This window comes from Nocardia sp. GP40 (assembly GCF_050434125.1).
Lineage (GTDB): Bacteria > Actinomycetota > Actinomycetes > Mycobacteriales > Mycobacteriaceae > Nocardia > Nocardia albiluteola.
On the sequence record NZ_JBNPVW010000009.1, the window covers coordinates 285,547 to 343,217 of the forward strand.

The window sequence follows — 57,671 nt, forward strand, 5'->3', positions numbered from 1 at the left end:
CGGTCTCGGTCCCGAGCGACCGATCGCTGCATATTCGGTATCCCTTCGTCGAACTGGCGTGCCCGACTGAGGGGACGACGCGCCCAGCGGCGCGTGGGTGGGGGAGCGGCATCGTTGCAGCGGGGCGCGACCAGGACGCCCGGGAATTCAGCCGGTGCACTACGGTATCGGCGGTCAGAAGGCGGCAATGCCGAGCCCGCGTGTGAATTATGCTACACGTCAACGTGTTTGGTATGCATGTCGGCGACCACGCCGACCAGGTCGGCCGATTGCCGCCAATACGCCAGGCACGCCGCGGAGCTGTCGTCGGCGGCCAGGAACACGATGCTGCGGGCCGTGTCGAGCCGGCCGGCGGCCGATGCGCCGAGGTAGGCGTGGATCGGTGCGGCGGTGTGGGGATCCCCGGCGGCCGGATCGATCCCGGACACCGCGGTTGCGGGCAGGCCGAGCCGCCGCGCCAGCTGTTCGGGGAAACCGGGCAGCGGTGCGGGCGCGAGCAGCAGGGCCCGTCCGGTGCTGAAATCGCCGGGGCTCAGGCCCTCCTCGGCGAGACAGGCCCGTACGACGCGTACCGCGGAGGCTAGCGGATCGCCGTGGCCGGTGCGCACCGTCAGCGCCGAGCGGCCCGCCGCACCCGCCGCGTCCAGGTCGGCCCAGGCGGTCGGCTGCACCGGTCCGAGCTCCTCGGTGGTGTGCAGGCGGCCGAATCCGCCCGCGTCGGAGGAATACCGCACCAGCAGCGCGGCCCCGCCGGTGCTGTAGGGGAAGCCCGCGACGGCCCGCTCGGTGGAGGGGTGGGTATCGCCCGCGACGACCAGTGCGTACTCGAATTCGCCGGGGCCCAGGAAGGTCTGCGCGACCATGAGCGCGTGCACGCATCCGGTGGCACCGTTCATGAGGTCGAAGGAGAACGCGGGAATCCGCCCGGTGCTGTACTCCAGCCCGATCCCGAGCCGCTTCTGAATCAGCGCGGCGACAGCCGGTTCGGAGATGTTGCTGTCCCGGAAGACCCCGGCGTTGATCACCAGCCCGACCTGGTCCGGCGACACCCCGGCGCGCTCCAGGCAGGCGCTGCCCGCGCGCGCGGCCAGCTCGAAGTAGCTGCCCGTGTCGGCGTCGGTGCAGGCCGCCGCGGAAACGATGGCCGTTTGTCCGGCAGTGCTCACCTCAGGCCTCCAGACGGGAGATGGTGGCGGCGAGATGCCCGGACACGATTCCGGAGGCCTCCGGAATGAGCAGCACCTTCGATCCGCGCGGAATCCGTTGCTGGGCAAGGTGTTCGTGCAGCACGAGAAAGTGCGAGGTGGAGGCGGTATTGCCGAATTCGTGCATGACGTTGAGCGCCTGCGGCATCGGGGTACCGAAGTGCTGTTCGGACAGGCGGCTGATGTGCTCGATGGCCGGGCCGCTGAACTGGTGGTGGACCCAGTAGTCGTATTTCTCGCTCTCCCAGGTGCGTCCGGTCTCGGCGAAGAAGTCCGACATCCGCGTCAGGCCCTGGGAGTAGCGCTTCTCGCTGGCCAGTTCGCGGTTGTCGGTGTACATCGCGATGCCCTTGGACTTGTCGCTGGGCATGCCGAGGCAGAATTCGGCGCCGTAGGCGGTCGTGGTCAGCTCGATGTAGTGGATCTCGTCGTTGTCGTCGCCGCGATCGTCGACCACCACCGCGACGGCCGCGTCGCCCACGGTCAGGGCGGCGAACTGTGGATCGTAGGGCTGGCTGATCTCGCGCATCGCGGTGTCGGAGATGGGGGTGATCTGCTCGCCGCTGACCACCAGGCCGTTGCGCACCACCCCCGCCTTGATCATGCGGTCCAGCACCAGCACTCCGGTCATCATGCCGGCGCAGGCGTTGGACAGGTCGAAGGCCAGGGCCCGGGTGGCGCCGATCGCGTTGCGCAGCATGAGGGCGAATGCCGGTGCGTAACAGAACAGATCGGGTCCGCGGAAGCGGGTGATGGATACCGAGATCACCACGTCGATGTCGTCCGCGGAGTAGTCGGAATGCTCCAGGCAGTCCTGCATCGCCCGCACCGCCAGCTCGAACGACGATTCGTAATCGTCGGGGTCGGAATTGTGCACGCGCCGGTTCTTGATTCCGGTGATTCGCTCCAGATCCAGGGATCTGGGCACCGCCAGACCGGCGATCAATTCGTCGGTGGAGCGGACGGTGCTGGGTGTGTACGCACCGAGTGATTCGAAACGTGTACGCATGGCCCCCTACTCTCTGGATCGTTTTCGGAGTGTGGTCGAATTCTGGTGCGGCGAGTAAATTCGGCAGAAAGATATATTCGATGCCGGCGCCGTCGTTATCCAGTAGCCCCAGTGCCGACTCGGACAATACCAGGCGCCCGGCGGTTGCGCGTCGTTACGGACGGCGCTCCGCGGCCGGTCAATCGTCCTCGAGACGGCCGGATTTCGCGGCCGCAGGGCCTTGATCAGCTGGGACTACCCCCTTTCGGGTATCGCTCGAACAAATGAATAGGGGGGTGGATAGGGGGTGATCGCCGACATTGTTTGGTACCGCTCGACACGCATATATTTCTGCCGAATGGAGGCGTTTCGCGCTATCGGTGGCGGAGGCTTCCGGCGGGTGGTACCGTCGCCTTCAACCGATTCTCATGTATTCGCACCCATCCGCAGGGGGAAGCGTGTGCAGTATTTCGTCTCGATCTCTCTCATGTTCATGAAATCCACTTCCCGGGCTGGGGTGAAAAAGGCCGGAGGGGCATTATGACCGCCACCGTTTACTGGCGAGCGCTCGATCGGTTTCGCGGAATTGTTGCCGAATATCCCGATCGGGAGGCGGTGATCTTTCCCGCCGGCGGCGGGACCGGGCCCGTGCCGGAGTACGACCAGCTCACCTACGCCGAACTCGACGACTGGTCCGATGCCATCGCCGAAAGACTCACCGCCGCAGGGGTTGCGCGCGGGACGCGGACCATCGTGCTGGTGACCCCGGGGCCCGAGCTGTACGCCGTGCTGTACGGATTGTTCAAAATCGGGGCGGTACCGGTCCTGATCGATCCGGGCATGGGATTGCGGAAGATGTTGCGCTGCCTGGCCGCCGCCGATGCGGAGGCGTTCATCGGAGTGCCCGAGGCGCAGGCGGTGCGGATCATATTCGCCCCCTACTTCCGTCGCGTCCGTCTGTCCGTGACGGTCGGCAGCCGCTGGTTCTGGCGGGGGCCTACGCTCGCGAGCTGGGGCCGCAAACCCGTTGCCGCGGTGCCGGTTCGCGATCCCGCGCCCGACGCGGACCCGCTGCTCATCGCCTACACCACCGGCAGTACCGGCCCGGCCAAGGCCGTGGTGCTCACCCACGGCAACATCAGCGCGATGATCGACCAGGTGGATGCGGCGCGCGAGCGCATCGCGCCGGGTACCTCGCTGATCACCGCGCCCGTCGCGGGAATCCTGGAGCTGCTGCTCGGATCCCGGTGCGTGCTGCCGCCGCTGATTCCCTCGCGGGTCGGCGCCACCGATCCGGCGCATGTGGTGGACGCGGTCGATCGATTCGAGGTCCGCACTCTGTTCGCCTCACCCGCGGTACTGATACCGCTGCTCGAGCATCTGCGCGAGCGCGGCACATCGCTGCCGACCCTGCGGAGCATCTATTCCGGCGGTGCGCCCGTACCGGATTGGTGCATCGTGGGCCTGCGGCAGGTGCTGCGCGAGGATGTGCGCGTGTATGCCGGATACGGTGCGACGGAGGCGTTGCCGATGTCGACAATCGAATCGCGCGAACTGCTCGGCGGACTGGTCGAGCGCGCGCAGGGCGGTGCGGGGGTCTGCGTGGGGCGTCCGGCGCAGGACGTCCGGGCGCGCATCGTCCCGATCACCGACGGTCCGCTGCCCACCTGGGCCGATGTGCAAGCGCACGAGGATGTTACGGCCGCGGCGGATCCCGTCGGCGATCCCGGCATCGGGGAGTTGGTCGTCGCGGGGCCGAACGTCAGCGTGCGGTACTTCTGGCCGGAATCGGCCAATGCGGTGGGCAAGATCGTCGACGGCGATACGGTCTGGCATCGCACCGGCGACCTGGCGTGGATCGACGAGCAGGACCGGATCTGGTTCTGCGGCCGCAAGAGCCAGCGCGTGATCACCGGTGACGGAACGATCTTCACGGTCCGGGTCGAGCAGGTGTTCAACGTCGTGCCCGGGGTGAAGCGCACCGCGCTGGTCGGTGTCGGCCCGCGCGGCCGGCAGCGGCCGGTGCTGTGCGTGGAACTCGCCCCGGACGCCGACCGGGCGGCGGTAAACACCGCCCTATGCCTGCGCAGGGCCGAATTCGCGGTCGCCGCACCGGTTTCGGAGTTCCTCTACCACCCCGGCTTCCCGGTCGACATCCGGCACAACGCCAAGATCGGCCGCGAGAAGCTGGCGGTCTGGGCCGAAAGGCGGACACGGTGAAAACCACGGCGCTGCGGGCAGTTCCGATCCTGGGCTGGCTCTACCTGCTGGCCGGACTCGTCGCCGCGCTGCTGGGCCGGGCCCCGGCCAGCCGGGCGCTGCGCGCGGTCTGGTGGGCCGACGCCCTGCTCAGCACCGTCGGACACGCCGCCCAGATACCCATCGCGCTGGCCGCGGACGAACTTGCCAGCCGCTCAACACCTCCTCGCTGGCGCTCGTCGGCGTTGCGCGGGCGCGCTGTGCCGATGGTTCGCTCGCAAGCTCGCTCGCGCGTCCGTACCGCGGTCATGACCCAGATCTTCGGATTGACCTGGTGGCGAACGGGTTCCGGTAGGGCTGCGGCCGAGTACGGGAACGGCGCGCACCCGGACGGGGCGCCGTGATGCGGGCACTGGTCACGGGAGCCTCGGGCTTTCTGGGCGGCGCGCTGGTTCGCCGGTTGGTGCGCGAGCGGCGCGGTGAGGTTGCGATCCTGGTGCGGCGCAACAGCAATCTCGCCGATCTGCGCGAAGTGATCGACGGCGTGCGGGTGGTCACCGGGGACCTCGCCGACGCGGCATCGCTGGAACGGGCCGCGGCGGGCGCGGAGGTCGTATTCCACAGTGCCGCACGGGTCGACGAGCGCGGGAACCGGAATCGGTTCTGGGCCGAGAACGTCGCGGCCACCGAACGGCTGCTGAGCGCGGCCCGGCGCGGTGGGGCGTCGCGGTTCGTGTTCATCTCGAGCCCCAGCGCGCTGATGGACCGTGACGGCGGCGATCAGGTCGACATCGACGAGTCGACGCCCTTCCCGCGGCACTACCTCAACCACTACTGCGAGACCAAGGCCGCCGCCGAGCGCCTCGTGCTGGCGGCGAATGCGCCCGGATTCACCACCTGTGCGTTGCGGCCACGGGCGATCTGGGGTGTGGGGGATCGGTCCGGGCCCATCGTGCGGCTGCTGGGCCGGGCGGCCGCGGGATCGCTCCCGGACCTGTCGCTCGGCCGCGACGTGTACGCCTCGCTGTGCCACGTCGAGAACATCGTGCAGGCCTGCATCCTGGCCGCCGACTCGCCGAACGTGGGCGGGCGGCCGTATTTCATCGCCGACGCAGAGCGGACGAGCGTCTGGGAATTCCTCGGGCAGGTCATCGCCGAGCTGGGCTACGCGCCGCCGGGCCCCGCCCTCGATCGGCGGCTGGTGGAGGCGCTCATCGCCGTCATCGAAACCCTCCGGCGCATACCGTATCTCGCCGAACACTGGTCGCCCCCGCTGTCGCGCTACACCGTCGCGGTGATGACCCGCACCGGGACCTACGACACGGGGGCGGCCACAAGAGATTTCGGCTACGCACCGATCGTGGACCGCCAAACCGGAATGACTGCGCTGCTCGACTGGATGCGTGCCCGCAGCGCGCGTCCGGAGACGCGGCACTGAGCTCTGGGAACCATTCGCCGAGCCTCCGCGGGATGAGTGTCGGGTGCGCGCTGCGCGCCGGACGGCGTTCCGAGGCCGGACAGGGGGCACCCGGCGGTGGGAACCGCTCGCTGAGGTCTCCGGAAACGGCGCACCGACCGGCGTAAAGGCGACGATACCGCGACTTGTGTTACGCGGAGTACCGGTTACCATGGACGGCAACCCCTCCCGAAGAGGGCAGCTGAATTCGCGCTGCCCTCCTCCGGGACGGCGATGCAGCCGCAATGGCATGCAGAACGCACTCAACGAGGAGAGCGCCCGATGCCGGTATTCGATTTCCATGGTGTGCCTGTCGCATACGACCAGGCCGGGTCGGGCGACCCGATTCTGTTCCTGCACAACATCGGCGGAGATCGAACCATCTGGTCGGCACAGTTCCGGGCGCTGCGGTCCACCCACAGCGTCTACGCGATGGATCTGTTCGGCTTCGGGGAGTCCGGCATCCCGGATTCGGGGTACACCGTCGCCAACTATCTGCGGCTGGTCTCCGAATTCGTCGCCGATCGCGGGCTGCGCGATATCACCCTGGTAGGACACTGTTTCGGCAGCGCGCTGTCGCTGCTGTACGCGCGGGAGAATCCGCAGCGGGTCCGTTCGCTGGTGCTGAGCAGCCCGCTGACCGCGGCGACCCTGCGCCCGACCTCGACCGGCTGGGCCGCCCGCGCGGCGCGCCGGCTGCCGATGGACGCCCTGGCCGGCGCCGTCCGGTTGCCCGGTGTGGCCGCCGGGCTGGTGGTGCGCCAGCAGCTCGGCCCGCGCGGTCGCGAGATGGGGGCCGAGCCGTTCGCCGGGCTCGCGCGCCGGTGGTCGGATCGGCGCCGGCTGCTTCCGGCCGCGGCCCTGGCCCGTGACCTGCCACGCCTGGCCGAGCTGGACGACTTCCGTCCCGGGCCCGCATTCCCGCCGATCGTGACCATCTGGGGCGCGGACAACCGGATCCTGTCCCCGCGGGCCGGCGCTCGCCTCAACGCCACCCTCGCGCCCGTACGAGCCATCACCCTGCCCGGCTGCGGGCATCTGGTGATGCTGGAGGCTCCCGAAACCGTCACCGCGGCAATATCTTCTGCTACCAGTTCCGCGTTGGCGGGTTGAGTCGGCCCGCTCCGTCCGGCCGCTTCGAAATCGTCGACATCACCTCCGGATGGCGACGCCCTGTGTCACAGTATGGATTCGATCGATTGTCAAGATCAACATCCGGCACTACCGTGGCTAACGTCTAGCATTCGCCCCGGTAGGCTGATCGAGGAGGCGGAGATGCGCGCTCGCGCGGCGGTGGCAGGATTGTTCGCGGTGGGCGTATGCCTCCTGGCGACGCCCGCGTGGGCGGATCCGGTGCCGAACGCGGCGCCCATCGGCAACGTGCTTCCCGGTGTTCCGGACCGGACGTCGATCTCCTTCCGGGTGGACGCGCTCGGCCTGGAGTGGGGCACACCGAACGAGAACGAATCGCGCACCGGCCTGTCGATGGTGAAGCTGTACATCGTCGACTACGCGCTGCGGCACGGCGACGGCTCCGGCCAGGACCGGCAGCTGGCCGAGCGGATGATCCGGTACTCGGACGACTCCGCGGCGAGCGCCCTGGCGGCCAGGTATCCCAACGCGATCGACGCCGCCGCCGGCGAATACGGCCTGCCCGCAACCCATTCCGGCGAGTCCTGGGGTAGCTCCTACACCAGTGTCGCGGACATCACCAAGTTCCTCGACACGAAGGTCAGGACCGATCCGAACTCGCCCATCCTGGCCTGGATGCGCGAGGCCGCTCCGGTCGCCGCGGACGGCACCCAGCAGAACTGGGGCACCTCGCGCCTGCCCGGGGTGAACGGAAATAAATGGGGCTGGTCGGATTACGGCCCGCAGGACGTCGCCTCGGCCTCCATCGGCCCCGGCTTCACGGTCGCGGCCCACACCCACGGCAGCCCGGACGACCAGACCGCCGACGTGCTCGGCGCGCTGACCGGAACGATCCTCGGTGTGCACCCGCCGTTCCCGGTGCCCTCGACGGGATCCGCCCGCCGCTGAACGCCTTTCGGCCCAACGGCCGTCTTGCGGAAACCCTTCTCGAACATAGGTTCTCGCATCGACGCAGCCGCCCCGCGAGATCAGATGCGCGCACCTTTGGCCCGGTTGCAGGACCGGCACAGCACCTGGAGGTTTCCCGGGCTCGTTGCCCCGCCGCGGCTGAGCGGGATGATGTGATCGAATTCCAGGTAGTGGGTGGCGCCGCATTCGATGCAGGCGCCGCCGTCCCGCCGCCACACCTGCGCCTTGATCTCCGGCGGAATCGCGCGGCTGTCGCGGCGGCCCGGGGCCAGGGTGAGCCGCTTCGCCACGCGCAGCGCGCCTTCCAGCGCGGCCGCCGCCAGATCCGGATCGTCGACCTCGAATTCGGCGCCGCCGCGCGCCGAGGTGGCCGCGATCGCGACCGAGTGGTCCGTCGCGGACACCGAAACGATGCGCGACCAAGGCATTTCCACACCGGCCTCGGGACCTACAAAGCGCAGCTTCTTGTTCGAGCAGATCAGCCGCCCGTCGGTGCGTCGCTCGCCACGTGCCAGGACTCGGATGCGGGTCGCGGCGATGTCGAGGTGCACCCGCTCCTCGGGATCCAGATGGAGTCCCTCGATGCGGACGGTGGGTAGCTCGCCCGCACGTAGCCGGGACAGGACGCGGCCGCGTTGCATGCGCCGTCGCAGCTCCTCCACCAGGGGACCGGACAGCGCCAGCGCCGCGACCCCCGCCTCGAAGTCCGCGACATCGTCGCCGGTGATCTCGCCATCGGCGAAGGCCGCGAGCCGTTCGATGTACGCCAGCCCCGGCCCGCGCAGGGCCGCTCGACCATCCTCGGCCCGAATGTGCCGGTGGCGCAGCGTGGTCCACAGCTCGTCCCAGTCCGCGCCGCGCGGCCCGGTGCCGGTCAGCACGCGCCACGCTCGGGCGCGCCAATCGCTCAGGTACTCCTGGATCTCGGCCGCGCAGGCCCGGCACGGCGCGGGTGCGCCCAGCACCCGCCATCCGCGCCTGCGCCCGCATCGGGGGCACACGCGCGGATCCTGTGGCGGCAGCGGTGCGGTTTGGGCGGTCCACTGTGTTCCGTCCCACCAGCGCAGCGCCTTACCGTCGCTGTGCCAGTCGGCCGCGTCGGGATTCTGCGGTGGGGGAGTGGGGCTTTCGATCATCCGATCGCCGAATCCGTTTCGGCGCAGTGAAAGCCGGTGACCGGCTTCGTCGTTTGCCGCAACGCCGAAATCTGCCAACATGTCGGCCAATTCGGCCCAGGCTCCGTCGCATGGCCGGAACCACCATCGGCCCTCGCTCCGGAAGAATTCCGCTACTGCCGTCGCCCGCATCGTCCGGGCGCTGGCACCCTCTGTCCTCTGTGACTGGACCGGCGATGGCCGGTGACCCGAGCCGGGCGCCGGATCCCCACCGGCGCTTGCCACCTCGGTCGTGTGCACCTCGGCCCGCCGGGGGGTGTCGTGCCCGAGCCGAGCAATAGCGCGCGGGGGCGCGGCATCACACCGCGCGACGAGACCTTCCGCGTCGAGCACCTCGACCGTCAGGGCCGAGATCTCGGCGATGCCGACCTCCGGCGCCGAGACGCCCAGGACGATGCGCGCCACCTCGGTTTCGGTGCGCGGCAGGGAAACCGAGAGCCTGGCGGTGCGTGGCTGCGGTTCCTGGTCCAGCGTGACCGCCTGGGACGGATGGCGGGGTGCGTTGAAATACACCGCATCGCGCGGGGTGCGTAGCACGCCCTGCTCGGAGAGCAGCAGCGCGTGCGCGTCGAGTGCGTGCGCCGACCGCCACGACAGCGATACGGTCAGCAGCGAGGTCGGAACCGGCGTCGCGGCGTCGTCGGGGGATGTCATCGTGAGCGAACTATGCCAGGCGGCACCGACACGGACCGGCGTGGACGATGAGCGCGCGGCCGGTGCGGCACGATGGAACCATGACCGATCCGAAGCGCAAGCCCGCCACGCCCCGCGTGCCCGGTGCCGGCGACCTGATCGCCGCGGCCCAGACCGCCGCCGAGGCGGCGCAGCGGGCCGCCGGGCAGGCCCTGGACGCCGCCCAGGCGACCGCCGGGCAGGCCTTCGATACCGCGATCCGGCTGCCGCCCGCCTCGGTGCAACTGGCCGCGCAACTGCCGGATCTGATCGCGAATCTGTCGACGGCCATCGATCGCCTCAACCGCACCATCGATCGCCTCGACCGCACCCTGGCCCTGACCGACCCGGCCTTCGCCGCCTACGACCGCCTGCTGCCCCGCCTCGAGGCGATGATCTCGATGGGTGAGGACCTCTTCGGCCGCCTCGGCCGCCTGCCGGGCGTCTCCATGCTGGGTCGCCTCACCGGCGGGCGCGAGGCCCCCGCGGAACCCGACCCACCGAAGCGCGGGCGCGGAAAGTAGTCCATTCGCCGGGCACGCGCGACCGCGAGGTGGACTGTTCGTCGGGGGTGCGTCGCGACCGCGTGGTGATCTGTTCGTCGGGGTGCGTCGCGACCGCGTGGTGATCTGTTCGTCGGGGTGCGTCATGGCCGCGCGGTCGTCTGCTCGCCCGGGCGCGTCACGGCCGTCCGGCGAGGGCCCGCCTTCGCGCGACCAGCGTGACGGCGCGCAGGGCCGCGGCCGCCTTCAGCACCATCTCGTGGAACTCCTGCTCGGGGTCGGAGTCCAGGACTATCGCGCCGCCCGCCCCGATCCGCCAACGGCCGTCGTGCCGGACCGCCGTGCGGATGACGATATTGAGGTCGGCCGCGCCGCCCAGGGCCAGGAATCCGATAGTGCCGGAATAGATTCCGCGCGCCTCGGTCTCGAGGCGGTCGATTATCTCCATGGTGCGCAGCTTCGGGGCGCCCGTCATCGACCCGCCCGGGAAGCAGGCCCGCAGGCACGCCACCGCGTCCACGTCGGGGCGCAGGCGACCGCGGATCGTGGTCACCAGCTGGTGCATCGTGGTGTAGGTCTCCGCGCGCATGAGCGCGGGCACCCGCACCGTGCCCAATTCGCAGACCCGGCCCAGATCGTTGCGCAGCAGGTCCACGATCATGAGATTCTCCGCGCGCGTCTTGGGATCCGATTCCAGTGTGCGGCGCAGGATTTCGTCCAGCTCCGGAGTGGCGCCGCGGGGCGCGGTCCCTTTGATCGGCCTGGACTCGACCGTCCGGTCGCGATCCACCTTCAGGAAGCGCTCGGGGGAGGAGCAGGCGATCTCGGTCTCGCCCAGGCGCAGGAACGCGGCATACGGGGCGGGATTGGAGCGGCGCAGCACGCGGTAGACGTCGAGGCCGTCGCAATCCTGCTCGACGTGGACGTTGTCGGTGAGGTTGACCTCGTACGTCTCGCCTGCCCGCAGCTGGGCCAGGATGTCCTCGATATCGGCCAGATAGCGCTCGCGGCCGCGAACGAGCCCCGCGTGCACCTCCCGTTCGTCGGTGGGCAGCTCGAGTCGGGGGAGCGTGGATCGCTCGGGAAGGCCGGCCAGGACCGCGCGGGTGGCGGCGAGCCAATCCCGGCCTCCCGCAACATCGTCCGGCGTCGCGAGCGCGATCAGGTGGGTGCGCTCGGCGACGTGGTCGACGACGATCAGGCGGTCCGCGAAGATCCACTGCGCATCCGGAGCGGGCGCGCGGTGGTGTGCGGCGCCGCCGCAGTCCGCCTTCATCTCGTAGCCGAGATAGCCGACGTAACCGCCCGCGAAATCGAAAGGCACATCCGGGAATTCGATCTTCCGATCACGCAGTCGTGTTGCCAGGTAGTCGAATACGGTGCCCGGAACAATGTGACGGCCGTCGTGCCGGTCGACCTCGACCCTTCCCGAACCGATGCGGTACCGCACCACCTCGGCCAGCGGCCCGCGAGCGTCCCCCAGATAGGAGAAGCGATCCAGCCCCGGCTCGGCGTGCGTGCTGTCCAGCCAGAACGCGTGCTCGGCGTTGCGATACAACGCCAGGAAGATTGCCTCGGTGTCGATCGCGCGCCCGATCGTCTCGTGCAGCACGCTCAGCGCGATCGTCTCGTCCGCGGCACGCGGCGGCGCCACGGGTGATCCGCCCGGCCGGGTCCGTGCGGTGCGGGGAGCAACGGGCGTGGTCGTATCGCCGGGCCCGGAGGCGCGGACCATGGGGGCGCCGGGCGTGCGGTGCGGGACGGCGTACGCCGGGCGTGCATGTCCGGCGGCCTCGTGGCCGTCCGGCCCCGTATGTCCCCCGGGGAGGGGTGTGCTCATGGGGTTCACCGTAGTCGGCGACCCAGTCGTCGCACGCATCGGATATTGAGGGCACATGCCCGCAGTTTCTCGCGGCGCGTGGGGCACAATGTGGGACATGTCTGTGGTGCAACCGGCCGAAGTGGATCGCGACGTCGTGGATTTCGCGGTCATCGGGAAATGGATGGACGAGCAGGGGCTGCCCGGCGGGTCGTTCGAGGGGGTGATCCCGCTCGGGGGCGGCACACAGAACATCATGCTGCGCTTCGCCCGCGGCGGGCGGGAGTACGTGCTGCGGCGCGGGCCCCGGCATCTGCGCGCCAAGAGCAACGAGGTGATCCGCCGCGAGGCGCGGCTGCTCGGCGCCCTCGCCGGGACCGGGGTCCGCGCGCCCGAGGTGATCGCGGCCTGCCCCGACGAGTCGGTGCTAGGCGCGGTGTTCTACCTGATGGAGCCGATCACGGGGTTCAATCCGCAGAACGAACTGCCCGAGCTGCACGCCGGCGATCCGGAGATCCGCCGCCAGATGGGTCTGTCCGCGGTGGAGGCCATCGCGCGACTGGGCGCGGTCGACTACGAGGCCATCGGGCTGGCCGATTACGGCAAGCCCGACGGCTTCCTGGAGCGGCAGGTGCCGCGCTGGCTCGGTGAGCTCGAGTCCTATTCCGCGAACGACGGCTACCCGGGCCCGCAGCTGCCGGGCCTGGATCACATCGGTGACTGGCTCGAACGCCATCGTCCCGCGGCGTGGACGCCGGGAATTCTGCACGGCGACTGCCATCTGGCGAACATGATGTTCCGGTTCGACGGCCCGCAGGTGGCCGCGATCGTCGACTGGGAGATGTCGACGATCGGCGATCCGCTGCTGGACCTGGGCTGGCAGATCGCGACCCGCCCGGAACCCGGCACCACCGGCGCGGCCCTGGTCGGCAAGCTCGGCGAGGCGGGCGGGCTGCCCACGCCGGAGGAGATGATCGCCCACTACGGCCGGTTCTCCGACCGGGATCTCGGCCACGTCACCTGGTACACCGTGCTGGCCTGCTTCAAGCTGGGGATCGTGCTGGAGGGTACGTACGCGCGCGCATTCGCGGGGAAGGCGCCCAAGCAGGTCGGCGACTTCCTGCACGCCATCACCGTGGAGCTGTTCGAGAAGGCCGGGCGGCTGGCCGAGTAGCGGCCGAGGCGTCTGGATCTCGGCGGTTGATGGCAGTATATCTATGGTGCATAACTTGCTGCCAATTTAGAGTGCTGGCATGCCGATCGTTCCCGAAGACAAAGACTGGACCTGGGTGCTCGACAAGGCCTGCCCGGATTGTGGATTCGACGGCCCGGGCACCGATTACGACTCGGTGCCCGGGCTGACCCGCGAGGCGGCGGTGCGGTTCGCCGCGGTCCTCGAGCGCCCCGGCGTGGCCGTGCGCCCCGACGATTCCACCTGGGCGCCAGTGGAATACGTCGCCCACGTCCGCGACGTCTGCCGAATCTTCGCGCACCGCGTCGGCGTCGCCCTGCACGGCAGTGCCGAACCGCCCGCCATCGCCGCCTTCGCGGCGAAGGTCGGATTCGCCGACGGCCTGCCGGTCTTCGAGAACTGGGATCAGGACCGCACCGCCGAGGCGGACAACTACCTCGCGCAGCCGCCCGCGACGGTCGCCGCCCAGCTCACCGAGGCCGCCGAAACCGTTTCCCGCGCCTTCGAATCCGTCCCCGCGGCCGACCGCACCCGCGCCGCCCGCCGCAGCAACGGCTCACTGTTCACCGTGGACGAGATGGCCACCTACTTCGTCCACGATCTGATCCACCACCTCCACGACGTCCGCGCCTGAGGGGGTCGTAGGCTCGTCGCCGTGCGAGCATTGGAGCAGATTCGGGATTGGCCGGTGGAGCATGCCGCTGCGGGGGTGGTGACCGCAACCGGTGACAGGGCGATCGAGGGGGATGTCGACCGCGAATTCGCGTTGGCCTCGGTGACCAAACCGCTTGTGGCGTATGCGGTTCTGGTCGCTGTGGAGGAGGGGGCGATCGAGCTGGACCAGCCCGCGGGACCGCCCGGCTCGACCGTGCGGCACCTGCTGGCGCACACCTCCGGACTGGCCTTCGACACCACCGTGATCATGGCCGAGCCCGGCACGCGCCGCATCTATTCCAGCGCCGGATTCGAGGTGCTGGCGCGGTTCGTGGCCGATCAGACCGGGATCGAGTTCGAGAATTATCTGCACGAGGCGGTATTCGAGCCACTCGGAATGAAATCCTCGGCGCTGCACGGTTCCGCGGGGCACGCGGCGTCGTCCACGGTCGCCGACCTCATGCTTTTTGCGGGTGAGTTGCTGGAACCGGCATTGGTTACTCCGCAAACCCTGGCCGATGCCACCGCCGTGCAATTCCCGGGTACCAACGGTGTGCTGCCCGGATATGGTTCCCAGCGGCCGAACGACTGGGGGCTGGGATTCGAGATCCGCGACACCAAGACGCCGCATTGGACCGGGGCGGCGAACTCGCCGCGAACCTACGGGCACTTCGGTCAGTCGGGCACGTTCCTGTGGGTGGATCCCGTGCTGGGGGCGGCGTGCGTGGCGCTGAGCGACGAGAATTTCGGTGATTGGGCGCGCGCGGCATGGCCACCGCTCAGCGACGCGGTGATCGGGGAAATCGCAGCACATCGCGACGCGACCGAAAAGTAACACCCGTAACACCGGGCACTCCAGTAAACTCGGGCAACGCCGGCTCGACCGATCGTCGGGGAAGACGTTCCAGGTCGAGGTCGGAGGTGTGCTGGTGCGCGGATCCATGCAATTCGCGGACGCGACGTCGGGGGTGGTGTACATCCACGCGTCGCCGGCCGCGCTGTGCCCGCACATCGAATGGACCCTCTCCTCGACGCTGAAAGCACCGGCACAATTGCGTTGGACCGCCCAGCCCGCCGCCTCGGGACAGCTGCGCGCGATCACCGATTGGGCCGGCCCGGTGGGCACCGGATCGAAGTTAGCCAACGCGTTGCGGTCCTGGCAGGTATTGCGCTTCGAGATCACCGAGGATCCCAGCGAGGGCGTCGACGGTGAACGATATTGTTTCGTCCCCGGGCTGGGTCTGTGGTGCGGTGCGATGAGTGCGAACGGCGATGTGATGGTCGGCGAGATGCGGCTGCGGGAAATCGTGCGCTCCGCGCGCGAGCGCGGCCGCCATACATCCACCGAGATCGCCGCCGAGATCGATCGCGTTCTCGGTACCGCCTGGGACGACGACCTCGAGCCCTTCCGCACCGGCGGCGAGGGTGCGGAGGTGACCTGGCTGCGCCGCGACGTCGGCTGAGCTGGTTCAGCCCTCCGGCGGTGCGTCCCATCCGCGCAGCAGCCGCAGCTCCTCCTCCTGGGCCGCGAGCCGGACCGTCACCGCGTGTTCGACCTCGATGAGGTCGTGGCGCATCTCGATCTGCTCGTACTGCATTCGGATGTAGTCGTTCTGGATCCGGACGTAGTCCTCGCGCAGCAGCATCATATCGGTGTACGCGGTATCGAGTTCGGTTCTCGTGGAATGCAATTCGGCGGCCAGGGCGCTGCGCTGGGCGTCCGCGGCGGCCAAGTCGGCCCGCAGGGCGGCCTGCCGGGAGCGAGCCGTATCCAGCTCGTCCAGCGCCGCCCTCAGCTGACTTCGCAAGTCGTCCACGAATGTCCCCCTCGATGCAGTTGTATGCCAAGCGCGAGACGCGACAATGAGACTCGCAGGTTGAGGGAAGACTACGTTGTGACGGTGTTGCACACGGCCACTGGACTATTCCCATCGCCGGATCGGCGGGAAGGTGCCCTGTGGCAGACGCGGTAGAACCTTCGCCCTACAGCGGAATGTTCTTGGTGTGCGAGGCCCGGGCCGGCGCCGCCGCCAGGGCCGCGGCGAGGATGGAGCGGGTCTTGGCCGGATCGATGATGTCGTCGACCACTCCGATCGACATCGCGCGGCTCAGCCCGCCCGCGATCTGCTCGTGCTCGACGGTCAGGCGCTCGATCAGTGCCTCGCGCTCTTCCTCGGGCGCGGCCGCGATCGCCTTCTTGTGCAGGATGCCCACCGCGGCCTTGGCGCCCATCACGGCGACCTCGCTGCCGGGCCACGCGTAGACCGCCGTCGCGCCGAGGGCGCGGGCGTTCATTGCGATGTAGGCGCCGCCGTAGATCTTCCGGGTCACCAGGGTGACGCGCGGGACGCGGGCCTCGGCGAACGCGTGCAGCAGCTTGGCGCCGCGGCGCACCACGCCCTCCCACTCCATGCCGACGCCGGGCAGATAGCCGGGCACGTCGGTGACGACCACCAGCGGAATACCGAACGAATTGCACAGCCGCACGAAACGCGCTGCCTTCTCGGCACTTTCGGAGGTGAGGCAGCCGCCCATGCGCAGCGGATTGTTGGCCAGCACGCCGACCGTGCGCCCGGCCAGCCGGCCCAGGCCGGTGACGATGCTGCGCGCGTAGCCACCCTGGAACTCCTCGAACGAGGACTCCCCGTCGACGTTGTCCAGGAGTTCGTGCACGAGGGGCTTGACGTCGTAGGCGCGCCGGGCGGATTCGGGCAGCAGGGCCCGCAGGTCGACATCGCCGTGCTCGGCGGCAACCATATCGAATTCGCCCTGCTCGGCGAACATCGAGACCAGGCGCCGCCCGCGATGCAGCGCGTCGGACTCGTCGTCGGCGACGATGTGGCAGACGCCGGACTTCTTGTAGTGCGTGTCGGGACCGCCGAGCGTGGCCATGTCGACGTTCTCGCCGGTCACGCTGCGCACCACGTCCGGTCCGGTCACGAAGACCCGGCCCTCGGGCGCCATGATGACCACGTCGGTCAGCGCGGGACCATAGGCGGCGCCGCCGGCGGCGAAGCCGAGCACCACGGAAATCTGCGGGACCAGGCCGGACGCGCGGACCATGGCCTCGAAGACCAGGCCGACCGCGTGCAGGGCCTCCACACCCTCGGCCAGGCGGGCGCCACCGGAATGCCAGATGCCCACGACCGGGATCCCGGAGTCGATGGCGGTGTCGATCGCGTCGACGATGTGCTTGCAGCCCTCGACGCCCATGGCCCCGCCCATGACGGTGGCGTCGGAGCAGTAGGCGACGGTCCGCACGCCGTCGACCTCGCCGAGGGCGGCCAGCACGCCGGACTTGTCGCGGGGGTGGAGCGGCAGGACGGTGCCGGGGTCGAAGAATCGCTGCAGACGGCCCAGCGGATCTCGGGGATCGGTCGCGGTATCCGCCGAAGCGGGGGCCAGACTGGTCATCGCGTTCTCCTGAAAGTCGAAATCCCGGTGGGGCTTTCGCAACGGCGTTCACCGTTGACGAAGCGCCCCACCGGGATTGCGGTTGTGACCGGTGTACCCCGGGGATGGCTAGCTGGCGGAGCCTGCGAAGCCGGCGGGGTGGGTGAACTCAGTACCGGCCGAACGTGAGCGCAACGTTGTGCCCACCGAAGCCGAACGAGTTGTTGATCGCGTACTTGATGTCCTGGCGGCGAGCCTCGCCGTGCACGACATCGAGATCGATCTCCGGATCCTGGTTGTCCAGGTTCAGCGTGGGCGGCACGATGCCGTCGCGAATGCTGAGCACGGTGAGCACCGACTCGAGCGCGCCGACGGCGCCGATCGAGTGGCCCAGGGCGGACTTGGGCGCGTAGACCGAGGCATGGTTGCCGACGGCCAGATTGATCGCGTTCGCCTCGGCGGTATCGCCGATGGGCGTCGCGGTCGCGTGCGCGTTGACGTGGGTGATGTCCTTCTTGGTCAGACCTGCGGTCTGCATCGCCCTGGTCATCGCGCGTGCCGCGCCCTGCCCGTCCGGGGCGGGGGCGACCAGATGGAAACCGTCGGAGGTGATCCCGGCGCCCAGCAGGCGGGCGTGGATCGTAGCTCCGCGCGCCTTGGCGTGCTCCTCGGTCTCGACGACCATGAGCGCGCCCGCCTCGCCGAAGACGAAGCCGTCGCGATCCTTGTCGAAGGGCCGCGAGGCCGACTTCGGACTGTCGTTACGGGTGCTCATCGCGCGCATCATGGAGAATGCCGCGATCGGCACGGCGTCGATATAACCCTCGACGCCACCGGTGACGACCATATCGGCGTCGCCCATGACGATCATCCGCCACGCATTCGCGATGGCCTCCGACCCCGATGAGCACGCCGAGACCGGGGTGACCACTCCCGCCCTGGCTTTCAGTTCCAGCCCGACGACGGCGGACGGCCCGTTCGGCATGACCATCTGCACCGCCAGCGGCGAAATCTTGCGATAGCCACCGTTCTTCAGCTTGTCGACCGAGTCGATCAGCGCGTCGCCGCCACCGAGTCCGGTGCCGATCGCCACGCCGAGCCGCTCCGGGTCGACCTCTGGAGTTCCGGCGTTCTTCCACACCTCGCGACCGAGGACGGTCGCGAGCTGCTCGACATACGCCATGCGACGGCATTCGACCCGGGACAGCAGGGTCTCGGGCCGAACCTTCAGGTGGCCGCCGATGCGGACCGGAAGGTCGTATTCCTCGACGAAGGAATCCTCGAGAGTGTCGATGCCGCTCTCGCCGTTGAGGAGTCCCTTCCACGTCGCATCGACGTCACCCGCGATCGACGTGGTCGCCGCCAGGCTTGTTACGACGACGTTGGGGAAGTTCCCGTTCAGAGTGGAAGGAGTGGTCACGGTATCGGTCCTACTCGGCGTCCGACGCGAACTTGGCCTTCATCGCCTCGGCGGCCTCGGAGTTCTCGGCCTCGAGCTTCTGGATGTACGCCACGGCGTCACCGACGGTCTTCAGGCTGGCCAGATCCTCGTCCGGGATCTTGACGCCGTACTTGTCCTCGGTCTGCACGGCGATCTCGACCATCGACAGCGAGTCGATGTCCAGGTCATCGACGAAGGACTTCTCGATCGTCACCTCGGAGGGCTCGATACCGGTCACCTCTTCGATGATCTTGCCGAGCTCTTCGACGATCTGTTCCTGGGTCAGAGCGGCCACTGCGTGGCTCCCTTCTTCATCTCTCATAGGGGGTTGCACTATTTCTTCGGTGCCGAGCAGGAGATTGTTTCTACCAGCCCGGTTGCGGTTGCGTCACTGCAAACCGCAAGGAAAAGCTAGCCGGTTGCTGAAATGTCGGCCAAATCGACCAACTTGATCAGCTGGGCGATGTCCTCGGGGGCCTTCATTGCCAAATTCGGGGTGCCCTTGAGCTCCCGCTTGGCAATGCCGACCAGAGTACCCGCCGGTGGCAATTCGACCACCGCGGAAACCCCTGCCGCGCGAACGGTTTCGGTGCACAGATCCCACCGGACGGGCCGGGTCACCTGTGCCGCGAGCTTATCGATGGCATCCCTGCCGGAGGAGACCGGCTGCCCGTCGAAGTTCGACAGGAGTACCCGAGTCGGGTTGCCGGGCGTTATCTGGGAGATGGCCTCGGTCACGGCGTCCTGAGCGGGAGCCATGAACGACGTGTGGAACGCCCCGGCGACCGCCAGTGCGCGCACCCGCGCGCCCTCCGGCGGGGTCGCCGCGAGCTCGGCCAGCGCATCGAGCCGGCCGGCGGCCACGATCTGACCGACCGCGTTGCGGTTGGCCGGAATGAGGTCGAGCTCGGCGAGGCGGGCGAGCACGGTGGCTTCGTCGCCGCCGAGCACCGCCGACATGCCGGACGGCTCGAGCGCGCACGCCTTGGCCATCTCCGAGCCGCGGATCGCGGCCAGGCGCACCGCGTCATCGGGGGAGATGACGCCGGCGATGGCGGCGGCGGCGAGCTCGCCGACCGAATGTCCGGCGACGATGGTATCGGCCGGGAGCGCATGCTGCGGCACTTCGGTGAAGGCCAGCAGCGCCGCGGCGACCACCAACGGCTGCGTGACAGCCGTATCGGTGATTTCCTCCGCGGTGGCCGTGGTGCCCAAACGCAGCAGGTCCATGCCCGACGCGATGGACCACAGTTCGAGACGGTCACGCGCGCCGGGAAGGTCGAGCCAAGGCGCGAGCATGCCGGGTTTCTGGGAGCCCTGTCCTGGGGCGAACAACGCGATCACTCCCTAAGACAACACCGTCCCGGGCCTCCGTGGAGATGTCGACGCGAATGATGTTTGTGGATCTGTTTTGTGTGGACCCCACAAAACAGCTAGTGGACCACCGGGATCGAACGGCGCCCGCCCGGCGTTACACCCGATCTTCGTGAGGAGTGCCGGAAGGGGCTTCTGAGGCTGAAGTTGGCGATTCGTTACGAGTTCGTGTCAGACGACCTATGGTCGCGGCGATCCGGAGCACGTACGCGTCGCGCGGATTCATCGGATCCCGGCCCGTAACCTCCGCGATTCGCTTGAGGCGATAGCGGACCGTATTTGGATGAACGAACAGCTGCCGGGCGCAAGTCTCGACAGCTCCACCACAGTCCAGATAGGCGTCGAGGGTGTCCGACAGGGCCGACCCGGCGGCGGCCAACGGTAGCACAAGATACTCGTTCAGAGCCTCGACCGCAGCCCGATCGCCGAGCAATGCTCGTTCGGGCAGCAATTCCGATGCGTGCACCGGTCGCGGCGCCGCGCGCCAGCCCACCACGGCCTCCATTCCCGCCATCGCCTCCACCGCGCTGACGTGCGCCGCGGACAGGGTGCGGGTGGTCGGGCCGATCACCACCGGGCCGTCGGAGAAGGCCTCGGCCAGCAGATCGATGAGGAAGGGGGAGGGATAGGAGGGATCACCCAGATTGCCGCTGACCACCATGACCAGCCGCGAGCCCTGCACCACGGCCAGGGCCGCGCGACCGTGCCGGGCGGCGGTGGTGTGCACCGAACCGACCACGGCCACCTGATCCCGCGGGGGCGTACCGACCAGCACCGTCGCCGGGGCGGTGGCATCCCAGTTCAGCGTCGCGGCACGCGAGAGCATCTCCGGGCCGGTGTCGCCGCGCACTACCGCGTCCACCACCAGGGCCTCGAGGCGGGTGTCCCAGGCGCCGCGGGATTCGGCGGCGCTGGCGTACACCGAGGCCGCCGCGAAACCCAGCTCCCGCCCGTACCGCAGCACCGCCTCGGTCAGGGCCACCAGCTGGCGGTCGTTGCGTGCGAGCGCGGGCAGCCACTGCTCGAAGAACTCCATGGCCACCCGGACCATGTCGACGGTCTGGCGCAGCGTCAGGCGCCGGGCCAGATCCTGCGGGATCACCTGGAACGCGTCCAGGCTGAACCGGATGTCGCTCTCGGGATCCTGCAGCCACTCCAGGAAGTTGACCACCGCGGTCTGCACCAGCATCTGCACCCCGGCGCGCTGGGCGGCATCCAGGCTGCCGAAGAACGGCAGCCGGTCCTCCATCGACGCCACGGCCTCGGTGGAGAGCCGGCCGGAGAACTGCTTCACCCGCTTGAGCAGTGTGTCCGGCAGCGGGTCGCGGGTCTGCCGGTTGGGGGAGAGCGCGCCGGTGGGCAGATACACCTCGTGCGAGGTGGTGGTGCCGGAGTCGGAGATCCGGCGCGGTCTCGGCGGTTTACGATCCACGGCTCCATATTCCCCCGTGCGCGCCCGGCTCATGCACGGCCCCGGGATTTCCCCGGTCCGTGTCGCGGCCGGAATCGCCCGGCGATCGGGCGAAACGGGGCCCCGTGCCGGAGGAATCTCCGTGCACGGGGCCCCGTGTCGGTTACTCGGACGGCCTACTCGTCGGTGACGGTGGCCTGCTCGGCGGCGTTGACGTCGTCGATACGGTACTTTGCCGCGGCCTCGACCGCCTTGGACGCATCGATCGCCCCGGTGCGGCCCAGGGCGGCCAGCGCCGCGACCGTGATCGAGTGGGCGTCGACGTTGAACACCCGCCGTGCGGCCGGACGGGTATCGGAGAAGCCGAAGCCGTCGGTGCCGAGGGTGGTGTAGTCACCCGGTACCCACTTGCGGATCTGGTCCTGAACCGCGCGCATCCAGTCCGAGGCGGCCACGACCGGGCCCTGGGCCTGCGACAGCGCCTGGGTCACATACGGGACACCCGGATCGGCGCCCGGATGGTGCAGCGCCGCAATCTCCTTGGCCAGGGCCTCGCGGCGCAGCTCGCTCCAGGAGGTCACCGACCAGACATCGGCCTGCACACCCCAGTCAGCGGCCAGCAGCTCCTGGGCGCGCAGGCCGTCGGGCACCGTGACGCCCGAGACGAGGATCTGCGCGCGGACCGCTCCCGCACCGCCACGCTTGTACAGGTACAGACCCTTGAGCAGACCCTCGATATCGATGTCGTCCGGCTCCGCGGGCTGCGGGTAGGGCTCGTTGTACAGGGTGATGTAGTAGCTGACGTTCTCGCCGCCGAACTCGTCGTGCTGTCGCTGCAGATGCGTGCCCGGTAGCACCGTCGTCTCCGGTGCGGGCTGCCCGCCGCCGTACATGCGGCGCAGGCCGTCGCGCACGATGTGGGCGATCTCGAACGCGAACGCCGGATCGTAGGCCACTATCGCCGGATTCGTGGAGGCCAGCAGCAGCGAATGACCGTCGTTGTGCTGCAGGCCCTCACCGGTCAGCGTGGTGCGCCCGGCAGTGGCACCGAGGATGAAGCCGCGCGCCAGCTGATCGGCCGCGGCCCACAGGCCGTCGCCGGTGCGCTGGAAGCCGAACATCGAATAGAAGATGTACAGCGGGATCATGGGCTCGCCGTGGGTGGCGTACGACGTGCCCGCCGCGGTGAACGACGCGGTCGAACCGGCCTCGTTGATGCCCTCGTGCAGGATCTGGCCGATCGAGCTCTCCTTGTAGGCGAGCATCAGTTCCGCGTCGACCGAGGTGTACAGCTGCCCGTTGCGGTTGTAGATCTTCAGCGAGGGGAACCACGAATCCATGCCGAACGTGCGGGCCTCGTCGGGAATGATCGGCACGATCCGCTTGCCGATCTCCTTGTCCCGCAACAACTCCTTCATCAGGCGCACGAACGCCATCGTGGTGGCGACGTTCTGCTTGCCCGAGCCCTTGCGTACCCCGCGATAGGGTTCGTCGCCGGGTAGTTGCAGCGGCTTGGCCGCGGTGCGCCGCTCGGGCAGGAAGCCGCCCAGGGCCTGGCGCCGCCCCAGCATGTACTGGATCTCCGGGGAGTCCATGCCGGGGTGGTAGTACGGCGGCAGGTAGGGGTTCGCCTCGAGTTCGGCATCGGTGATCGGGATGCGCTGGAGGTCGCGGAAGGCCTTGAGGTCGTCCAGCGTCATCTTCTTCATCTGATGCGTGGCGTTGCGCGCCTCGAAGTGCTTGCCCAGGCCGTAGCCCTTGATGGTCTTGGCCAGGATCACCGTCGGCTGACCCTTGTGCGCCAGCGCAGCCGCGTACGCCGCGTAGATCTTGCGGTAGTCGTGGCCGCCGCGCTTGAGGTTCCAGATCTCGTCGTCGGTCAGGCCATTCACCAATTCCTTGGTGCGCGGGTCACGGCCGAAGAAGTGCTCGCGGACGTAGGCGCCGTCGTTGGCCTTGTAGGTCTGGTAGTCGCCGTCGGGGGTGGAGTTCATCAGGTTCACCAGCGCGCCGTCGCGGTCCGCGCCCAGCAGCGCGTCCCACTCGCGGCCCCAGACGACCTTGATGACGTTCCAGCCGGCGCCGCGGAAGAACGACTCCAGCTCCTGGATGATCTTGCCGTTGCCGCGCACCGGCCCGTCCAGGCGCTGCAGGTTGCAGTTGATCACGAAGGTGAGATTGTCCAGGCCTTCGTTGGCGGCGACCTGGATCAGGCCGCGCGATTCGGGCTCGTCCATCTCGCCGTCGCCCAGGAACGCCCACACGTGCTGATCGGAGGTGTCCTTGATGCCGCGATCGTGCAGGTAGTGGTTGAACCGGGCCTGGTAGATGGCGTTCATCGGGCCCAGACCCATGGACACCGTGGGGAATTCCCAGAAGTCCGGCATCAGGCGCGGGTGCGGATACGAGGACAGGCCGCGGCCAGGGCCACCGTGGCTGTACTCCTGCCGGAAGCCGTCGAGCTGATCGGTGCTCAGGCGGCCCTCGAGGAACGCGCGCGCATACATACCGGGGGAGGCGTGGCCCTGCATGTAGACCTGGTCACCGCCGCCGGGATGATTCTTGCCACGGAAGAAGTGGTTGAAGCCGACCTCGTACAGCGCCGAGGACGACGCGTAGGTCGAAATATGGCCGCCCACGCCGATACCCGGGCGCTGCGCGCGATGCACCATGATCGCGGCGTTCCAGCGGATCCAGGCGCGGTAGCGGCGCTCGACCTCCTCGTCGCCGGGGAACCACGGCTCGTTCTCGGTGGGGATCGTGTTGACGTAGTCGGTCGAGGTCAGCGCGGGAATCGCGACATGACGCTCACCGGCGCGCTCGAGCAGGCGCAACACCAGGTAGCGCGCGCGGCCCGGGCCCTCGCGGTCGAGCATTTCGTCGAAGGATTCGAGCCATTCGCTGGTCTCGTCCGGGTCGATATCGGGTAGGTACGATGCCACCCCCTCGCGGATCACGCGCACGCGCGCGGCGGGCGCCACGGCGGGGCCGTCGGCACTCGGCTGCGATGCGGAATTCGACGACGACATCGGGTGCAGCAGGTCTGTCAAAATCAATGCTCCTCGTACAGGGGTGGACAAGCTGATGGCTCTGAACCCTGGGTAGCCGTGCCGATGGGCGCGGCTACCCGACGCGAACGGGTGGGGCGCATCTCACATCCTTGTCGATGATGCGTCCCAGGTCATCATGTCAGTCGCAAATCCAGTACCGTGCACGAGGCAACATATGGAACCGAAACATGTCATCGGACACAATCAATCGGACATAGTCGAGGTCGAGAAGCGGGGAAGACGACGATGAAGCTGCTGAACCCACACGGGTTCGGAATGGTGTGCGCGATCGTGGCGGTCGGCACGGGACTGGTCGTAGCCGGCTGTTCCAGCTCCATCCACGGTACCGCTACCGTGAACCAGGCCGATGCCGCCGCGTACCGCACGGAGATGTCCTCCTCCTCCGCGGCGGCCACCTCCTCCAGGAAGGCGGCCGCGCAGGCGAAGGCGGTGAGCGACAACTGCACTCCGTTCCGCGGGACCACCAGCGTCGCGGTCACCAAGTACAACGAGTTCGTCGACGCGCACGACGCCAATGCGCCCGATCAGGACGCCAAGCGGGATCTGGCCGTGCAGACCCTGACCGACGCCGCCAACGCGGTGCAGGGCCGGGTGAACAGCGCCGGCGGCGACCTGCCGCCGGATCTGGCGCACAAGTTCGGCGACTACATCACCGCGGCGCGCGCCCTGGCGGACGAATCGCGGAAGATGAATTACACCGCGCCGGTCGGGCCGCTCAACGACGCCAGCAAACGGGTGAACGACGCGCTCAACGCCGCGCGGCTGGCCTGTCCGTCGCACTAGTTCTCGAGTGCGACTGGGACATTTCGCGGAGAATTTGGCCCGATCGGCTTGCGTTGTGGCGCTGGACCATGTTCGCTTGCAACTACCTATTGTCTGGAGTTGAGGAGGACACCACCGTGGTCGCCGCGGCGGACGCGCAAAACTACGCTCAGAAGCTTGGCATCTCGCACGACATGGTGGTTCAGGAGCTGGGTTGGGATGATGACACGGACGATGCCCTGCGGGCCGAGGTCGAGGAGGCCATCGGGTCCGAGCTGCTCGACGAGGACACCGACGAGGTGGTCGACGTCGTGCTGCTGTGGTGGCGGGACGGCGACGGCGACCTGGTCGACGAGCTGCTGAACGTCATTACCCCGCTCGCCGACGACGGCGTGGTCTGGGTGCTCACACCCAAGACCGGGCAGTCGGGGCATGTCGACCCCAGCGAGATCGCAGAGTCCGCGACGCCGGCGGGGTTGACCTCGACGACGCCGGTCAGCTTGGGGACCTGGACCGGAACCAAACTGACGCAGCCCAAGACTCCGTCCAAACAGCGCTGAGCGATCATGGTTTCGCCGCAGCGCCCGCTGCCGGCGAAACCGTCGCCGCCGGATCGCGGTGGGACCGATGGCCACACGGACCATCGCCTCCCGGCGGCCGCGGCGGAGTATGCATCAGATTCAGCGGAGGTCGGTGTGCGGCGCGAGCCTGTCGCGCCGCACACCGACACGGACAGGAGGTTCGCGCATGCCGCTCGAAGTGGGTACGGTCGCACCGGATTTCACGCTCAAGGATCAGAACAACCAGGAAGTGCGCCTGTCCGACTACCGCGGGCACAAGAACGTCCTGGTCGTGTTCTACCCGCTCGCCTTCACCGGCATCTGCCAGGGCGAGCTGTGCAAGGTACGTGACGAGCTGCCCAAGTTCCAGAACGACAACGCCGAGATCCTCGCGGTCTCGGTCGGCCCGCCCCCCACCCACAAGATCTGGGCCTCCGAACAGGGCTACACCTTCCCGCTCCTGTCCGACTTCTGGCCCCACGGCGCCATCGCCCAAACCTACGGCGTCTTCAACGACAAAACCGGCTTCGCCAACCGCGGAACCTTCGTCGTGGACAAGGACGGAATCATCCGTTTCGCCGAAATGAACGGCCCCGGCGAACCCCGTGACCAGGCGGCTTGGGAGAAAGCGCTCGCTGCGTTAGATTCTTAGACCGCGCCTCGTGACGAGGCCACCACCCGCTCCGCCTCCCGGCGGGGCCCCGGGCGTATAGCTCAGCGGTAGAGCTCTGGTTTTACACACCAGCGGTCGGGGGTTCGAACCCCTCTGCGCCCACTCGTTGATTGCCAGGTCAGAGGCTATTTTGATCATTCGGCGGAGAATTCGTCATCGAGTGCGAAGTGCCCAGTGTCCCTAGAGTGTCCCAACGGGTCGGCGGGACTAGGTGCCTGCTCGTTGGGTGTCGTCATCGAACAAGGCGGTGCCCGCCGACTCCAGCGCCTCGTCATAGACGTGACCGTAGACCCTGAGTAGAACGGCCGGGTCATGGCCGAGCCACTTCGCCACCGCCGAGACGGCCGCGCCGGAGTCCAACAGGATGGTTGCGGCGGTGTGCCGGGCGTCGTGCAGGCGGATTACGGGTAGGCCCGCTGCCTTGGTCTGCCGCTGAAACTCGTCGGTGTACCACTCGGGCCGGATCGGTGAGCCGTCCTCATGCACCGCGATCAGACATTCGTCCGACCACGACGCCTCGAAAGCCAGCGCTTCGGCCTTCTGGGCGACCTTGAACCGGGCCAGTGCCTTCACTACGTCGTCCGGAAGCGGCAGGCTCCGGCGGCTGCGCCATGACTTCGGGTCGCCCTCCTCGACGTCTTTGCCGATCGCTACCCGGCCACGGCGGACATGCAAGGTGTTCCCCTCGATACGGGACCAGCGCAACCCCATGATTTCCGAGCGGCGCAGGCCGCACAGCGACAGCAGGAACAGCGCAAAGAGGCGGTGCTCGCGGACGTGCTCCCGGAATTCCCGGCTCTGCTCTCGGGTCCACACCTGCATTTCGGTGTCGGTGAACTCGGGCCGCTTCACCAGCCGCGCGACGTTTCGCGTCACCAAGCCCTGTTTCACCGCGTCATCGAGCGCGGCGGTGAGCTGAATCAGCATCGTGGTCACTGTGCGGGCGGCAACCCCCCGTGCCTCTACGGGCCGGGATGCGCCGGGAGCGAGGGCGTACAGGCCGCGCTTGGGCCGCACGACTGTGCCCGATGCGCGCATCCGGTCCAGGTAGCGCCCTGCCTTGTCACCGAACTTCGAGGTCACCGCCGCGTAGCGCACGCCGTCCGGGTGCTCGGCCACGAATGCCAATACCTCGGCCGCCATGCCTCCGACCGCACTGGCACCCCTGCGCCCCCCGGTCAGACGCCATGTCACGAGGTCATCCAGGTGTGCCTTGGTGAGCTGCTGGAGCGGCAGGTTACCGAGGCGGTCAACGACAGGTTTGAGCGCGTGGCGGTAACCGTCGACGGTTACCCGGCGGACATCGCGCCGACCGTCCAGCCACGCCGTGATATGCGCGCCGACCGTGGTCTTGGTAGGGGCGGCGTAGCGGCCTTCGGCAACTTCGGTCGAGATGCGCCGATATTCGCGTCGCGCTTCTGCCTTGGTGCCGTAGCTGAACCGGCGGCGATCACGGCTGCCATCCGGTTTGACCCCGACATCGATGCGGAATTCATAGGCCGTGACGCCGCTCTTGGCGACCCGTGGACTGATCGGTTCGGCCCGGCGGGACTTCGCGGGCGAACCGCCCTGATCTTTCTTGGTGGTAGAAATTCTCGACCTCTCTCGTGGTGGTGGTCAGGTGAGGTACGGCCGTGCTGCGGCCAAGACACGGGACACGGTGGACGAGGAAACCCCGACGTCCGTCGCGATACGGGAATGTGTCCAGCCGTGCTCGTGACGAAGGCGCAGGATCGCCGCGACCGCGCTGGGGTCACGCCGACCTGATGGATCACTGATGCACAGCCTCGCGGCCAGCTCCGTCCAGCGGTCGGCGCTGCGCACTGTCTCCGGATCGCTGTGGACCGCTTCCGGGTCGGTGCGGATCGCGGTCAGTTCCGTTGTCGTCGAGTAAGTCTCGCTTTGCACCTCACGAAGAGAGGCGATGCGCATCGGATCGGGCCTGTGCACGGGCTGTGCACGCTGCGGATCGGGCTGCGCATCGGCGTGCACGAGGTGCCCCAGCGCCGCTCCCATGCCGAGTATGGCCACGGGCAGACAGGCCACGAGCACGGTCACCGGCCACGGTGCTGTGGTGACCCCGGCGGCGCTCATGAGGTGGTAGCCAACCTGCCCGGCCGCGCCAAGAGTCAGGCCCGCGAGCGCGGAATTCCTTGCGTACCTGCGGGTTCTTTCGGAGCGGATGCGGCCGGAGAGCCACGCGAACAGCGCGTAGGCGGCATAGCATTCCACGCCGATCGGTAGCGTGATCGCGGTGTTGATCGTGGCCTGATCCGCGATGCCGGGCAACAACCGCACCGGACCGAACCCGGTCATCTCGCCCAGACCGACCCATCCGGACCAGATTGCGACGAACGCGGGCGCGGCCAGTAAGAGGATCGGCCACGTGCGCAGTGCGCGCGGCTGTGCATGGTGTGGATCGTCCTGTGCACCATGCGGATCGACGTGCATCGGCTGTGCATCCTGCGGATCGGAGTCCGGATCGGGTGTGAAGGCTGGCGGGGCGTTCGCCGTGATGATCGGCATTGTCCTTCGGTTTCCTGTTCGTTTGTCGGGTGTGGGATTCGGGTGCGGACGGCGGCGCGATCGGCGGGGCGTGCGACCGGTGCTGGCGGGTCAGTGCTCAGTTCTCCAGATCAGTGCCCGATCGGAGCGTTGTGGGGGGTGTCAGCTCGCCGAGGAAGACGGACGGGGTTGGTTAGCCGGCCGGTGGTCAGCTCACCGTTCGTGGCGTCCACCGAGATCAGAATGTCGGTGATCGAGGGGAGTTGATGCCATGACGGCGGCTGACGGCAGTGGCGATTGCCCCGGACCGCGCCGGTTCGACGGACAACTTCTGTCGAATCCAGTGCGATGCAGCTGGATTCGCTGTCGCTACTGGGAAGGTCGGTCCTGCGACCCAGGCCACTACGGTGGCGGTCGAGTCCGTGGTGTTACTGCAAACGTTGGGTGGTCGGCGGGCTTCAGCGAATTGCAAGTTATGCCAGCAGAGGTTTTCCTGGTCGGTGCCCGTCATCGGGTGCCGACATTGAAAACTGGTCCCCTCGCTGACATCGATCACAGCCGCGATGGCATGATCGCCCGACGGGTAGCGAACCTACCGATCGTCTGCATGGTGCTCAGAACAACAACCATGGGGTGGCACCGCACAGCGGTGCCACCCCGTCACTGACTTCGCAACACGGCCTAGGTCGGCGCACTACTCGGTGTCGACCGGGAGTTGCAGTATATGGCGTATCCAGATCGATGGGATGCGTACACGAATACCTACGTGAACCGCCGGTATCTCACCGGATTTCACGGCTGTGTAGAGGGTGGAGCGGCCGATGCCGAGGAGGCGAGCGGCGTCGGAGACCGACACGGTGAGCTCGGACTGAAGACGCTCCAGTAAAGCTTCGACGTCGGAGGTCATATCGCTGAATTCGTTGTCGGGAGCCAACATACTGATCTATGTATGACGCGTATGGGATTCGTGATAGCCCGAGTCGGCACGCCCCGATTGGAGTGAAGTCGAAGTCGCCTGCTGTCCATGGCGTTCCTCCGGTATCTGGATGGAGAGGTACACCTGACTCGCTCGAGTCGCGGTGATTGCTGCCCCCTTACCCAGGAAAGCCGAATAATCGATGGCTGTCTACTGTTCTGTGGGACTCAATTTGCATCACATTCGGGCGCCCGTACAGGAATTCGACGAACAGTTACCTTGCGTGCCCAGGGACGAGGAACGTAAACGTGTTCGCGCACCGCGAAGTGCGGTATTGGTGAGGGTTGGGTAGAGGGTATGAAGGATTATCTGCCGTGAGTCGGTGATGTCGGTTCGATGGATTGTGGCAGTGAATTCGGCACCGTCGAAAGGGCGGCGAAGGCGAAGCGGTTCGGTGGTTGCGCGGTCGTACGCGACGAATGTGCTGGTGAGCCATCGTTGGGTGAAAGCCTTGTAGCGTCGCAGGTCGCGGAAGAGGTGGTTGGCAGCCGGTGAGGTGCGGTGGCGGCCGAGGGAGACCTTGAACGATCCGACCATGAAGTCGGTGTCGGGTTCCCAATCCAGGATGATCTGTTTGGCTGTGGGGCCGAGCCACCACAGCAGCATATTGCCGGTCTCTTCCAGACCGGCGAACGTCCTGCTCATCGACTTGTTCATCGCCAGTACGCTGCCGATCGGGTCGGTGTAGACAGCGAGCACGCCCCGAACGTCGAGCGCGGAGAGTTGGTCGATCAGGACTGGTGTGCGGTCCAGGTGGTCGCGGAGAGTGTTCCGGGGTACGAGAGGTATCGCAGGAGCCAGCAATTCGTGGATGTAACGGACCTGGGCGGGGCTCAGCTGATAGGCGGCGATCAGCTTGCCGATCATCTCGGCACTGGGGTGGCGGTCGCCCTTTTCGAGTTGTCGAAGGTAGATCTCGCTGATCCCAGTGCGGTCGAAGACCATCTTGCGTGACAATTTCGGCGGCTCGTCTCGGAGCTGGCGCAGGTAGTGGTGTAGGGCAGGCATCCGTGCGACCGGGCGCTCGTTGACGGGATGCTGCTTGCGGTTGTTGGGCCGTCCGTTCATGCGGGTCCTTACACGTAGCTGTGGCAGATGTGGGGTACCTATTCGCAGATCGGGGTCATCGACGATCTGCGGTGAAGTGAGCCATCAGCGCTTGGAAGACTTCCTTGGGTCGCTCCAGCGCGACCGAGTGCCCTGCTTCTGGGATGGTGACGGATCGGCCTCCGGCGGCATTGGCGATCTTGGTGGTGGAGATAGGGGGTGGGTAGGCGTGGTCTTCGGTGCCGGCGATTGCCAGGACGGGAATTTGGCAGCCGTGGAGCTCTTCGAGGATGCCGTGGCGGTAGATGACTCCGTAGGCCGCGTCGCCGATCGAGGGGTCCAGTTGCGTGAGGTACGTCCGCCAGGACGAGATCGTGGTGGAGTCGGGGTTGGCGAGGCTGGTATCGCCGAACATGATGAACATGAGCTGGTCCACGATGTCGGCCGGTCCATGCTCGGAGAGGTGCGCGGCGAGGGGCACGAATTCGGCAAGCCTGTACTCCCGATCGGCCGATGCACCCAGTGCTGCGGCCGACCGCAACAGGTGAGGGCGGCGTGCCGCGAGTCGGAGTGCGACCATCCCGCCTAAAGAGTTGCCGACGAAGTGACACGGTGCCACGTTCAGATGGTCGATCAGCCTGGCGGCGTCCTCGGCGAGGATGTCGACGGAGAGGTCTGCTCGGGGCTCGCGCCTGCTGGTGCCTTGTCCGCGGTGATCGTATGTGATCGTCCGGTATCCGGCGTCAATCAGCAGCTCTACCAGGGCGTCGAACATGCTGTGGTCGAAGAACAGCGAGTGTGCGAGCACGACTGGTGTGCCCTGCCCGTGATCGAAGTACGCGATCCGCGTCCCATTGACTTCAGCGTAACCGTCAATCATAACCTCTCCTGAGCCTATTGAAAATACATTTAGGGGTATGATCACAAAAACTATGCGTGACCGGGCGGGGGAGTCGACCGGATCCACGACAGGTTTCACCGGATCTGCGACGGGAGGCGAACACCGTGACCGATCTCCGGTACGAGCCGATAACACACACCACCTCGGAGTTGCCTGAGTCCGATCGCATCGATGCGTGGGGAGCGATCATCAACGCCCACCACGGTGAAGTCGGGTTCGATATCGCGGACACGCGAGAGTTCTCCGGGACCATCAGTATCCAGCAACTCGGCGATGCGAACCTGGAAGAGTTCCGGGTGGTCGGATTCGAGTCCACGCCGGTTCACTACCGGCGCACGCCGCAGCACGTCCGGCAGGACTCGAACGAGTCGGCGAGGCTCGTGATCCCGGTGGCCGGCCGGATCACGCTGCGCCGAGACGAGGAAGTGGTCTCGTTGGAGCCCGGGCAGATGGGCATGTACAGCTGTGCTCGGCCGTTGGAGATGGAGCACGACGTCGCGGGAGCGTGGCTGTTGTCCGTTCCCAGCGAGGCGTTGTCGCAGCAGCACCGGTATCGGCCGCCGCTGCAGCTGGATCCGCAACGAGCCATGCTTCGCAGCGTGGTGTCGATGACCAAGGACCTGGCTCACCACCGTGAGACGCTGTCGGCCTACGAATTCGTCAGCCTGGGGAACAATCTGGTCGACCTGCTGGTGAAGTCGTTGGATCCCCATCAGGCGACGGAGCTGACCAACCTCGCCGGGCTCGCCGCCGATGCACGGGCCCATATTGCCAAGTACTGCCGGGATCCCGCCGTCACGGTCGCCTCGATCGCGGAGCATCTGGGCTGCTCGACGCGCCAGCTCGAACGGGCACTGCGCGAGTCGGGCTTGCCCACTCCGGCCAAGTTGCTTCAGCAGGCGCGACTCGAGGTGGCATGGAAGCGCCTGCGGGACCCGTCCGACACGAGCAGCGTGCTGACGATTGCCACCGAATCGGGTATCCGCTCGGTGTCCGTTTTTACCGCGGCCTTCCGGGACCGGTACCAGAGCACGCCATCCCAGATCCGCCGGAACCGCACCCGCTGAACATCATTCGACAATTCCAGAACTACCGCTGGGCCGGGTTGGTGTGATGTGGGATCACAGTGCTGGGGAGGGTGGCCGCGACGAGGGGGAGGTCGAGGTGGAGTCGAGAGGAAGAAGTGCGTACCGCCGGATCTGTCCGGAACTATCGACGTCGCTGCGATGCACGACAACGGCGTATTCGGCGCCGTCGCTGGGACGGCGAAGCCTCAGTGGGGCGTCGGTGGGACAGGTGTAGACCACGCGGGTGCTGTGCACCCACGGCCACAAAAAGGCCCCCGATCGGCTCAGATCGCGAATGAGGTCGGTGACTTCGGGGGCACACCGGTGCCGAGCGATAGCGGCCTTGAACAGCGCGACGACCAGGTCGGTGCGGGCGTCCCAGTCGACGACGATGGGAGCGGCCGCAGGACTGAACCACCACCTCATGACGTTGCCGGCCTGCGCGAGCCCGGGAAACGCCTCATCCATCGGAGTATTGGACGCCAAGATGCTGCCGGACGGATCGACGCAGACCCCGAGCACTCCCCGATCTGCAAGATCGGTGAGGTGGTCGACGAGGTGTGGTGTCTGGCGGACCTGAGCGCGGAGTCCCGGCAGGTGCGGCAACGGCAGGGCCGGCATCAGCAGCTCCCGCGTATAGCGAGCCTGTGCTGGGGACAGCTGATAGGCGGCGATGAGCTTCTCGACGACGTCGCTGGTTGCGTTACGAATGCCGCGCTCGACCTGGCGGATCTGATGCCAGCTCACACCGGTTAGCGCGCTGACCTGCGGGCGCGACCAGTGCCTCTCGTCCCGCAGCAGTTTGAGATAGTCCGCGATGACGGAAACCTCGACGTCGGGGGAGGGGCGAGCGTTGCCCGATGCCCGCCCGGAGCGGCTCCTCGGCGACTGTTCGGCATGGTCCCCCCAATTTTCACTGTCTTTCATCGATGTCTGCTGTCTCGATAGATTCGAAGATTTCCCCCAAGCGGTTCCATGATTACCAGACCATCCGGTGTGGCGCAATCGAGACATTCGCCCTTGGATTGCCGCAGATTAACTATCGGCTCCATGGGTGGTCGCGGCGGGCTGGAGTGGCCCAGATGCATCACGGGCCAAGAAATTTGGTTGTACACACACGGCATCACATATGCCTTATCGGCGCTGATAAACGGGGATATTCACGGTGCGCGCAAATTGTATGTGATGCAAATTGAGTTCCATGGAACAGTGGATTTCTTTGAGCTTCCAGGGTTGTGTGGTGTCTGACAGTGATCCAACATCGGAAGGAAGATTAAATGCTATCGCTTGTTGCAGACGTCTTTATCATCATTCAGGACGGGGTCTGGCTGGCCCAGCAGGCAGCGGCGTTCCTGCCTCTCTGATCGGGGTTTGACCGGGGCCTCTGGTCGGGGATTCACTCGCCCGGGGCCCACCGGATACGAGCTGCGGCTGTCTTTTCTTTTCTCTCATCACCTCTCCACATTCACCCATGAAGGGGTAATTCGGCATGTCCAGATCCAGTACACCGGTGCCACACGCGCGAACGCGTGCGGGGTTAGGCGCAGTGGGATGTCACGCGCTGACGTACGAACGACCGCGAGGGAGAAGACCCCGGGCTTACCGTCCGGTCGCGACTACAGTGGTGTCGCTGGCGATCGTGTCCTGCTGTTGTGGTGTCGCGATGGCCAGCAGGCCGGAGGTGATTGCCGAACAGCCGGGTGTGACGGGCCCGAGTCAGCCGGGTACGGTCGCGCCCGCCCCGCCTCCTCCACCCCCCGTACCAGTACCCGCGGCGTCTCAACCCCCGGCGGTGCGTAACGGACCGGTTCCCCGTCCCGAGCCCACCGCCGCGCCGGCGCCCCCGGTGCGGATTCAGGATCTGCATCTGCCCGTGCCGGTGCGGCCGGTGGCACCGATTCGCCCGCCGGCCAAGACCCTTCGCATCGGCGAGTGGCAGGCTCCGTCGCCGCCATGTCTTCCGCCGAATGTCCGCGACACGATCAACAACGTCGCCGCCGGTGCCGAGGCCCAGGTTGCTACGGCCCTGGACTCGATTGGGCTACCACCCGGACGGTCGGACCGGGTCGCGGGCGCCACCATCGTGGGTGCTGCGGTCGCCGGAGCCGGGGGCGCGGTGGTCGCGGGCGCTCCGGTCGCGGCGGCCGGGGCGGTGGTCGGGGCGGCGGTCGGCGGCACCATCGGCGGCATCGCCGGCGCTGCGATCGGCACGGTGATTGCCGTCCCAGTGATCGGCACCATCACCTCCGGAGTGGCAGGCACCGCGATCGGTGCCGCGGTCGGAGCAGTGGCCGGCGCGGCTATCGCGGGAATTCCGGCCGCCGCGGCGGGGGCTCTGGCAGCCGGGACAGTCGGTGCCGGATTCGGTGCCGGAGTGGGGGTCGGTCAGCGGTGAGCAGAACCAGACGGACGATGCGGGCGGCCGCGGTCATGGCCGCGAGCGCCTGGACAGTATTCGCCGCCGGGGCCATCGGACTTCCTGCGGCGCAGGCGGTGCCGATCGGACCCTCGTGCCCGGCACTGTATGTGCTGGCGGTGCAGGGGACGGGGCAGTCGTCACCGTCCGCGAGCCCGACCGCTGATGTCAACCTGCTCGGCGCATTGCTGGGCCCGGTGCAGGCGGCGGTGCCGACCCTGGTGCAGCGCAGCTACATCGGGTACCCCGCCGGGTTCGGCGGCGCAGTGCCCGGCGGCGGCACCGCCCCATACATCACTTCGGTCACCGACGCGATACGCCAGCTCCAGGACGCCCTACAACAGATTACGCGGACCTGCCCGGCAACGATGGTCGGTGGCGTCGGGTTTTCTCAAGGCGCGGAAGCATTTTCGACGGTTGCCCAGGAGATCGGCGCCGGACACGGGCCGATCGCAGCGAACCGTGTCGCCGCGATCGAGCTGTATGCGGATCCGGACCGGCCCGACGGGTCGCCTGCTTTTCCGGGCCGTCCGGGCCAGAGCAGACCCGACCCGGCCCCGGGCACCAGCGGAGCCGCGGTGTCCGGAGTGCAGATCGCCAGTCCGACCCTGGCCGGGAGCGGCATCGCCAGCAACGGTCAGAGTTTCGGCACCCTGACCGGCCGGGTCGCCGAGATCTGCGCCCTGGGTGACCTGGCCTGCGCCGCGCCCGACCGCGCCGGGTTGCTGCGGTTCGCGGCACGCTTGGCTGCGCAGGCCGATCTGCGTAACCCGATCGCCGCCCTGGGATCGCTCAACGCATTACTGGGCACTGCCTTCGGCAGCGCGTGGACCACGATCCTGGACAACGACGTCCGTCTCGGGCCTGGCACTGTGGAGTATGCGCCACAGAAAACGTTGTCGCAGCGCCTCATTGATGCGGCGGACCCTCGGATCCCTGCACCGCTCCCGGGCCAGGCTGGCGAAGCGGCAGCTCGTTGGGCGCAGATCACCAACACCGTGATCGGCAACCCGCTCGGGGTGCTGCCGTCTCTGGTCGGGCAACTCGCTGGCGCGGTGGGGCAGTTGGCCGCGGACAACGCGGACCTGGCCAATCCGCTGGTGTGGGCCGGTTACGCCAACACCGTTGCCGCGCACACCGGTTACGCCGTCACCGGGCAACTCGCGCCGGGCATCGCCTGGCTCATCGCTTCTGCTCACGACATCGCTGGGAGACACCCATGACCACCACCCCCACCCCGAACATCGACAGTCACTACGCCCCGATCGTGATCGAGCACGGCCGCCGCCCGGGAGACCTGCTGCGGGTCCGCAAGATCGAACTACCTGGCCTTCCATTCACGGGCGATGCGTGGCAGATCGTGTACGTCTCGTCCGACTCGTACCACGAACTGATCCCCGTCTCGGGCATCATCGTTGCCCCCGAACACGAGCCGTCGACCGGATCCGGTCCAATCCTGGTGTACTGCCCCAGATTTCACGGCCTGGGCGGACCGGCGCCCTCACAGCTGCTGCCGGACGGCCGCGAACCGGAAACCGCAGCGATCCTCGCGGCCCTGGCAGCGGGATTCACCGTCGCGATCCCCGACGGCGAAGGCATGGGCGTGAGCGGAACCGGCCCCCATACGTTCCTGGCCAGCGGCGCCGCAGCACATGTGGCCCTCGACATCGCCCGGGCAGCACGAGGTTTGCCCGATATCGACGCCAGCACCGCACCGGTGGTGGCGTGGGGGTACGCCGACGGCGGCCGCACCGCGATCGGCGCTGCGGAGCTCAGCAACGACTACGCACCGGATGTCGAGCTGCGGGCCGTCGCGGCCGGGGCCGTGGTCACCGACCCGGGTGACCTGGCCGCCCGGCTGGGTAACGGCCGGTGGTCGGTGCTCGGGTTGGCCGGTCTGATCGGCCTGTCCCGAGCGCACCAACATCTGCCCCTGCGGCACGTGCTGACCGATGAGGGACGCCGGATCGTATCTGCCGCGGAACATCTCACCGCTCCGCAGTTGTTCGAGAAGTACCGCCGACCGCTCGGGGATTGGTGCGACCGACCCGACCCGTGGAACGACCCGATGTGGCGGTACGTGCTGGCCCGGGAGATCACCGGTCTGGGCGTACCGGAGGTACCGGTGCACCTCTATCAGGGCACGGCCGACACCATCGTCCCTTCATACCTCGGGCACTCCCTGCGTACCCACTACCAGGCCGCAGGTACCGAGGTGACCTGGACCGAATACGACACCGACCACACCGGTGCCGCCATCGCCGGAATCGCCGAGGCCCTCGAACGACTCACCCGCGACCTCAACTGCCCCCGCATCCCACCCGACCCCGCGGACGACGACACCGCCGGACCCGGCCACCCGTGACCGGGAAGCCACAGACAGTCCGTGTCTGAAACCTGTTGTAGATCAGGCGATTAGGCCATCGCGCTCGACTTGAAGGAGGTGAGAATCATGCCACACGACGATGTAGCAAGAGGCCATGGCGCCCGCGTGCTCCGCGGCATCAGCCGACGACGGACGCTCAGCACGCTGATTGGTCTGTGTGCCGCGGCGATCCTTGTCCTCGTGACGAGTGGATCCAGCTGGGCGCAAACGGATTCGGTGCCGCTGGAGGGCAACTGCCCGGCACTGTACGTGCTGGCGGTGCAGGGCCCGGACCAAGCACCCCCGGACGCCGGACCCACCACCGACAGCGGCGCGCTCGGAGCGTTCTTCACCTCCCTGGCCTCCCCAGACGACGAGATTCAACGCGCATACGTGCCGTACGGCCACAACGCCGACGGGGCGGTGCTGCCCTACGACCAGGCCGTCAGCACCGCAGCCGGACAGCTCGGAACCTGGGCACACGACGTGGTGACCCGGTGCTCCCGGACCCGGATCGCGGCCATCGGATACGGCGACGGCGCGGCGGCGGTGTCCGCGTTCGCGCACCAGGTCGGTGCCGGGACCGGACCGGTGCCCGCAGAGAAGGTCGTGGCTGTCGCACTGTTCGCGAACCCTGCCCGCGCCAGCGGAACACCTGTATTCCCCGGCCGGCCGCCGGGACAGACCACCCCGAACTCCCCGCCTGGCCTGCCCGCATCCTCGACCAGCGGAATCACCTTCACCGACGTGTCCGTCACTGGTTCCGGAATCGGCCAAACCGCCAGCGGGCCAGCGGCTTACGGCACATTGACCGGTCGCCTGGTGGATCTGTGCGCGCCGGGGGACCTGTCGTGTGGCACCCCGGCGGGCACACCGATCGAGCAGACGATCCACAACATCGCCGCGCAATCGAACTTGCACGACCCGATCTCCGCGATCACCACCGTCGCACAGGCTCTCGCGGGAACGGTGTGGAAGACCGCGGTCGGGGTGGCGAGCCAGGACATCCAGGGCGACAGTCTGGACCAACTGTCCTACCAGCCCACCCAATCCCTCGGGCAGCGTCTCGCGGTTGCCTCGAACCCGAACACCCCGATGCCTGGCCCGGACCAGATTCTGGGTGCCTTGTTCCGGCTCGGGACCATCGGACTCAGCACCGCGGTGTCGATCGCGGTGAAGGTCTTTTCTCCCGCCACGATCGCCGAACTCGCCACGGTCGGGCTGGCGAACCCCGGCGCGGCGATCGCGGACCTGGGGGTCAAGCTGGCCGGGGCGGTCGCGGAGCTCGTTCCCCCGCAGACCGCGCTGGGCTGGCTCAATCAAGCATTCACGGCTGTGACCTCGACCGTCACCAACGGCAGCGACCTGTACGGCGTCGCCACCCAAGCCCAATACAGCGACACCACTACCAGCAGCGGCCAGGCCTACACCACCACCTCGGCATCCCCGCAGGGCACACCAGCATTCACCGCCGTCGCCACCTGGCTCACCGCACTCGCACACACCATCGTGGCCACCGAGCCCGCCTCACCGCCGGCACCCGAACCTAGCAGCCACGACCACACGACGACACCGGCCACCAGCAGCCCCACCACGACTCCAGACAACGCCGAGACAGCGCCCACATCGACCCAACCCACTGCCACCGGACCCGGCTCCACGCCCGCCACCGCGGCGACGAGCCCATAAAGACCCCTTCGGCGGAGACCACTCTCAGCGCCATCAATCCGGAGAGAAATCGGTTTTCCCTCGCGGACCGTCTCCCCGAAGGGCCCCACACCCATCCACGCCCACGGAGGTGAACACCATGCCCCCCACCATCGAAACACCCACCGATAGCGAACACGGCTGGGGATGGATCACCACCACCGATCCAATCCCACTGCACACCAACACATCCAATCAGAAAGCGGCTCGAACCGAGAACGAGTGGGAATGGCTCCACGAATCGAAACCATCCGAAACATGCTATCCAGCAGGAAAATCCCACACATCAATGTCGAAACCTGTGCTGGCAGTGGCGATAACACTGACAGTCGCAACGATTGCTGGAGCGGTGGTGCTGAACATACTCACCGCGACTCACGCCAGCCAACCAGCAGCGAGAACCGCTCGACACACGACAACGCTATCGGCCACCGTGACGCCGCAGGCAGCCGCCTGCCGGGGACTGTCCGGCGCCACGATCACCGACCAGCCAGGACCCGCCGACAGCGTCACCGGACTGATCTCAACATTCGAGGCCGCCTACTACTCGTCCCGCTCGGCCGACCAAGCGATCCGCACCCTGGCCGCGGACAGCGGAATCACCGCCGCAGCGCTCGCCGCAGGCATCGCAACGATCCCGCCGGGCAGTACCCACTGCGTCGCGATCACCCCGATCACGCCCGACACCGCCACCGTGCACCTGGCCGAGCTCCACCCCGACGGCAGCCGCACCGACTACCTCCAACTGATCAACACCCGCCGCACCCCCGCCGGCCTGCAGATCAGCAACATCCAGAAGCAGCAATAACCATGCGCACCAGCCCTTTACGCGCCATCGACACCGCCGGGGAACCACCTGCGCGTCTGGACCCCGCGACCATCGAGGCACCCAGCCCGGACCGGGCCGCCCCGATCCGCGAGACACCGCTACCCACCACCGGCCCGCACCCGCCGCTGTTCGCCGTGGTCGGTGCGCACGGGGGTGCCGGGGCATCGACGCTGGCGCGCTGGTGGGCGGCCGCCGCCGACGCGGGTGTGGCTTGGCCAGGCTCTGCCCGCACCACCCAACGTGTTGTGCTGGCTGCGCGTGAGTGCATTCCGGGCCTGACCGCCGCCGCGGATCGCCTGCGCGAATGGCACGCGGGCCTGGCCCCCGAGGGTGTCAGCCTCGTCGGACTTGTCCTCATCGCGGCCCGGCCCGGCCGGATCCCCGCCGCCGTGCGGAGGTTCCGGCGCACCGTCGCCGACCTGGTCCCGGACGACGCGATCTGGCCGATCCGGTGGCACGAGGAGTTGATCGTCCACGAATTGGCCGAGCTGGCCCGGTACGCACCGTTCGATCCACCCCCACCCCGCCGCGCCCACCTCACCCGCGCTGTCCCGGCCGATGTCCACCAGGCCGGTGCGGCCATCACCGCCCGTATCGCCGCCGAACGGCAACAGGCACAACAGGAAAGCAGGGGAAGCTGATGATCTACGCATTCCTCAACGGCGTCGCCACCCCTGGAACCATACCGATCACCCCGAGCCCACCGCCCGGATCCAGCGGCCTGGTCCACATCGTCGACTGGGTCGCCTGGCTGGTGACTCTCGCGGGTATCGCCGCCCTGATCTACGCCGGCGGCAAGTTCGCCTGGGAACGCTGGCACGGCGGCGCGGTCGAGTCTCCCAAGATCGTTCTCGCGGCATTGGCCGGTGGAATCCTCGCCACCAGCGCCGGGCAGATCATGCAGGAAGTCCTAGCCGCATCAGCGCATTGACATGATTACAAACCCCTTCTCTCCCAGCATGTTTCATAACAAAAATCCGGAACTGACCTGTAACGGTGGTGGCCGCTACCGGGCACCTACGTCGACGGTAAGGGAGGCCCGCACCATGCACTCCGGCCACTGCGCACTGACCATTCCTGGCGGCGATGGACTCGCCCTCGCGGCCCATCGGCTGGGCGCGCTCGGGGCACCGGCGACCGTGGTGTACATCCATGGCCTGCTCGCCGATTCCACGTACTGGGCGCCGGTGACCCAGCGGCTTGACGAGCGCCTGGATGGCGGCATCGCCCAGATCGTGTACGACCAACGCGGACACGGCAACTCCGATCGCCCACACCGGCGCTCGACGACCACGATGCAACACCTCGCCGAGGACCTGGACCTCGTACTGACCCGCACCACCGGTGCGGTGCTACTGGTTACCCACTCGACAGGATCTCTGCTCGCACACGCATGGGCCGAGCGATACCCGCACCGCGCCGCGGCACTGGCAGGGTTCGTGATCTTCAACGGCAGCGCCGAAATTCCCGAATTCCCCAGCCTCCCAAGGCTGTATCGCAACATGGCGAAGAATATGCATCGCTGGCGGCACGGCGCACTGGAGCCGATGTCGGCCGCGGCGGTCCGGCTCCTGACACGGATGTTCCGGCGGCACGCTCACCCGATGCCTGCGACACAGTGCGACCACCGCGTCATCGCCGACGCGCTAGGCCAATACCGCCGAACCAGCCTGTCGCCCGAACTGGTCACCCAGCTGCGAGAGGTGCCGACATTCGTCGTCGCCGGCGAGTTCGACCCCATCGTCCCGACCGCGCAAGCCCTGGAGCTGGCGGATCTGATCTGGGCCGACTGCGAAATCGTCCCCGCCGCCGGGCATTCCCTGCCGCATGCCTACCCTGACCGCGCCGCGGAGTTCATCTTGCAGGCCCTCGATGTCGCCTACCACGCAGATGTCGCCGATCCGTTCGGCACCTCGCGGGACCGGTCATGAACTACAAGCCCCTCCCCGCCACGGTGACCGATCTGATCATGACCCTGTTGAGCTGGCTGGACTGGATTGTGCTGCTGCTGTGTATAGCTCGGCTGATCTGGGTCGGCGCTCAGCTTCTCATGCGCCTGTATCGCGACGAGGCCATCGAAGGAGCGATCGGATCCGGGCTGGCCGCCTTCCTGCTCGGCGCGGCATCCGCCATCGCCGCAGCCGTACTTCCCACCCCGTGAAAATGAAAGAAGTCAGCAATGACCACACCGATACGAACACCGCCCCTGCGAGCGGTCTCCGTAATGATCTGGCTGGCGGTGCTGAGCGCGATGACCGGCTGCGGCAGCGCTGCCCACCCATCCCCACTGTCCCCGACGACCGGCGCCGATCTGCATGCGCGGCCCTCGCACCTGGAATCGACTGTCTTTCAAGGCATCACGCTCCCGGTTGCGAACCAGGGACCTCACGACGATGACGGGACGGTTGCCACGGGTTACGACCGCACACCCGTCGGTGCCGCCCTGGCGGCCATTCAGGCGACGGTGCGGATGTCGGTGGCCACCGACGACCAATTCGCCGCGATCGGCCAGCGCATGCTCGCCTCCGGCCCTGGCCGGGACGCCTGGGCTATCGCCCGGGCGCAGATTTCCATCTCCGCACCGACAACGAATCCGCCGACCATGCTCGGGTACAGCCTGCGCAGCTACACGCAGTCGCGGGCGGAGATCGTCATTTACACCCGGCAGCCCGACAGCTCGCTGACCGCGAACACCGCCACCGTCCTGTGGCTGGACAACGACTGGAAACTGTTGCTGCCCAATCAGTCCCACAACGACCCCGTGACAGCGATCGCCCACATTCCGGCCGACATGACCGCGCTGACCAGGTGAAAGCAGGCAGGCCATGAGCATCGGACGCATTCAGGCCGGCGTCATCATCAGCATCGCGGTGGCGATCGTCGCGGTGGTCGCGCTCGAGGCGATCCCGCACCACAACACCCCGGCACCCCACCGGCCTGCCGACACCAACACGACTACCGGCCCGGCGCCTTCGCGGCCGTCGACGCCAGCCAAGGCTCCGACCATAGACCTGAACGGGAACCGCCTCGACATCCCTGCCGACGGTGCCGGTGAGGCGCTGCCGCAAAACCCCGGCACCCGACCGGACCCCCGCAGCCCCGCCTACCTGACAACCCCGCCGGCTGGATTGGATTGGCAGCGTAGCTGGGGCGGGGCGGCGCTGCCAGTATCGGCCAGTGACGGACCCGAAAAGATCAGCAACGGCATCGCGTCCGGATTCGCGGACACCCCACAGGGTGCGGCCTTGGCAGCATGTGACGCCCTCGCCCGCACTGTCGCCGCCCCGGATGGGGTGTGGCAGAACGTGATCCGCGAACGATACCTCGGCGGCGGCCAAGCCCTGATCGACCGCATCGCCCGCAGCCGAACCAGCACACCCGACGCCGCCGAGTACGCCATCGTGCCCGATGGAATCCGGGTCCTGACCGACTACCGGCCCGACTTCGCCGTCGTCCAGATCGCCGTCCGCGCGAGTGACGGCTGGGCATACGGTGTCTGGCCGATGGCCTGGTCCGGCGGGGACTGGCGTGTGCGAGTCCCTGACGATCTCGAAACGCTGTGGCAGCCCGCTGTCCCGGTTGCGGACTTGTCGGACTTCGGGCAATGGAGGAGCACCCCGTGACCACCGACTCCTTCACGCTGCACGCTGCCGCTACCCCTCTGGGGCTGTGGCGTAGCCAAGGCCCGTCATCATTACCCGACCCGACGTGCTTGCTGGCGCCCCCGCTCAATGTGACCTGCCAGCTACACCAGCTGGGTCAGGCCGGAAAACAAGCAGCCGCCGATGTGGCCGGTTCAGCGCTGCATTCGTTCACGCAGAGCCTGCTGTCCGGCTTCGGTGACTGCCTTCGCTATGCCTTGACGTGGTGGACCAAGTTTCCGTCTCCGAATCTTGCTTCGCCGACCGGCGAGCCGGGTCCTGTGCTGGCGGATATTCAGGGCTACACCAGCGGACTGCAGGTGCTGCTCATGATCGCGGGCATCATGTTCGCCGCCGCCCGGCTCGCGCTGGCGAAACGAGGCGGAGTCGCCGGCGAAGCGCAGGAGACCTTCCTGGTCTTCGCGCGGGCGATCTTCGCGTCCATGACCTTTGCCGCCGTCGTCACCGTCGGTACGCGAGCGGGGGATGCCTTCTCGGACTGGGTGATTTCCGATGCCAGCCGCGGCGACGCCAATGTGTTCGCGACCTCGCTGAACTCGTTCATGACGAATGTGTTGGGTGATGGCCTGGTCTTGGTCATCGGCCTGTTCGGGATCATCAGCATGCTCGTGCAGCTTGTCATGCTCGTCGTGCGGCAGGCGTTCTTGATCCTGGTGGTGGCGGCGTTGCCGATCGCAGCCGCGGCGGCGGGGACTGGTCCAGGGTCTCAAGCGTACAAGCGGATGCTGTCCTGGGCGTTGGCTTTCCTGTTGTGGAAACCGGTGGGCGCCTTGGTCTATGCACTTGCCTTCAGCGCGGGTGGCGCGAATAGCAGTGCACAACACCCTGATCCGCAGATATCGCTGCTCGCACTGATTCTGCTGATGATGGTCGCGGTGATCCTGCCGGCATTGATGCGGCTGATCGCCCCCGCCGTGGCCACACTCGGCGGCGGTGGCGGCGCGGCTGCTGCTCTGGCCGGTTCAGCGTTGGGCGTGGGCATGGGGCGAGCCAGCGGTGGTGGGGACGGTGCCGAAGCGCGCAAAGTCACCGAAAACGACGGTTCGGCCGGTGGTGGCAATGGTGGAGGTGCGCCTCCGTCGAATCCTCCACCCCCGGCCGGAGGATCACCCGGCGCAGGACGGCAACTCTCTGGCGGCACCGCAGGGGGAGGTACCCGTGCGGGAGCTACCGGTGGAGGCGCCGGGGCACCCACTGCGGGCGGCGACGCGGGCGCCACAGCAGCGTCGCCCGCGGGCGCGGCGTCGGGGGGAGGCACGGCTGCCGCTGCCGGAGCAGGTCCGGCGGGTGCGGCGGTGGCGGGTGCGCAGACGGTGTCGCAGGGCGTGCAGAAGCTCGGTGCGGCAGCCGAGAGCGGGGCGCGTGACACCGGGGAATCCGGATGGGATCCCGACGCGCCCGGGCCGATGGAGGTGCGGCGGTGACCACACGAATGTACGGACGGTGGGAAAAGCCCCGCTCCGCAGGATTTTTCGGGTTGACCTGGGGTGTCTCGATGCTCGGGCTCGGGCTGGTGGTGACGATCATGCTCACCTTCATGATCACCCGGTCCTTCCAGGTCACCGGAGTGGTGATCGGTTGTGCCGCAATCGTGTTCATTCCGATGGCGGTGACGATCGGTGGCCGTAGCGGGTGGGAGATCGCGGTCCTGCGCACGCAGTACGCCCTCGCGCGAATCAAGGGCGAGGATCTGTATCGGGCGGGCCGGTTCTCCCGCATCCCCGGCATATCGAAACTGCCTGGGCTGGTGGCCAGTTCGCGGTTGAGCGAGTACGAAACCCCCGGCGGGAAGCGATTCGGGCTGGTGCATGTGCGCCGCACGGATCACTACACGGTGATATTGCGGGTGCTGCCCCGCGGCAAGGAATTGGTGGATCAATCCCAGATCGATGCCTGGGTCGCTGGATACGGGGATTTCCTGGCGAACCAGTCCCGGGGCGGGGAAGTGGTCGCGGTGACCTCGGTGCTGGATCACGTCGTCGAAACCCATCTGTCCCAGCGGCGGGAGGTCGCGCGCCTGATCCGGCCGGAGGCGCCCGAGTGGGCGCGGGTGGTGATGCAGCAGGCCGCCGCCGATATCGGCGGGGTCGGGGTGCGGGTGGAGGCGCGGGTCGCGATCACCTATCGGGCGTTCGGGCAGGGCCGTGTCCGCCGCGATACCGCCGAGCAGGCCCGCGAGATCGGCCAACGCCTCCAAGGGGTCCTGTCCCAATTGGCCCGCGCCGGCCTCCCCGCAACTCCGCTTGAAGCGTGGGAAATATTGGGGTTGGTGCGGTCCCGCTTCGATCTGGCCGCGCAGCGGGATGTGGAGGCAGCCGGGCGGGAGATCCTGCAGACCCAGTCGTGGCGGTCGGTGGGGCCGGTGGCGCACGAGGATCGGTGGGATCACTACCTGCACGACGGTGCCCGTTCGATCACGTGGGAGATGGATCTGGCGCCGCGGGGCGCGGTGTACGAGACCGCGCTGGAAAAGCTGCTGCAACCGCGCGCGGACGTGCCCCGCAAACGGGTCGCGATCGTGTACCGGCTGCACTCTGCCGCCGAAGCCAGCGACCTGGTCGACAACGACTTCCGCGACGCGTTGGCCGCCGAGCAAACCGAACGCGGAATCGCCTCGGCCTCGGCGTCGATCCGCGTGGACAACACCCGCGCCGCGCGCCTCGAACAGGCCCGCGGCGCCGGCCTGACCCGATTCGGGGCCTGGATCACCGCCACCGCCCCCCTGGATGCGGACCTGCCGGGAATCGAGGCCTCGGTCAAGGACATGGCCGCCGCCTCGCGGTTGGGCATTCGCCGCTGCTACGCCACCCAGGCCGCCGCGTTCGCCGCCTCGCTGGGCATCGGGCTGATCCTGCCCGAGCACACCTCGGTCCCCCGGAGAGCCACGACATGAACAGCGACGACACCACACCAGCGCAGCGAGGCCGGTACACCCGCCTCGGCGGGATCGCGGTCCTGGCCCCTGAAGCGCGTGCTGTCACCGAGCGGCGGGCGGCCCGCGGCGGGATCCGAGCTGCGTGGGCGCGGGTGGAGCTCTCGCGTGATGATCACCGGCGTGCCACCGCGGTACGTCGTATCCAGGACGATGGGCGAGACGGGTTCGACCGGCCGCTGGCCCGGCTGACCGACCGCGGCTACGCCGGAGCGGGTGGCGGCCGTTCCGGTGTGGTGCCCTCGACACCGGAGTGGCGGGGTACGACCGCGCAGGTTGCCGGGCTGTGGCCGTTCGCGGTCGGCGCCACCGCCCCGACGGTCGGGGTCCCGGTCGGTAGCCACTACGTCACCGGTGCCCCCGTGCACTTCGACCCCATGAGCTGGTTCCTGCGCGGATACATCACCGCACCGAGCGCATTCATCCTGGCACTCAACGGATTCGGCAAGAGCAGCTTGATCCGGAGATTGGTCACTGGTGCGGTCGCGGCCGGGGACACCGTGCTGGCGATGGGCGACACCAAACCCGACTACCGCGACCTCGTGGAAACCCTCGGCGGCCAGGTCGTCGAGCTGGGCTACGGATACGGATCGATCAACCCCCTGGCCGTCGGCACCCTCGGCGGCGTCCTGAACCAGATCACCGACCCCGACCAGCGCCGGCAGATCACCGCCCGCGTCGAGGCCAGCCAGGTCACCATCGTCTCCGGGCTGATCGAACTGGTCCGCGGTGCGCGCGTGGCCGACTACGAGGAAACCCTCCTGGTTGCTGGCCTGCGCGAACTCTACAGTCCTACAGGAGGATTCACCCCCGAGCGGCCCCCGCTGCTGTCGGATCTGCTGGCGGTGATCTCGGCCGGGACCGAGCACCTGCGCCGCTCGGCCGAAGAGGACGACGAGCTCTCGTACCGGAGCGGCACCAAAATGTTGCGTCGCTCGCTGCGGGCACTGGTGGAAGGCCCGTGGGGCGACATCTTCGACCGCCACACCAGCACCACCCTCGACCTGAGCAGTCCCGCGGTCTGCATCGACGTCTCCAAGGTCCCCGAAGGCGACACCAAACTCCTGGCCGCGGTCCTGATGGTCTGCTGGAGCGAGGGATTCGGCGCAGTCGCCGCCGCACACGCCCTGGCGGACGCCGGCCTCGCCCCCCACCGGATCTTCCACGTCGTCATGGACGAGATCTGGCGGGTCCTGGGCGCGGGGGAGTTCATGGTCGACCGCACCGACGCCCTGTCCCGCCTGCAACGACCCTTGGGTACCGGGCTGATCATGTGCTCGCACACCATCAAGGACCTGTCCGCCTACAATTCCCCGGCCGCCCAGGCCAAGGCTCTGGGTCTGTTCGAGAGGTCACGGGCGAAGATTATCGGCCCGGTCGGTCCCGAGGAGATCGACCGGCTCCGCGCCGCGGTGTCCATCAGCGACACCGAGAAACTTCTCATCACTTCCTGGGCCGCACCCCGGCCCCCGACCGACGACCACGCCGACCATACGGGAGCCCGCGAAATCCCGCCCGGCACAGGATGTTTCTTACTCAAGACCGGCGAGGCGAACGAGCCGGGGATTCCGTTCCGCATGAGTTTCGTCGCGGCCGAGCGGGACAGCGACATCCACAACACCAACCGTCGTTTCGACCACCTGACCGACGCATCTGCGCGCACCTCCGGGGCTGCAACCGGTGGTGGTTCGGGCGCCGATTCCGATGCAGCCCAACCGTTATCAGAACAAGAGGATCGACAATGACTCATTCGATCTCAGGGGTGAATTCGCTGCCCAGCTGGAAGCTGCGGCTGCTGGAACGCATCCAGAACAACTTCGCGAACCACGCCGAGCTCCTGCGGGACGGATACCCGGTCTACAAGCCGCACTTCGGCAGTGCGGACGCTCCGATACAGACCTGGCGAACCCATCTGCTCGTCCTGCAGGCCGACCGCGAGGAACTCATCACCCACGCGCTCGCGGTCTATGTTCCCCACGACGCCATCAGAAAGGCCGGGGCCGCCGGTGGGAGAGGAGAACGGTGGGGCCACAGCGTGCACTCCCCGCGCACCATGCGCGAGGGTGAGGATCCCGTGCGCGCGTACATGATCGAGGGCGTCGCCAACGATATCTGGCAGCTCGAACAGATGGCCGCGATCACCGTCGAACACCAACGGCGCGCTCTGGACCCAAACGGCACGGCCGGTGAACTCACAGAACAGTTCCACCGCAACATGGGCACGCTGTGGATGCGAGCCCGGGACACCAGCCTCGTAATCGGCCTGAACGCAAGCGAACGCACCGAATTGTGGGATCGAGACGCCGCTGGCTGGAAGTGGCTGACGGCGTTGACCGTGCGCGGTCAGACCGACGCCCAGCTCGACGAGCGACAGCGCGCCTACAGCTGGCGGGGCATCGAACACGCTGCCCGCCGCGCCATCGAGTCCCTGCCCGAACGCAAGCCGATCCTGGACCCCGGTAGCGAGCCCCCTGACCCCGAGGCGTTACTCGCACGCGCAACCAACGCCCTGAACACCCTCGCTGCCGAGCCCGCCTCACCGGACCCGGGCGGCATCGAGGGCATCGAGATCGTCTTCGACCCCGACCGTGCCACCGAATGGGACAGCGGCGGTCCCACCGAGACCGGCCTCCGTCGGCCCGATCCGGGTGTTGGGAACGAGTTGTGACGGGCGAGTGGGCGATGCGAACCACCACGGCCGACCGTCGGTTCCGAGACAGCCAGGCAGGCAGGGGAGGAGCCTGCCCGAGCGCAGTACTGCTGCGTGCCGCCCTGACCCGGCGCCGCACGGTGGCTGCTGGCCGCGCTCGTCCACGTCGTTGCCCGGCGCGAGGCGGTGCCACGCGGCGTGATCGCCAGCGCGGGGGGTCGGGCAGGTGACCGTTGTTTGCAGCGAAAACTCTTCTGGCGCTGACGATTACGGTCCCTTTGGTACTGCTGTTCGTCGTGGTCGTGGTGATCGGGGTGGAGTCGGGACAGTCGTGTGCGGCGGCAGTGAGCAATGCCGGGGGAACCGGGGCGACGGGCGCGTCGGTTGCGGGGTTGAACGAGACGCAGTTGCGGCTGGCCCGCGACGGGGTAGCGATCGGCAAACAACGGCACGAGCCCGAGGCGGTGATCGTTTCCGAGCTGGCCGCGCAAGGCACCGAGAGCACGTACAGAAACCTGGCCAACCCCGCGGTGCCCGAGTCGCTGCACTACGCCAACGACGGGCTCGGCTACGACCACGACTCGGTGGGACCACACCAGATGCGCGCCGGCATCTGGCGCAACGCCGGAATGGCGTCGCTCATGAACCCCCTGTACCAGATCAGCTGGTTCTACCGGCAGGCCGACAAGTATGCCGCACAACAGCTTTCGTCAGCGGAATTGGCGCAGGCGGTCGAGCAATCCGGCCCGGACGCCTACGTCACGAGCATGGAGCTGGCGCGCTGGTTGTATGCGATGTTCGCGAACATCGACGTCGGGACGATGACGACGGCCGGATGTGGGACCGACGGATCCGGGGCGCCGCTGAGCGGAGACAACGCCGCGCTGGGCGCGGCGACGGTCGCGGCGGCCCAGCGGTGGATCGGCACCCCGTATGTGTGGGGCGGCGGGGATGCCACCGGGCCCACGGGCGGCGGGTTCGACTGTTCGGGGCTCACGCTGTACGCGATCTACCAGGCATCCGGGGGTGCTATCCGGCTCCCGCACTACACCCAGGCCCAGCAGGACTCCCGGTACGGGCATCCGGTGCCGTTCAGTCAGCGTGCGCCGGGAGACCTGATCTTCTTCACCACGCCGGGCGAGCGGGACTCGCACCACGTCGCGATCTACCTCGGCCGCAGCCAGTCCGGCCAAGACCTGGTGATCCACGCCCCCACCTACGGCGAAACCACCCGCGTGGCCCCTCTCGCCGCGGTCGCGGGCTCGGACCACATGGACGTACGCCGCTACAACACACCACCAGGAACAGGCGGCGCGCCCGCGGCACCGAACCCGGTCAGCGGCGACCAGAGCGAAGGAAAACGATTGTGACACAACAGCATCTCCTCTCATCACCACAGGGTGGTCCGGAAAGGGCGGCCACATTCGGTCCGCAACATCCTTCGGAGCCCGCGAGGGGCGAACCTGGCAAACCGGTCTCGACGCCCAGGCGAACGCTCGGCCGCGGGTCGTCTGCTCGACGCAGCCCCAACGGACGCCTGCCGGTGCCGCGGAGGCCCTCCATCGGTCGATCGGCTCACGTGCAGGCCCCTCGGTGTGTGCGGCGCCGGCAGGTCGCCGCCGCGGCGGCTGCCGGGCCGCGTCTGCGGGTGTGGACCGCGGCGATTCCGCATCTGTTCGTGGTATGCGGTGCGGATCGAAAACCAGTGTGGCACGCACGATTCCATCGCCAGCTGGTGATCGACTCGGACCGCGAGGCAGCGGAACTTGCCGCACTGCAAGGACTCTGGCTCGCCGGAAAGGCCCGCGAAGACTACGGCGCGGGCGGGGCGAGGGTGTCGTTGGTGCTGGCCTACTCGCACACCGTGGATCTGGATGCGCTGGACCTGATGGCAATCGAGTGCGGTCTGCTGCTGGACCTGACCGTCGACCGCCAAACGAACCCCGCCCTGGCCTACTGCCGAGGATCACGGATACGGACCGGGTGGCGCACCGCCGATCTGACCACCCTGATCGACCATCAGCAGGACACACCGTGATGCCCGCCAGGGCCCGGTGGCTAGCACCAATCGGGCTGTTCCTGGTGAGTGTCGCGGTCACCGGCTGCGGACACGAATACGCCACCGCTGGCGAAGGGGTGTGCGCCGTGGCGTTCCCGGCACCCTACGGGCTGGTGAATGCCTGCTCCGCGCCCGCGGTCATGGCCGCGGCAACGGGGGCGGTGTTCAGCTACAAGCCCAGGGAGCAAGCCAGTCCGCGGGCAGCATTCGAGGCGGCGGAGGTGCTGATGGACACCGATTTCGCGACTCGCGCCGCACCGGCAGCAGCAGTGCTGGCTCCGATCACATCCGCGACATGGCAGCAGTGGGCGGTGCGGGACGTCACCGTCACCGCCGAGGTGCAGGCGACCCGGGATGACCATCCTGCCGACACCGCACTCACCGCCGCGCGGGTGCTGGCGGTCACTCAGCACCCCAGCGACACAAGCGCACCGATCGCGTTCACCGTGTACGCCCGCGCCGGGCGTCCGAATCCGTTGGCGGCGTGGCGGATCACGGGACTCGAGGTGATGACATGAGTGGCGCAGACCCGGTCGAGGAGGGCGGGCAGGCCGTCCGCACCGGCTTCATCCAGGCCATGCAGACCTCGGCGATGGTCATGAATCTGATGCAACGCCGCGGCGCGGAAAGGCGTTCGGTCGCCGAATTCACTGTGCGGCAGGAAGACCGGGCAGCCGAGCAGGGCCGAAAGACCGAAATTCACACCCTGCAACAGCAGGGATACCTCGACCGGTCGGACCAGGGCAAAGAACTGCACGACCTCGACGTGAAGATCAAACAGGCGCGACTGGACCACGATGCGGCAGAGGCCGTCCGCCGCCGCACCGCGAGTGAGAACGCGGAGCAGCGGTGGGACAAACTCAACCGCCTGCAGGTGCGGGGGTTGCGGGCCGAGCACAACCGGCAGGACGCGATCCACAAGCTGAAAGTGCAGGGGTACCAGGCCCGCGCGGCACAGGGACGGCACCTACATTCGCTGGATGTCCAGTACAAGAAGCTGCTGATCGACGCACGCAGGAGATCAGCCGGATTCACCGAAACCCTCGCCGAATACGGCCAGGACACCTACAACACAACGACATCGGTGGCGGCCTGGGCGAGCGCGCAGAGCGCCGCGGACTTGTCCGACGAGCACCGCACACACGCGGACGCGTACGCCGACCGCTACGCCGAAGACACTGGAAACGATCCGCGCGAAGTCATCGACGCGGTCGTCGTCCCCCTGGACGAATTCGGCAGCACCGGCGAATCTGATTGGTCCCCAATGGTGTTCGAAGCAGCCGACGGCTTGGCGCACGAGCTGGCATACGGGATCTACGGCGAGTACCTGCACGAGTTCTCCGACCCGGGCATCGACGAGGGCCGCACCGAGACCGGTACGCAGATCAGCGACGCTGTCGATGCGGTCTCCGTGTCCGGCATCAGCCCGGAACTGGACATGGGTCCGCAACCTCAACCGCCATCGTATGAGCCCTCGGCGACGCCGGAGGTGGAGCCGTGATGACGAGGTGTACAGGCGGAGGATCGGTGGCTGCGACACCGAGGGGCCGTGACGGTCGTGATCGGGGGTGGTCGTGATGGATCGGCCGACGATGGTGCAGGCGCGAGTGCTGCGTGCGGTGACCACCCAGGCGGTTGAGATCAGGCGGATGGTGCTGGAGGACCGCGCTCGGGAATCGGGTCGGCAAACCCAGGACGCCGTGTGGTTTCGCCAACGGGACGCGCTGGTGCTGTCTCAGACGAAACTGATCGCGGTCGCGAGGGCGGCCGGTATCGCAACCGAATGGGTCGAGCAAGCCCGTGAGCGCGGCGAACTCGGAATGCGATGGGACCCCGACATCACCTGGCGCGCCCACGAACCCGTCGACCGAACCGGCCTCGTCGAGAACCTGGCCGCGGACGTCCAACAGCTGCAACACATCGCCGCGGTCGTGGCAGCCCACCGCGACAGCGGCGCCCGCGGCGAAATCGACGCCCGTCACCGGGTCAGCAGGAACATGAATGCTCTGGTCCGGCGGATCACCGCGATTGCGCACATCCTGGACGTCACCGCCGAGGAAGCACAATGGCTGTGGGGGCGAGGTGAGGCGTGGCTGGAGGTCGCCGACACCGTGCGCGGCGCGGACAGCGCCACGGTGGCCGCCCGCTGGCGGGAATTCAGCCGGCTCAACACCGCCACCGCGGGCCTGCAGGCCACCATGCTGCAACGCGCCGGAATCAACCTGCCGGCAACCCGCAACCCAGCACCGACCGTCGCTTCCATGGTGCGTCGATTCCAGGGCATGTTGAACGAACCCAGTCAACCGAGCGGTGCGCCGCTGGACTTGGATCGTGGGCCGGGGCCCGATCGGACGGTCAGGTTCAGCGACGGGGGTGGTCGCCGGATCACCGAGTCCGTGCACGCAGCCCTGGGGGGTGAGGACCTGCGGCCGGTGTTCCGGTCCGCCGCAGACCTTGCGCCCCAGCCGTTATCGGGCCTCCGCACGCTGGACTCCGGGTACGAGCCATGAACGGCGAGCAATCCCGACGGGACGGTGCTGACCGTCTGGCTCGTCCCACCGCGGTGCAGAAGCAGATGCTGAAAGAGATTCACACCATCGCGGCGCAAGGGGCCCGGATCCTGGAGGGCACACGCGGCTATTGGGACCGCACCGGCCGGGTCGCCCCGACGAAATGGTTCGCCGCCTTCACCCAGCACGCCGCGCGCGGCCGGGAGCTCGAGGCGCTGGCCCGCGCGGGCGGGGTGCCGTCCCGGTGGATCGACTACGCGCGCACCGCCGGAGAGCGGGCCGACCGATGGGGGGCGCTGCGGTGGCCGGTGCCGGAGCCGGTCGACCGCCTCAGACTGATCGACAACCTCGCCTCTGATGCGCGCCGTCTCGGGGACAGCATCGCGGTCCACGCTGCCTACGGCCAGCACGCGCTGCTCGGGGAACCGCCCGAGGCAGTGATGTGGCTCGAACGTGCGCTGGTCGTGGAGCGGGAACGTATCCACAGCCTCGCGGCCCTGCTCGGCGTGGACGAGACCGACCAACACAGCCTCTGGCCGAGCCGAGATCCGGGATGGCCGTACGTCATCGCCGAACCCGTCAATGCCCTGACTCCCACCCAGCTGCAAACCCGGTGGCGCGAAATCACCAACGGCCCACTGGCACACGCCGTGGACCAGGTCCACCTGCTGCGATCCGCCGGAATCGGCACCAGCGAACCCGCCACCGAGTTGCTGCCACCCCTGCCGCAGCTGACCCGGCAGATCACCCACGCGCTGCACAGCCTGGCCGGCCCCACCGAACACCTCGCCGACACGAGCCAGGGAACCGCGATCACGGCCGCCGTCGACGCAGCGCTCCCCGAAGCCGACATCGACGCCCCCGACCGCGAGGGCAGCCCCAACCACACACCGAGATCCGTTCAGCCCGACATGCCCTGCGAATACACGAACGAGGACATCGAACCATGACGCCATCACCACATTTCGAGCCCACGGACCAGCCATGACCAGACCCGCATCCCGCACGGGAAACAGCCCCGCCTGGAAACTGCGCCTGCTGGACCGGGTCCAGCACCTGGCACACGAGCACCACCTGGTCCACCGGCGACACCAGCACCCCAGCACAGGCACCCATCTCGGGGAAGTCCAGGCGCGGCGCCTTCGCCTGAAGGAATTGCGGATCGCTCGCGCCGAGTCCGAGCTCCACGCCCGAGTGGCCGGGCTCAACGGTGAGCGGATCGCTGAGGCTCGCTGGCGGGGACTACGCGGCACGGGGACCCACGACAGGCTTCTGCGCTTGCTGAAAACGCCGAATATGATGCGGGAGTTGGTGATCGGTGCGCTGGTGGATGACCTGTGGCTGCTCGAGCGGATGGCGATCGCCGAGGCCCTGCGAGTCCACACCACCAGCCGTGTGCTGTTCGAATCAACATCCGCGGCGGTGGAGCAATACCACCACGCCGCCGCCCGGCGGTGGACGCGAGCCACAGCCGTAGCGGACGGAGTCGGCCTCAATGCCGAAGAACAGCAACGCATGTGGGCCGGCACGGCCCAGGAATGGCACACGATCGCCGTCGGCACGATGCGCACCTACGATGTGCCGACCCTCGCCGCGCGCTGGCGTCGCTACCTCATGTGGCCGGACGCGGCTCTGCTGGTCGACTACGCCGATCGGCTAGACGAGTCCGGCGCTCACCCCACGGTGCGGATACCGCACTGGGACATGATGCTCGCCCACGCGCGCCGGGGGATAGGACGATGAGCGAATTGGACCGTATCGCCACCCGTGTCGCGGACATCCCGCCCGAGCAAGCTGATCTGCTGCGGCAGCTCCACACCCTGGCCGGACGCAGCGCGGAACTCCATCAGCAGCTCACCCGGACCGGTGCCGACCTGCGCAGTATCGCCGCGGCCAGAACCGAGAATGATCGGCGCTGGGCGTTGACCGAAGTCCGGGCCCGCACAGCGGGTGTGCCCAGAGGGTGGATCGCGCAAGCAGTACAGCAAGGCCGCCGCGGCAGCGAGTGGCCCGACGGGCAGTTACTGGCGAAGCCCTTGGACCTGATGCAATCCCGGTCGAGGATGCGCCTCGTCCTGGACGTACGGTACTTGACCCACATGGCCGCCATGATCGCGGTCCGCGGACGCAGCACGGCGCTCGGCGCGCTGCCGGACCCCGCCACGGGGATGGCAGATCAGATCACCCGGAACATGCAGGCACTGTGGACACGCGCCACCGAAACCGGCCGGACGATCACCATGAGCCGCCGCGACCGCAATCGGATCTGGGACCTGGACCGATATCCCTGGAAAGGCACCATCAACGAACTTCTGCACCTGGCCCCGCACGAGATCGAGCTGCTCTGGGAGCACTACGCCGCCGGCACGATCGCCGAGTCGGCCCGGGAATCGCTCAAGAGACACCGCCACGACCGCCTACCCGCGGTCCCGCCACCCGGCCCCGACGTCGACACCAGCGCGGTCGACGTGGGCGTGGACGACTTCCTGGCCCACGCCAACGGCGCCCTGAACGCCGCGGCCGAACAACGATCACCGGAGACCGCCACGATCGGTGCCGCGATCACCGATGTGCTGCCCGACCCCGACACCGACCGCACCTGGGCACCCGAACCCACCGACCCCGGCCTCACCACACAGAACCCGTGGCCCCACGATCGTGGCCCCGGCCCCTGACCGCGCGGTTCCACTCCTCGAAAACCCATGGGATCCAGACATTGTGGAAGGACCGACGATGAACGACCATCAACCCCCCGTTTCACCGATGGGGCACAAGCGCTTTCGCAACCTAAACGAGGGTGACGGGCCGTAGCGCTCGTTGCGGTGTGGCAGAACTGGAGATCCGAAGCTGAAGTGCCAGTGCAGTATTCGGATCTCCTGAGTCAATGGCGCTGACTGCTGCGCACACCCCCAATATCACCATCTACTACGCGAGGGACATCGCACTACCGCACCGGTTCGGCACGAACCGCGGCGGACCGCTTCGAGAAGAGAGCGGAAGATGATGTCCGACAACATCTCTCCATCGAAAAACACCATCGGCAACACCTCCGGACCCCGGGATCCGATACCGCTGACCCCGGACGAACAATCCCGAGCACCCCACGCCGCCGAAGTCGACGAGTCCAGCGCGGATCTGCACGAGAAGCTGCACGTGTCCCACGGGCCAGAGCAAGTTCCCGAGGAACTGCGCCTGGGCGCGATCGCGTGGCGCTTCGGCGCCGATGATATCGATGCCGTGCACGCGAAAGCCCTTCGCGAGGTGCAGAACACCGCCGCGGTTCGATACGAATGGGTCGGCGATGCCGTCGCTCACGACCTCGAGATCGGCGATCCTCGATGGAAGTGGGCGCTGTACCCCAACGGCGTCGAGGACGACGTGCGCATCGCGCGCCGCGATGCCGAACACGCCGGCCTCGCCGACGCGGACATCGACG

The 57,671-nt window shown here is 67.8% G+C and carries 56 protein-coding genes and 1 tRNA gene (2 of these 57 only partly in view); 39 read left to right on the forward strand and 18 right to left on the reverse strand.

Going from position 1 to position 57,671, the window contains the following annotated elements; translation table 11 throughout:
- From ABH933_RS26865 to ABH933_RS26875, 3 genes are all read right to left on the reverse strand, one after another.
- Nucleotides 1-32, reverse strand: partial view of a LuxR C-terminal-related transcriptional regulator gene (locus ABH933_RS26865; RefSeq protein ID WP_429426689.1) — the 5' portion only. Its footprint begins 2,203 nt before the window's first position; the window shows 32 of its 2,235 coding nt (coding positions 1-32); its start codon is at nucleotides 30-32; the stop codon falls past the left edge of the window.
- 180 nt (nucleotides 33-212) lie between these two features.
- Entirely contained in the window at nucleotides 213-1,166 is a 954-nt protein-coding gene (locus ABH933_RS26870) for a hypothetical protein (protein WP_429426687.1), read from the reverse strand.
- 1 nt (nucleotide 1,167) lies between these two features.
- Complete coding sequence (locus ABH933_RS26875; protein WP_429426685.1) at nucleotides 1,168-2,214, reverse strand: 3-oxoacyl-ACP synthase III family protein; 1,047 nt, start codon at nucleotides 2,212-2,214, stop codon at nucleotides 1,168-1,170.
- 519 nt (nucleotides 2,215-2,733) lie between these two features.
- Here ABH933_RS26875 and ABH933_RS26880 point away from each other — a divergent pair.
- The 5 genes from ABH933_RS26880 (at nucleotide 2,734) to ABH933_RS26900 (ending at nucleotide 7,888) form a co-directional block, all read left to right on the forward strand.
- Entirely contained in the window at nucleotides 2,734-4,413 is a 1,680-nt protein-coding gene (locus ABH933_RS26880) for a fatty acid CoA ligase family protein (RefSeq protein WP_429426682.1), read from the forward strand.
- Nucleotides 4,410-4,796, forward strand: a complete 387-nt coding sequence (locus ABH933_RS26885; RefSeq protein WP_429426680.1) for a hypothetical protein — start codon at nucleotides 4,410-4,412, stop codon at nucleotides 4,794-4,796. Before ABH933_RS26880 ends, ABH933_RS26885 begins: the two co-directional genes overlap by 4 nt.
- On the forward strand, nucleotides 4,796-5,830 hold the full coding sequence (locus ABH933_RS26890) for an NAD-dependent epimerase/dehydratase family protein (RefSeq protein ID WP_429426678.1): 1,035 nt from the start codon (nucleotides 4,796-4,798) through the stop codon (nucleotides 5,828-5,830). Before ABH933_RS26885 ends, ABH933_RS26890 begins: the two co-directional genes overlap by 1 nt.
- A gap of 300 nt (nucleotides 5,831-6,130) precedes the next feature.
- A complete protein-coding gene (locus ABH933_RS26895) occupies nucleotides 6,131-6,961 on the forward strand; it encodes an alpha/beta fold hydrolase (protein WP_429426676.1) in 831 nt (276 codons plus the stop codon).
- 162 nt (nucleotides 6,962-7,123) lie between these two features.
- Complete coding sequence (locus ABH933_RS26900; protein ID WP_429426674.1) at nucleotides 7,124-7,888, forward strand: hypothetical protein; 765 nt, start codon at nucleotides 7,124-7,126, stop codon at nucleotides 7,886-7,888.
- An 80-nt stretch (nucleotides 7,889-7,968) separates the two neighbouring features.
- Here ABH933_RS26900 and ABH933_RS26905 read toward each other — a convergent pair whose 3' ends face one another.
- On the reverse strand, nucleotides 7,969-9,738 hold the full coding sequence (locus tag ABH933_RS26905) for an HNH endonuclease (protein WP_429426672.1): 1,770 nt from the start codon (nucleotides 9,736-9,738) through the stop codon (nucleotides 7,969-7,971).
- 80 nt (nucleotides 9,739-9,818) lie between these two features.
- Here ABH933_RS26905 and ABH933_RS26910 point away from each other — a divergent pair, with 80 nt between their 5' ends.
- Entirely contained in the window at nucleotides 9,819-10,280 is a 462-nt protein-coding gene (locus ABH933_RS26910; protein WP_429426669.1) for a hypothetical protein, read from the forward strand.
- A 157-nt stretch (nucleotides 10,281-10,437) separates the two neighbouring features.
- Here the strand turns inward: ABH933_RS26910 and pabB are convergent, their stop codons facing one another.
- Nucleotides 10,438-12,099: an aminodeoxychorismate synthase component I gene (gene pabB, locus ABH933_RS26915; RefSeq protein WP_429426667.1), complete on the reverse strand. Its 1,662-nt coding sequence runs from the start codon at nucleotides 12,097-12,099 to the stop codon at nucleotides 10,438-10,440.
- A 97-nt stretch (nucleotides 12,100-12,196) separates the two neighbouring features.
- On the opposite strand from pabB, the gene ABH933_RS26920 reads away from it, so the two are divergent.
- The 4 genes from ABH933_RS26920 (at nucleotide 12,197) to ABH933_RS26935 (ending at nucleotide 15,387) form a co-directional block, all read left to right on the forward strand.
- Nucleotides 12,197-13,252 (forward strand): phosphotransferase family protein, encoded by a 1,056-nt coding sequence (locus ABH933_RS26920; RefSeq protein WP_429426664.1) that lies wholly within the window; start codon nucleotides 12,197-12,199, stop codon nucleotides 13,250-13,252.
- Nucleotides 13,253-13,331: 79 nt separating this feature from the next.
- Nucleotides 13,332-13,904, forward strand: a complete 573-nt coding sequence (locus ABH933_RS26925) for a DinB family protein (protein WP_429426662.1) — start codon at nucleotides 13,332-13,334, stop codon at nucleotides 13,902-13,904.
- 21 nt (nucleotides 13,905-13,925) lie between these two features.
- The gene (locus ABH933_RS26930; protein WP_429426659.1) at nucleotides 13,926-14,759 is read left to right on the forward strand and encodes a serine hydrolase domain-containing protein; all 834 of its coding nucleotides are present in this window, start codon (nucleotides 13,926-13,928) and stop codon (nucleotides 14,757-14,759) included.
- Nucleotides 14,760-14,853: 94 nt separating this feature from the next.
- Nucleotides 14,854-15,387 (forward strand): DUF3145 domain-containing protein, encoded by a 534-nt coding sequence (locus ABH933_RS26935; protein WP_429426656.1) that lies wholly within the window; start codon nucleotides 14,854-14,856, stop codon nucleotides 15,385-15,387.
- A gap of 6 nt (nucleotides 15,388-15,393) precedes the next feature.
- Here ABH933_RS26935 and ABH933_RS26940 read toward each other — a convergent pair whose 3' ends face one another.
- The 7 genes from ABH933_RS26940 to aceE all read right to left on the reverse strand — a co-directional run bounded on the left by ABH933_RS26940 (nucleotide 15,394) and on the right by aceE (nucleotide 24,572).
- Nucleotides 15,394-15,741 carry a hypothetical protein gene (locus tag ABH933_RS26940; protein ID WP_429426653.1) on the reverse strand — a complete coding sequence of 116 codons (348 nt, stop codon included), beginning with the start codon at nucleotides 15,739-15,741 and terminating at the stop codon, nucleotides 15,394-15,396.
- A gap of 166 nt (nucleotides 15,742-15,907) precedes the next feature.
- Nucleotides 15,908-17,338 carry an acyl-CoA carboxylase subunit beta gene (locus ABH933_RS26945; RefSeq protein ID WP_429426651.1) on the reverse strand — a complete coding sequence of 477 codons (1,431 nt, stop codon included), beginning with the start codon at nucleotides 17,336-17,338 and terminating at the stop codon, nucleotides 15,908-15,910.
- Between the two features lie 148 nt (nucleotides 17,339-17,486).
- Entirely contained in the window at nucleotides 17,487-18,737 is a 1,251-nt protein-coding gene (locus ABH933_RS26950; protein WP_429426649.1) for a KasA/KasB family beta-ketoacyl-ACP synthase, read from the reverse strand.
- A gap of 10 nt (nucleotides 18,738-18,747) precedes the next feature.
- Nucleotides 18,748-19,053 carry a meromycolate extension acyl carrier protein AcpM gene (acpM, locus tag ABH933_RS26955; RefSeq protein WP_372452163.1) on the reverse strand — a complete coding sequence of 102 codons (306 nt, stop codon included), beginning with the start codon at nucleotides 19,051-19,053 and terminating at the stop codon, nucleotides 18,748-18,750.
- Nucleotides 19,054-19,169: 116 nt separating this feature from the next.
- The gene (locus ABH933_RS26960) at nucleotides 19,170-20,102 is read right to left on the reverse strand and encodes an ACP S-malonyltransferase (protein WP_215922514.1); all 933 of its coding nucleotides are present in this window, start codon (nucleotides 20,100-20,102) and stop codon (nucleotides 19,170-19,172) included.
- Nucleotides 20,103-20,229: 127 nt separating this feature from the next.
- Nucleotides 20,230-21,564 carry a PucR family transcriptional regulator gene (locus tag ABH933_RS26965; RefSeq protein ID WP_429426645.1) on the reverse strand — a complete coding sequence of 445 codons (1,335 nt, stop codon included), beginning with the start codon at nucleotides 21,562-21,564 and terminating at the stop codon, nucleotides 20,230-20,232.
- Between the two features lie 155 nt (nucleotides 21,565-21,719).
- A complete protein-coding gene (aceE, locus tag ABH933_RS26970; RefSeq protein ID WP_429426770.1) occupies nucleotides 21,720-24,572 on the reverse strand; it encodes a pyruvate dehydrogenase (acetyl-transferring), homodimeric type in 2,853 nt (950 codons plus the stop codon).
- Between the two features lie 267 nt (nucleotides 24,573-24,839).
- Between aceE and ABH933_RS26975 the strand changes: the two genes are divergently transcribed.
- From ABH933_RS26975 to ABH933_RS26990, 4 genes are all read left to right on the forward strand, one after another.
- Nucleotides 24,840-25,397, forward strand: a complete 558-nt coding sequence (locus ABH933_RS26975) for a hypothetical protein (RefSeq protein ID WP_429426643.1) — start codon at nucleotides 24,840-24,842, stop codon at nucleotides 25,395-25,397.
- A 116-nt stretch (nucleotides 25,398-25,513) separates the two neighbouring features.
- Complete coding sequence (locus ABH933_RS26980; RefSeq protein ID WP_429426768.1) at nucleotides 25,514-25,936, forward strand: DUF3052 domain-containing protein; 423 nt, start codon at nucleotides 25,514-25,516, stop codon at nucleotides 25,934-25,936.
- A 187-nt stretch (nucleotides 25,937-26,123) separates the two neighbouring features.
- Nucleotides 26,124-26,588 carry a peroxiredoxin gene (locus ABH933_RS26985; protein WP_215922511.1) on the forward strand — a complete coding sequence of 155 codons (465 nt, stop codon included), beginning with the start codon at nucleotides 26,124-26,126 and terminating at the stop codon, nucleotides 26,586-26,588.
- Between the two features lie 51 nt (nucleotides 26,589-26,639).
- Nucleotides 26,640-26,711: transfer RNA gene (locus ABH933_RS26990), tRNA-Val, on the forward strand.
- A gap of 105 nt (nucleotides 26,712-26,816) precedes the next feature.
- Here ABH933_RS26990 and ABH933_RS26995 read toward each other — a convergent pair.
- From ABH933_RS26995 to ABH933_RS27015, 5 genes are all read right to left on the reverse strand, one after another.
- Entirely contained in the window at nucleotides 26,817-27,803 is a 987-nt protein-coding gene (locus tag ABH933_RS26995) for a tyrosine-type recombinase/integrase (RefSeq protein WP_429426639.1), read from the reverse strand.
- 423 nt (nucleotides 27,804-28,226) lie between these two features.
- Complete coding sequence (locus ABH933_RS27000) at nucleotides 28,227-29,135, reverse strand: helix-turn-helix domain-containing protein (RefSeq protein ID WP_429426637.1); 909 nt, start codon at nucleotides 29,133-29,135, stop codon at nucleotides 28,227-28,229.
- Between the two features lie 673 nt (nucleotides 29,136-29,808).
- On the reverse strand, nucleotides 29,809-30,051 hold the full coding sequence (locus ABH933_RS27005) for a helix-turn-helix domain-containing protein (RefSeq protein WP_429426634.1): 243 nt from the start codon (nucleotides 30,049-30,051) through the stop codon (nucleotides 29,809-29,811).
- A gap of 216 nt (nucleotides 30,052-30,267) precedes the next feature.
- Nucleotides 30,268-31,158, reverse strand: coding sequence for a helix-turn-helix domain-containing protein (locus ABH933_RS27010; RefSeq protein WP_429426632.1), 891 nt, complete (start codon nucleotides 31,156-31,158; stop codon nucleotides 30,268-30,270).
- Nucleotides 31,159-31,213: 55 nt separating this feature from the next.
- Complete coding sequence (locus ABH933_RS27015) at nucleotides 31,214-32,017, reverse strand: alpha/beta fold hydrolase (RefSeq protein ID WP_429426630.1); 804 nt, start codon at nucleotides 32,015-32,017, stop codon at nucleotides 31,214-31,216.
- A gap of 125 nt (nucleotides 32,018-32,142) precedes the next feature.
- On the opposite strand from ABH933_RS27015, the gene ABH933_RS27020 reads away from it, so the two are divergent.
- Nucleotides 32,143-33,105, forward strand: coding sequence for an AraC family transcriptional regulator (locus tag ABH933_RS27020; RefSeq protein WP_429426628.1), 963 nt, complete (start codon nucleotides 32,143-32,145; stop codon nucleotides 33,103-33,105).
- 54 nt (nucleotides 33,106-33,159) lie between these two features.
- Here ABH933_RS27020 and ABH933_RS27025 read toward each other — a convergent pair whose 3' ends face one another.
- Nucleotides 33,160-34,032, reverse strand: coding sequence for a helix-turn-helix domain-containing protein (locus ABH933_RS27025; RefSeq protein ID WP_429426626.1), 873 nt, complete (start codon nucleotides 34,030-34,032; stop codon nucleotides 33,160-33,162).
- Between the two features lie 865 nt (nucleotides 34,033-34,897).
- On the opposite strand from ABH933_RS27025, the gene ABH933_RS27030 reads away from it, so the two are divergent.
- The 24 genes from ABH933_RS27030 to ABH933_RS27145 all read left to right on the forward strand — a co-directional run.
- Nucleotides 34,898-35,500 carry a hypothetical protein gene (locus ABH933_RS27030; protein WP_429426624.1) on the forward strand — a complete coding sequence of 201 codons (603 nt, stop codon included), beginning with the start codon at nucleotides 34,898-34,900 and terminating at the stop codon, nucleotides 35,498-35,500.
- Nucleotides 35,497-36,744: a cutinase family protein gene (locus tag ABH933_RS27035; protein WP_429426622.1), complete on the forward strand. Its 1,248-nt coding sequence runs from the start codon at nucleotides 35,497-35,499 to the stop codon at nucleotides 36,742-36,744. The genes ABH933_RS27030 and ABH933_RS27035 overlap by 4 nt, the downstream gene beginning before the upstream one ends.
- Nucleotides 36,741-37,886, forward strand: coding sequence for a lipase family protein (locus ABH933_RS27040; protein WP_429426620.1), 1,146 nt, complete (start codon nucleotides 36,741-36,743; stop codon nucleotides 37,884-37,886). Before ABH933_RS27035 ends, ABH933_RS27040 begins: the two co-directional genes overlap by 4 nt.
- Before the next feature lie 201 nt (nucleotides 37,887-38,087).
- Entirely contained in the window at nucleotides 38,088-39,575 is a 1,488-nt protein-coding gene (locus ABH933_RS27045) for a cutinase family protein (RefSeq protein ID WP_429426618.1), read from the forward strand.
- Nucleotides 39,576-40,026: 451 nt separating this feature from the next.
- Nucleotides 40,027-40,401 carry a hypothetical protein gene (locus ABH933_RS27050; protein WP_429426616.1) on the forward strand — a complete coding sequence of 125 codons (375 nt, stop codon included), beginning with the start codon at nucleotides 40,027-40,029 and terminating at the stop codon, nucleotides 40,399-40,401.
- Nucleotides 40,402-40,403: 2 nt separating this feature from the next.
- Nucleotides 40,404-41,063, forward strand: a complete 660-nt coding sequence (locus ABH933_RS27055) for a DUF6668 family protein (protein WP_429426614.1) — start codon at nucleotides 40,404-40,406, stop codon at nucleotides 41,061-41,063.
- Complete coding sequence (locus ABH933_RS27060; protein WP_429426611.1) at nucleotides 41,063-41,353, forward strand: hypothetical protein; 291 nt, start codon at nucleotides 41,063-41,065, stop codon at nucleotides 41,351-41,353. Before ABH933_RS27055 ends, ABH933_RS27060 begins: the two co-directional genes overlap by 1 nt.
- Nucleotides 41,354-41,381: 28 nt before the next feature.
- The gene (locus tag ABH933_RS27065) at nucleotides 41,382-42,353 is read left to right on the forward strand and encodes an alpha/beta fold hydrolase (protein WP_429426609.1); all 972 of its coding nucleotides are present in this window, start codon (nucleotides 41,382-41,384) and stop codon (nucleotides 42,351-42,353) included.
- Nucleotides 42,350-42,583, forward strand: a complete 234-nt coding sequence (locus tag ABH933_RS27070; RefSeq protein ID WP_429426607.1) for a hypothetical protein — start codon at nucleotides 42,350-42,352, stop codon at nucleotides 42,581-42,583. The genes ABH933_RS27065 and ABH933_RS27070 overlap by 4 nt, the downstream gene beginning before the upstream one ends.
- An 18-nt stretch (nucleotides 42,584-42,601) precedes the next feature.
- The gene (locus tag ABH933_RS27075) at nucleotides 42,602-43,234 is read left to right on the forward strand and encodes a hypothetical protein (protein ID WP_429426604.1); all 633 of its coding nucleotides are present in this window, start codon (nucleotides 42,602-42,604) and stop codon (nucleotides 43,232-43,234) included.
- Nucleotides 43,235-43,247: 13 nt separating this feature from the next.
- Nucleotides 43,248-44,045 (forward strand): hypothetical protein, encoded by a 798-nt coding sequence (locus ABH933_RS27080; RefSeq protein ID WP_429426602.1) that lies wholly within the window; start codon nucleotides 43,248-43,250, stop codon nucleotides 44,043-44,045.
- On the forward strand, nucleotides 44,042-45,508 hold the full coding sequence (locus ABH933_RS27085; protein WP_429426600.1) for a hypothetical protein: 1,467 nt from the start codon (nucleotides 44,042-44,044) through the stop codon (nucleotides 45,506-45,508). Before ABH933_RS27080 ends, ABH933_RS27085 begins: the two co-directional genes overlap by 4 nt.
- Nucleotides 45,505-46,977: an SCO6880 family protein gene (locus ABH933_RS27090; protein WP_429426598.1), complete on the forward strand. Its 1,473-nt coding sequence runs from the start codon at nucleotides 45,505-45,507 to the stop codon at nucleotides 46,975-46,977. Before ABH933_RS27085 ends, ABH933_RS27090 begins: the two co-directional genes overlap by 4 nt.
- Nucleotides 46,974-48,761: a hypothetical protein gene (locus ABH933_RS27095; protein ID WP_429426596.1), complete on the forward strand. Its 1,788-nt coding sequence runs from the start codon at nucleotides 46,974-46,976 to the stop codon at nucleotides 48,759-48,761. Before ABH933_RS27090 ends, ABH933_RS27095 begins: the two co-directional genes overlap by 4 nt.
- Nucleotides 48,758-49,684, forward strand: coding sequence for a hypothetical protein (locus tag ABH933_RS27100; protein WP_429426594.1), 927 nt, complete (start codon nucleotides 48,758-48,760; stop codon nucleotides 49,682-49,684). Before ABH933_RS27095 ends, ABH933_RS27100 begins: the two co-directional genes overlap by 4 nt.
- 215 nt (nucleotides 49,685-49,899) lie before the next feature.
- Nucleotides 49,900-51,036 (forward strand): C40 family peptidase, encoded by a 1,137-nt coding sequence (locus ABH933_RS27105; RefSeq protein WP_429426592.1) that lies wholly within the window; start codon nucleotides 49,900-49,902, stop codon nucleotides 51,034-51,036.
- Between the two features lie 227 nt (nucleotides 51,037-51,263).
- Entirely contained in the window at nucleotides 51,264-51,704 is a 441-nt protein-coding gene (locus ABH933_RS27110) for a hypothetical protein (protein ID WP_429426589.1), read from the forward strand.
- A complete protein-coding gene (locus tag ABH933_RS27115; protein ID WP_429426586.1) occupies nucleotides 51,704-52,243 on the forward strand; it encodes a hypothetical protein in 540 nt (179 codons plus the stop codon). Before ABH933_RS27110 ends, ABH933_RS27115 begins: the two co-directional genes overlap by 1 nt.
- Complete coding sequence (locus ABH933_RS27120; protein WP_429426583.1) at nucleotides 52,240-53,226, forward strand: hypothetical protein; 987 nt, start codon at nucleotides 52,240-52,242, stop codon at nucleotides 53,224-53,226. Before ABH933_RS27115 ends, ABH933_RS27120 begins: the two co-directional genes overlap by 4 nt.
- Nucleotides 53,227-53,302: 76 nt before the next feature.
- On the forward strand, nucleotides 53,303-54,235 hold the full coding sequence (locus tag ABH933_RS27125; protein ID WP_429426580.1) for a hypothetical protein: 933 nt from the start codon (nucleotides 53,303-53,305) through the stop codon (nucleotides 54,233-54,235).
- Nucleotides 54,232-55,185 (forward strand): hypothetical protein, encoded by a 954-nt coding sequence (locus tag ABH933_RS27130; RefSeq protein ID WP_429426578.1) that lies wholly within the window; start codon nucleotides 54,232-54,234, stop codon nucleotides 55,183-55,185. The genes ABH933_RS27125 and ABH933_RS27130 overlap by 4 nt, the downstream gene beginning before the upstream one ends.
- A gap of 34 nt (nucleotides 55,186-55,219) precedes the next feature.
- A complete protein-coding gene (locus ABH933_RS27135; RefSeq protein WP_429426575.1) occupies nucleotides 55,220-55,978 on the forward strand; it encodes a hypothetical protein in 759 nt (252 codons plus the stop codon).
- The gene (locus tag ABH933_RS27140; RefSeq protein WP_429426573.1) at nucleotides 55,975-56,910 is read left to right on the forward strand and encodes a hypothetical protein; all 936 of its coding nucleotides are present in this window, start codon (nucleotides 55,975-55,977) and stop codon (nucleotides 56,908-56,910) included. The genes ABH933_RS27135 and ABH933_RS27140 overlap by 4 nt, the downstream gene beginning before the upstream one ends.
- A 325-nt stretch (nucleotides 56,911-57,235) precedes the next feature.
- A protein-coding gene (locus tag ABH933_RS27145; RefSeq protein WP_429426570.1) for a hypothetical protein crosses the window boundary here: on the forward strand, nucleotides 57,236-57,671 show its 5' portion. 515 nt of this gene lie beyond the right edge of the window; the window shows 436 of its 951 coding nt (coding positions 1-436); the start codon lies at nucleotides 57,236-57,238; its stop codon lies beyond the right edge, outside the window.

Coding starts and splice junctions, on each gene's coding strand:
- ABH933_RS26920 (WP_429426664.1), top strand. CDS start 12,197: ATGTCTGTGGTGCAACCGGCCGAAGTGGATCGCGACGTCGTGGATTTC.
- ABH933_RS27080 (WP_429426602.1), top strand. CDS start 43,248: ATGAGCATCGGACGCATTCAGGCCGGCGTCATCATCAGCATCGCGGTG.
- ABH933_RS26875 (WP_429426685.1), bottom strand. CDS start 2,214: ATGCGTACACGTTTCGAATCACTCGGTGCGTACACACCCAGCACCGTC.
- ABH933_RS27140 (WP_429426573.1), top strand. CDS start 55,975: ATGAGCGAATTGGACCGTATCGCCACCCGTGTCGCGGACATCCCGCCC.
- ABH933_RS27120 (WP_429426583.1), top strand. CDS start 52,240: ATGAGTGGCGCAGACCCGGTCGAGGAGGGCGGGCAGGCCGTCCGCACC.
- ABH933_RS27055 (WP_429426614.1), top strand. CDS start 40,404: ATGCGCACCAGCCCTTTACGCGCCATCGACACCGCCGGGGAACCACCT.
- ABH933_RS27070 (WP_429426607.1), top strand. CDS start 42,350: ATGAACTACAAGCCCCTCCCCGCCACGGTGACCGATCTGATCATGACC.
- ABH933_RS26905 (WP_429426672.1), bottom strand. CDS start 9,738: ATGACATCCCCCGACGACGCCGCGACGCCGGTTCCGACCTCGCTGCTG.
- ABH933_RS26890 (WP_429426678.1), top strand. CDS start 4,796: ATGCGGGCACTGGTCACGGGAGCCTCGGGCTTTCTGGGCGGCGCGCTG.
- ABH933_RS27115 (WP_429426586.1), top strand. CDS start 51,704: ATGCCCGCCAGGGCCCGGTGGCTAGCACCAATCGGGCTGTTCCTGGTG.
- ABH933_RS26925 (WP_429426662.1), top strand. CDS start 13,332: ATGCCGATCGTTCCCGAAGACAAAGACTGGACCTGGGTGCTCGACAAG.
- ABH933_RS26895 (WP_429426676.1), top strand. CDS start 6,131: ATGCCGGTATTCGATTTCCATGGTGTGCCTGTCGCATACGACCAGGCC.
- ABH933_RS27135 (WP_429426575.1), top strand. CDS start 55,220: ATGACCAGACCCGCATCCCGCACGGGAAACAGCCCCGCCTGGAAACTG.
- ABH933_RS27065 (WP_429426609.1), top strand. CDS start 41,382: ATGTTTCATAACAAAAATCCGGAACTGACCTGTAACGGTGGTGGCCGC.
- ABH933_RS27005 (WP_429426634.1), bottom strand. CDS start 30,051: ATGTTGGCTCCCGACAACGAATTCAGCGATATGACCTCCGACGTCGAA.
- ABH933_RS26900 (WP_429426674.1), top strand. CDS start 7,124: ATGCGCGCTCGCGCGGCGGTGGCAGGATTGTTCGCGGTGGGCGTATGC.
- ABH933_RS27010 (WP_429426632.1), bottom strand. CDS start 31,158: ATGAACGGACGGCCCAACAACCGCAAGCAGCATCCCGTCAACGAGCGC.
- ABH933_RS27125 (WP_429426580.1), top strand. CDS start 53,303: ATGGATCGGCCGACGATGGTGCAGGCGCGAGTGCTGCGTGCGGTGACC.
- ABH933_RS27130 (WP_429426578.1), top strand. CDS start 54,232: ATGAACGGCGAGCAATCCCGACGGGACGGTGCTGACCGTCTGGCTCGT.
- ABH933_RS26945 (WP_429426651.1), bottom strand. CDS start 17,338: ATGACCAGTCTGGCCCCCGCTTCGGCGGATACCGCGACCGATCCCCGA.
- ABH933_RS27100 (WP_429426594.1), top strand. CDS start 48,758: ATGACTCATTCGATCTCAGGGGTGAATTCGCTGCCCAGCTGGAAGCTG.
- pabB (WP_429426667.1), bottom strand. CDS start 12,099: ATGAGCACACCCCTCCCCGGGGGACATACGGGGCCGGACGGCCACGAG.
- ABH933_RS27075 (WP_429426604.1), top strand. CDS start 42,602: ATGACCACACCGATACGAACACCGCCCCTGCGAGCGGTCTCCGTAATG.
- ABH933_RS27040 (WP_429426620.1), top strand. CDS start 36,741: ATGACCACCACCCCCACCCCGAACATCGACAGTCACTACGCCCCGATC.
- ABH933_RS26985 (WP_215922511.1), top strand. CDS start 26,124: ATGCCGCTCGAAGTGGGTACGGTCGCACCGGATTTCACGCTCAAGGAT.
- aceE (WP_429426770.1), bottom strand. CDS start 24,572: ATGTCGTCGTCGAATTCCGCATCGCAGCCGAGTGCCGACGGCCCCGCC.
- ABH933_RS27060 (WP_429426611.1), top strand. CDS start 41,063: ATGATCTACGCATTCCTCAACGGCGTCGCCACCCCTGGAACCATACCG.
- ABH933_RS27095 (WP_429426596.1), top strand. CDS start 46,974: ATGAACAGCGACGACACCACACCAGCGCAGCGAGGCCGGTACACCCGC.
- ABH933_RS27015 (WP_429426630.1), bottom strand. CDS start 32,017: ATGATTGACGGTTACGCTGAAGTCAATGGGACGCGGATCGCGTACTTC.
- ABH933_RS26910 (WP_429426669.1), top strand. CDS start 9,819: ATGACCGATCCGAAGCGCAAGCCCGCCACGCCCCGCGTGCCCGGTGCC.
- ABH933_RS27025 (WP_429426626.1), bottom strand. CDS start 34,032: ATGAAAGACAGTGAAAATTGGGGGGACCATGCCGAACAGTCGCCGAGG.
- ABH933_RS27000 (WP_429426637.1), bottom strand. CDS start 29,135: ATGCCGATCATCACGGCGAACGCCCCGCCAGCCTTCACACCCGATCCG.
- ABH933_RS26975 (WP_429426643.1), top strand. CDS start 24,840: ATGAAGCTGCTGAACCCACACGGGTTCGGAATGGTGTGCGCGATCGTG.
- ABH933_RS26880 (WP_429426682.1), top strand. CDS start 2,734: ATGACCGCCACCGTTTACTGGCGAGCGCTCGATCGGTTTCGCGGAATT.